Raw genomic sequence first — 56,780 nt, 5'->3', positions numbered from 1 at the left:
TCTTCGGGGGTCAGCTCGCGTTCGTCCGCGCGCACCTGCACGATCCCGGCGTAGTAGCCGCCGGCGATCCGGCCGCAGCGGTCGCAGGTCCCGCGCGAGATCTTCACGGGGACCGTCACCTCCGCCGAGCGGAGCGTCCCGCGGACGACCCCCGAGAAGCGGCAGTGCATCCGGACGGTGTTCTCGTCGACCTGCTCGGGCTCGACGCCCCACTCCACCTCTTCGGCGTCGACGTGGACGCCGAGCGCCTCCGCGACCTCGTCGACGGCGACGTCGGTGTAGTCGCGCGCGCCCACGTCCCGCCACGACTCGCCGCGGCGGACCGCGCCGCAGCCGGAACAGACCAGCACCTCAATCCGGTCCGGCGCGTCGACCAGCTCGAAGTCTTCGAAGTAGCAGTCGTCACACAGCAGCGCGTCCCGCCCGCCGGGGTCGCCGGGAAGCGGCTCGCGCCGCTCCGGGACGGCGTCGCCACACCGGGGACAGAACTCCCGCGACTCGCTCATTACCGGCGGCTACGCCCAGGAGGCGTTTAAGCGGCGCGGACCGGCCCTCGGATCGGTACCGCCGGGCCGGCCTCTCGGGACCCGATCCTCCGAAATCGTTTTTCGCGCGGACCGAGAACGGGTGCGTATGAGCGAGAACCCCGACGACGAACGGCTCGAAGAGCTGCGAGAGAAGAAGATGGAAGAGCTTCGCGAGCGCGAACAGGGCGGCGGCGCCGACGCCGAGGCCCAACAGCAGGCGCAGGAGCGCGCCGAGGCCCAACAGGAGGCCGTGCTCAAGCAGTACCTCACGGACGGCGCGCGCCAGCGGCTCAACGCGGTCGCGATGTCCAAACCGGAGTTCGGCGACAAGGTGAAACAGCAGGTCGCGGCGCTCGCACAGAGCGGCCGGATCCAGGGACAGATCGACGAAGAGCAAATGCGCGACCTCCTGAAGGAACTCCAGCCCGACCAGCAGAGCTTCGACATCCGGCGGCGGTAGATGGAGCTCGCGCTGCTGTACAGCGGGGGGAAGGACTCCTCGCTCGCCGCCCACCTGCTCGACCGGTTCTACGACGTGCGCTGCGTCACCGGCAGCTTCGGGCTCACCGACGACTGGAAGCACGCCGAGCGCGCCGCCGAGGAGTTGGGCTTCCCGTTCGAGCGCGTCGAGCTCGACCGCGAGGTCGCCGAGGAGGCGGCCCGGACGATGATCGACGACGGCTACCCGCGAAACGGGATCCAGCGCGTCCACGAACACGCCTTGGAGACGATCGCGAGCCGTGACGCCGACGCCATCGCCGACGGCACGCGCCGAGACGACCGGGTCCCCACGGTGTCGCGCGCGCAGGCGCAGAGCCTCGAGGACCGCCACGGGATCGACTACATCTCTCCGCTCTCCGGATTCGGTCGCCACGCCGTCGACCGGCTCGTCGAGGAGACGTTCGACGTCCAGCAGGGCCCGAGCGAGGAGGTTCCCAAGGCCGACTACGAGGACGAGCTCCGGACGCTCATCGCCGACGAACACGGCGAGGGAACGGTCAACGAAGTGTTCCCGGACCACGACCAGACGTACGTGCACGGTCGGAACGACTGACCGACCCGCGCGTCGACCCGTCCGCGACCGACACGGTCTCGTCGGCTCGGGAGTGTCGGAACGACTTTCGGTCCCGCGCTCGTAGCGTCGGGTATGTCATCTGAACGAGTCGTCGAGCTGCTCCGAGCAGCGTACGCCGACGAGATCGAGACCGTGATGAACTACCAGACGAACGCCATCGTCCTCGACGGCGTCCGCGCCGAGGAGATCAAAGAGAGCCTCAAACAGGACGTCCAAGAGGAGCTCGGCCACGCCGAACAGCTGGGACAGCGGCTCAAACAGCTCGACGCGCGCCCGCCGGGGTCGGCCGAGTTCACGGCCAGGCAGGACTCGCTACAGCCGCCCGAGGACTCGACCGACGTGCTCTCGGTCATCGAGGGCGTGCTCGACGCCGAGGAGGGCGCGATCGCGACGTACCGCGACCTGATCGACGCCGCCGAGGAGGCGGACGACCCGGTCACCGAGGACCTCGCCGTGACGCTCCTCTCCGACGAGGAGGCCCACCGGACCGAGTTCCGCGGGTTCCAGAAGGAGTACCAGCGCGACTAGGCGGAGACGGGGAGCGCGACGACGACCACAAGCCGCGCACCGAGCAGACGAGCCCCGCACCGAGCAGACGAGCCCCGCACGGAAAGGATGCTTTCAAGCGGGCGCTCGCCGAACCGACGCCCATGTACGACGGTCTCAAGGGATTCCGCGACTTCTACCCCGGCGAGCAGTCCGCCCGCCGGGAGGTGACGGACGCGATCGAGGACGCCGCGAGCCGGTACGGCTTCCGCGAGATCGCCACCCCCGCGCTCGAACGGACGGAGATGTACGTCGACAAGTCGGGCGAGGAGATCGTCGAGGAGCTGTACGCCTTCGACGACAAGGGCGGCCGCGGCGTCTCGATGACCCCGGAGCTCACGCCCACCGTCGCCCGGATGGTCGTCGCGAAGGGCCAGGAGCTCTCGAAGCCGATCAAGTGGATGTCGACCCGCCCGTTCTGGCGCTACGAGCAGGTCCAGCAGGGGCGGTTCCGCGAGTTCTACCAGACGAACATCGACGTGTTCGGCTCGTCGGCGCCCGAGGCCGACGCCGAGGTGCTCGCGGTCGCCGCCGACGCGCTCACCGACCTGGGGCTCACCGGTGACGACTTCGAGTTCCGCGTCTCGCACCGCGACATCCTCGGCGGGCTCGTCCGAGCGCTCGCCGACGACCCCGACGCGGTCGACACCGAGATCGCGATCCGCGCGGTCGACAAGCGCGCGAAGGTCGACGACGGCGAGTACCTCGGACTGCTCTCCGACGCCGGGCTCGACCGCGCGACCGCCCGCGAGTTCGACGACCTCATCTCGGGCGTCGACGCCCCCGAGGACCTCGACGCGGTCGCCGAGGCCGGCGGCGAAGACGTGGAGGACGCCGTCGAGAACCTCCGGAACGTGCTCGCCGCCGCCGACGACTTCGGCGCGGGCGAGTTCTGTGAGGTCTCGCTGACGACCGCCCGCGGGCTCGACTACTACACCGGCGTCGTCTTCGAGTGTTTCGACTCCACCGGCGAGGTGTCCCGCTCCGTCTTCGGCGGCGGGCGCTACGACGACCTGATCGAGAGCTTCGGCGGCCAGCCGACCCCCGCGGTCGGGGTCGCGCCCGGCCACGCGACGCTCAAGCTCCTCTGTCAGCGCGCCGGCGTCTGGCCCGACGAGGAGCTGACGACCGACTACTACGTCCTCTCGGTGGGCGACACGCGCGGCGAGGCGGCCGCGCTCGCCCGCGACCTCCGCGCGCTCGGCGACGACGTGGTCGTCGAGGGGGACGTCTCCGACCGATCGTTCGGCGCGCAACTGGGCTACGCCGACTCGATCAACGCGGAGACCGTGGTCGTCGTCGGCGAGCGCGACTTAGAGAACGGCGAGTACACGGTGAAGGACATGGAGAGCGGCGACGAGACGACCGTGCCGGTCGAAGAGTTCCCGCCCGAGGAGGGACTGCCGACCTACGAGGACTACGAGTAAGACCCGAGTTCCCGTCCGCTTCCTCGTCGCCTCCCGTTCTCGACCATTTTTAAAGTACGCATCGGAATCATGGACACGATGATCCCGCTCGCGACAGCGATGCCTCCCGGCGAGGTCGGTCTCCGCGTGGCGGCCGGCGTCGCCCTCATCCTGATCAACGCGTACTTCGTCGCCGTCGAGTTCGGCCTGACGCGTCTCAGACAGTATCCCGAGTCGGAGATGGACACCCCCGGACTGCGGCGCGCGTGGGAGATGACCGACGACTTGGAGTTCTACCTGACGACCTGTCAGATCTGGATCTCCGGGACGAGCATCGCGCTCGGTATCGTCGCGGAGCCGGGGCTCGCGGCGCTGTTCGCGCCGATCTTCGAGAACACGGCGTTGGCGTCCGTCGGCGCCGGGTCGCTGCTGGCGTTCCTGCTCATCAACATGGTCCACCTCACCCACGGGGAGCAGACGCCGACGTACCTCGGCGTCGAGCGCTCGAAGCAGGTCGCCGAGCGCGGTGCCCGGCCGCTGTACTGGTTCGCGTGGCTCATCTCGCCGCTGATCAAGGTCGGCGACTGGGTCGCGAAGGGGACGCTCCGGCTGTTCGGCGTCGAGATGACCGGCTCGTGGACGGATGCCGAAGAGGAGGTGCTGGAGACGCGCGCGGAACTCCGCAACCGACTCGGATCGATGATGGAGGAGGTCGATCTCCCCGAGGAGCGCCGCGAGGAAGTCCTCAACGCGCTCGACGTCGACGAGCTCGCCGTGCGGGAGGTGCTGACGCCGGCCGACGAGATCGTCTCGCTGTCGACGGCGGCGGCGGTCGACGAGAACCTCGACCGGATCCGCGACACCCCGCACAGCCGCTTCCCGCTCGTGGGCGAGGACCTCACCGACTTCGAGGGGATCGTCTACGCTCCCTCGATCGTGAGCCGCTTCGAGGAGCTCCGGGAGGGCGACCTGACGTTCGCGGAGATCGCCGCCCCGCCCATGACGATTTCGGCGGCGACGAGCGTCAGCGACGCCTTCGACCAGTTCCAGGCGGAGTCGCAGGAGCTCGCCTTGGTCATCGAGGACGGCGAGGTCGTCGGGCTGCTCACCGCGACCGACGCCATGGAGGCGGTGATGGGGCAGCTGGAGGACCCGCTGGACGCGGGAGATTTATAAGTATTTGACCCGGTGAGCTAGGCAGTTGACCCGGTGAGCCGCTCGCTTTCGCTGTTCAGCGAACCGCAAGAGAGACCGTCACGGCGGCGCCGCCCGCCGTCGCTCACCGGTCGGAACGGGATCGCTCTCCTGCCTCCACTTTCTCTAAGAACCGAACGAGTACGTCGAAGTTTCGCGCGGGCCGGACCGTCCCCTTGCCCTCGTCGAACTCCACGACAGCGGCCGCTTCGAGCTTGGGGAGGTGAGCGTGGCGGAGACGCAGTCGGATCGACAGCGGATCGCTCGACTCGGGACCGCCGGACTCGTACTCTCCGATGCGTTCGGCCAACTCGGTCACCGGGAGCGGTGTGCGAGCGTCCCGCAACAGCCGCAGGAGTAGCCGCCGTCGTCGTTCGGCCAGTACCGTGAGAATGTCGGACGTACTGAGGTCGTTCGGCATTTATCTCACTGCACAGACACGAACGGTGTTGATTTATAACCGTAAAATTGTAAACTCGGATTTCGCCCAATTACTCCCGATTAAGCCGGGAGCGTCGCGCGCCGTATTCACCTGAACGCCTCGCGCAGGAACACGAGCGCGCCCCCGAGCATCGCGAGGTTCCCGAAGAAGGCGAGCCGCTCGCCGCTCTTGTCGTCCTCGTCGGCGTTCCAGAAGTCGTGCATCGTCGCCGTCACCACCGTCAGGAAGGCGACGGCCGCGCCGGTCGCGACCCGCGGGAGCCGCCAGAGCGCGATGCCGACGCCCGCGGCGACCATCATCCCGGACGCGAACGGGGCGGCGAGGTCGGGCGCCGGCACCCCCGCCGACTCCGCGTACTCGATCGTGTCCTCCATGTCGCGGAAGTCCTCCGAGGCCTGCGCGGCGAGGCCGACCCCGAGCAGGACGCGGCCGAGTCGCGACGGGGCGCCGCGGTTCCGTTCAGTCTCCGCCGTGGCTTCGTCGTCGGTCATGAACGGACAAACGGTAGCATCCCACATAAAGAGCCGTGCAGCCCGAGGGGACGCACAAAAATCGCGCGGAGACCCGGATCAGTCCGCGGTCGCTGCGGGCGCGCCGTGGTCGATCTCGGTGCCGAGCAGGTCGAGGAACTGCGCGATCCACTCTGGGTGGTCGGGCCACGCCTGTCCGGTGACGAGGTTCCCGTCGGTGGTCACGCCGTCGACCCACGAGCAGCCCGCGGCCTCGACCTCGGGCCTGACGGCGGGATACGCCGTGATCTCGTAGCCGTCGAGCACGCCCGCCGCCGCGAGGATCTGCGGGCCGTGGCAGATCGACGCGACCGGCTTGTCGGCCTCGAAGAAGTGCCGTACCGCGTCGAGCACCTCCTCGTACCCCCGGAGGTACTCGGGCGCGCGCCCGCCGGGGACGACGAGCGCGTCGTAATCGGCCGGGTCGACGTCGTCGAACCCGTGGGTCAGTTCGAAGTCGTGGCCGCGAGTCTCCAGGTACGTCTGGTCGCCCCGGAAGTCGTGGATCGCGGTCTTGACCTTCTCTCCGCCCTCCTTCTCCGGGCAGACGGCGTGAACCTCGTGGCCGACCGCCCCGAGCGCCTGGAACGGGACCATGATCTCGTAATCTTCGCCGAAGTCGCCGACGATCATCAGAATCCGGTTTCCTGTCATGCGTACAACACCACTGCGACGTACGCTCCGCGAAATAATAACGGTACTGGCGGGTGGTACCGTGTCGCAGGTGGCGGCTGGCGTACACAGCACGAGCGAAACTCGATCGGCCGGCCGGGTGTACCCTCTCGACGAACTTCGAGCCAATTTATAAATATCCAATAATATATTGAGATTTGGTATAAGTGTGTCACTAGACCGTTTCTCGGCTCCGTTCGCCGAGCGGTCACCGAGACACAGAGTTGGCAGTGAGTACGTCAATAACGCGCCTTCGTAAGTCGATTATCGAACATCGACGACCATCGAAATCTGGTCTGCCGTACGGATCGTTCGAGAGAACACGACAACCACCGGTACTCTGGCCAGAATATTGAAAACTGAATTTATAAGAGAGATCTATTAATGGAACAAGAGTATTATCGTAGATTAGACATCGATCGTTACTCATAGATCCTATGCAGCTGGCTCCGGGCGAATAGTTATAAAATATCCGAGGGTATTTGGGATACATACTATTTCAATAATTATCTGATGCCAGCGCACTGAGACGGAATCGAGCCCGCGAACGCGAAAGAGGATCGCGGCGTGACGGGGCTCGCGTCTCGTCCGCACCGCGCTCGCCGCCCGCCTACTCGGTGCCGAGTTTCGCGCGCGTGTACGGTTCGAGCCCGCCGCGGTCGACGAGCGACTGCAGGAACTCCGGCAGCGGGTCCGCGTCGTACCGCTCGTCCGCGGTGTGGTTGACGACGGCCCCCTCGTCGAGTCGGAGGCTGATCGCGTCGCCGTCGTCGATCCGGTCCGCGTCCGGGCAGATCAGCACGGGGAGTCCGAGGTTGATCCCGTTCCGGAAGAAGATCCGGGCGAACGACTGCGCGACGATCCCGTCGATCCCCGCGCCGAGGAGCGAGATGGGGGCGTGCTCGCGGGAGGAGCCGCTCCCGAAGTTGTGCCCGCCCACGACGAAGTCGCCGTCGGCGACGTTCGGGGCGAACTCCGGGCGGAGGTCGTTGAACGCGTGCTCGCCGAGCTCCGCCGGGTCGCTGGAGACGAGGAACCGCGACGGGATGATCTGGTCGGTGTCGATGTCGTCACCGAAGGTCCACGCCCGGCCGGGCTCGGTCGTGTCGATGTCGCGGCCCGCGTCCGCGTCGGTCACGCGCCCACCCCCTCGAGGACGTAGTCGTCGTAGCGGTTCAACTCGACCTCGCGCGGGTCCGTGATCTCGCCGTACAGCGCCGACGCGCCCACCGTGGCGGGGCTGGCGAGGTACACCTCGCTCTTCATCGAGCCCTCGCGGCCCGGGAAGTTCCGGTTCGCGGTGGCGAGACAGACGTCGCCGTCGCCCAGCACGCCCTGGTGCGTCCCGAAGCAGGAGCCGCAGCCGGCGCTCTGGACGATCGCGCCCGCGTCGACGAACGTCTCCATGACGCCGGTGTCCATCATCTGCTTGTACACCGACCGCGAGGCCGGGACGACGACCATCCGCGTGTCGGGCGCGAGCCGCTCGCCCTCGATGACGTCCGCGACGATCCGGATGTCTTCGTACCGCCCGTTCGTACACGTGCCGACGAACAGCTGGTCGATGTCCGTGCCGACGACCTCGTCGACGGGGACCGCGTTCTCCGGGTTCGAGGGCGTCGACACCTGCGGCGAGAGCGACTCGGCCTGATAGGTGTGGACCGCCTCGTAGTCGGCGTCGTCGTCCGGCTGCGTGTACGCCGGGATTGCGGGGCGCTCCCCGGTCTGCGCCTCGAGGAAGTCGGCGGTGCGCTCGTCGGGCGCGACGATCCCGGCCTTCCCGCCCATCTCGATCGCCATGTTCGAGAGGACGAGCCGCTCGTGGATCGGCAGCGCCTCGACCGCCGAGCCGCCGTACTCGGCGGTCTTGTACGTGCAGCCGTCGAAGCCAACGTCGCCGATGAACTTCAGGATGAGGTCCTTCGCGTACACCCCGTCGGGGAGGTCGCCCTCGACCTCGAACCGGAGCGTCTCCGGCACCCGGAACCACAGCTCGCCGGTCGCGAGCGTCGTCCCGAGGTCGGTGGAGCCGACGCCGGTGCCGAAGCCCCCGACGCCGCCGAAGGTGGTCGAGTGCGAGTCCGCGCCGATCACCAGGTCGCCGGGGGAGACGAACCCCTCCTCGACGAGCACCTGGTGGCAGATGCCGTCGCCCACCTCGTACTGCTGGGCGCCGTACGTGTCGGCGAACTCCCGGACGATGTTGTGGTTGTTCGCGGCCTCGACGCCGTCGGCCGGCGCGTGGTGGTCGATCGTGATGACGGTGTTGTCCGGGTCGACGAGTTCGGGGTCGTCGCCCGTCACGTCCTCGAAGACTTCGAACGTCAGCGGTCCCGTCACGTCGTGGGTCATCATCACGTCGACCGCGGCCTCCACGTAGTCGCCGGCCCGTACGTCTCGTCCCGATTTCTCCGACAGCAGCTTTTCCGATATGGTTTTTCCGGTCATGAGTCGTCCTCCGCGACGGTCGCCAACACGCGGTCGACGGTCCCGCCCATCAGGACGTGGCTCGTCGCCCCCAGGTCGAGTCGGTCGGCGACCTCGTGAGCGACCGACTCGACGCGTTCGAAGTCCGCGTTCGTTCCGAGGCCCATTCTACTCAGCATCTGGACGAGGTCCTCCGTCGGGGTGTTCCCGACGCCGCCGAGTCCGTCCGGCAGGACGACGCCCCCGCCGAGCCCGCAGTGAGACGCGTCGAACCGGTCGACGCCGCACTGCAATGCGACGAGGGTGTTCGCGAGGCTCATCCCGTTCGTGTCGTGCAGGTGTAACCCCGCGTCCAGGTCCGGATGTCGGTCGAAGACGGTCGTGTACATCTCCTCGATCTCGACCGGGTCGGCGAGCCCCATCGTCGTCGCCAGCGTCACCTCGTCGACGCCGGCGTCGACGACGCGGTCGACGACCGCCAGCGTGTCTTCCATCGGAATCCGCCCCTCGTACGGGCAGTAGAAGCTCGTCCCCATCCCGGCCTCGACCTCGATGCCCGTTCCGTCGGCCATCTCGACGATCTCCTCGACTCCCTCGAGAATCTCCTCGACCGTCATGTTCTGGTTGTGCTCGCTGTACGTCTCGCTCACGGTCACCAGGGCGTTGACCTTGTCGACGCCGGCGTCGATCGCGCGCTCCATCCCGACCGCGTTCGGTACCAGCGCGCGGTACGTCACGTCGTCGTGTCGATCGATACGCTGCGCGACCTCGTCCGCATCCCGTAGCGTCGGGACCGCCTTCGGGTGGGTGAAGGAGGTGATCTCGATCTCGTCGACACCGGTCTCGGAGAGCGCGTTGATAATGTCGACCTTCTCGTCGGTCGGGACGAACTCGTCGAGGCGCTGGAACCCGTCGCGCGGGAGCATCTCGACGAGCGTCACGTCCGCGGGGTACTCGATCATATCACGCCCTCCGCGTCGAGCTCCGCAAGCGTCTCGTCGTCGTACGAGAGGCGCTCGCCGTACACCGCGTCGTTGTGCGCGCCGAGCCGCGGCCCGAGGTGCGATATCTCCCCCGGCGTCTCCGAGAAGCGCGGCACGGTGTTCTGGACCGCGCCGGCGCCGAGCTGGTCGTCCGGGACTTCCACGACCGCGTCGCGTGCCTGGTAATGCTCGTCGTCGAGGATGTCCGCGACGTTGTAGATCGGCGCGATCGTCGCCTCGTACTCCTCGAAGCGGTCGATGACCTCCTCGCGGGTGTGGTCGTCCATCCACTCTTGAATGATCGCGTCGAGCTCCTCGACGTTCTCCAGCCGCTTCTCGTTGTCCGCGAAGCGCGGGTCGTCTTTTAACTCCGGGCGCTCGATCGCGTCGAACACCCGCATCGCGATCGGCTGCGCGCTCGCCGAGATGGCGACCGCCCGCCCGTCGCCCGTCCGGTAGACGTTGCGCGGCGCGGACGACGTCGAGCGGTTCCCCGACCGCTCCTCGATCTCGTCGAGCTGCTGGTAGCGGAGCGGCTGGGGGCCGATGAGCGAGAAGATCGGCTCGATGAGGCTCGTGTCGATGTACTGGCCGGTCCCGCCGTTCGCGTCGCGGCTGTACAGCGCGAACGCGACCGCCATCGTGGAGAACATCGCCGCGATCCCGTCCGCCAGCCCGGTCGGCGGCAACAGCGGCTCTCGGTCGGGGTAGCCGTTGAGGTACGCGAAGCCCGACATCGCCTCCGCGAGCGTGCCGAACCCGGGCCGGTCGCTGTACGGGCCGGTCTGCCCGAACCCGCTCAGCCGGAGCATCACGAGCCCGGGGTTGCGATCGGAGAGGTGGTCGTAGCCGAGTCCCCACCGCTCTAAGGTGCCCGGGCGGAAGTTCTCGATGAGCGCGTCGGCCTCGGCGACGAGATCCTCGAAGACGACTTTCCCCTCCTCGGTGGAGATGTCGAGCGTCACCGACTGCTTGTTGCGACCGAGGTACTTCCACCAGAGCCCGACCCCGTCCTTCTGGGGGCCGAAGTGGCGCAGGTGGTCGCCGGTCTTTGGGTGTTCGACCTTGATCACGTCGGCGCCGAAGTCCGCGAGCAGGCGGCCGACCGTCCCGATCGAGATCATCGATCCGGCCTCGACCACGGTCACGCCGTCGAGCGGGCCGGCGGGGGAGTCGTCGGCGGAGGAGCCGCCGTCGGCCTGCGCGTCGTCGTCGGCAGGCTCGTCGCGGCTCATGCGCGCCTCGCGAGTGTCTCGGCACCGCCGCGGGCGGTGCGTGCTGTTCGGTCCGTCGCCGTTCGGGTGATATGTCCTGTCATGTTCGTGTCCGTGCTGTCATGTTCGTATCCGCGCTGTCTCTCGTCCCCGCGTGGGCTGCACGCGGTCGTCCGCCTCCGATCGCCGCGGTCAGGTCGCGCGGCCGAGTCGATCAGATCGGGCGATCGATGTGGGTCCCGTACCCGGGCTCGCCGACGATCTCGCCATCCTCGTAGGCGACGTGACCGCGGACGACCGTGTGGGTCGGCCACCCGGTCACCTCGCGCCCCTCGTACGGGGAGTAGTCCGCGCCGCCGCGGAGCAGCTCCGGGGTCACCGTCTTCGTCTCGTCGAGGTCGACGACCGTCAGGTCCGCGTCGGTTCCGACCTGAATCGAGCCCTTCTTCGGGTATATATCGAACGCTTTCGCGGTGTTCGTCGAGGTCACCTCGACCGCGCGTTCGAGCGAGATGCGCCCCTCGTGGACCCCCTCCGAGAGGATCAGCGGGAGCATCGTCGCCGACGAGGGGAAGCCGGGGAGGCTGTCGGGCACGTCCTCGCCGACCTTGTCTTCGCGCAGGTTCGCGCAGTGGTCGGTGCCGATACAGGAGATCGTGCCGTCGGCGACGCGCTTCCACAGCGTCTCCTGGTCCGCTTTCGACCGCACCGGCGGGTTGACGTTGTGGCGCTCGTCGCACTCCTCCGCCGTCAGCGTCAGGTAGTGGGTGCACGTCTCCCCGGTGATCTCCCACCCCGCGTCGTGGAGCATCGCCAGTTCGTCCGCGGTCCGCCCGGCCGAGACGTGGACCGCGTAGAAGCTGTCGTCGTAGCCGTGTTGCCGGGCCAGCGAACCGCTCGCGGTCATGCTCTGCGTCTCGGCGTAGTCCGGGAACTGGTCGACCAACACGTCGTAATCGCGGTACTCCTGGTCGTCGTCGACCGCGGAGTCGAGGTAGGGGTTGTCGCCGAGCGCGCTCGTGATCTCCATGTTCTCGGAGTGGTGGCCGAGCGTCGTGGGCGCGTCCTGCGCGGCGAGCGCCTGGATGAACGCGTCCGCCCAGTCGTCGTGCATCTCGGAGTCGGTGCCGAACTTCTCGGGCGCGACGTCCTTGTAGTTCTTGTACCACTTGAACGACGTAATTCCCAGCTCCTCGACGATGTACGGGATCTCCTCGATGTGCTCGAACGAGAGCAGCCCCAGCGAGAAGAAGTAGTCGTGGTAGTAGTTCGGCTCCGCCTCGGCGAAGTAGCCGTCCATGATCTCCTCGTAGGAGCCGCCCCGGCGGAAGTAGTTCCCGATGGTCGTGACGCCGCCGACGAGGTCGGAGCGCGACTCCGTCTCGGCGTCGGCCTCGAGCCCGCGGTAGATACCGTGGTGGGTGTGCGGGTCGATCGCGCCGGGGAGGACGTACTTGCCGTCGGCGTCGATCACGCGGTCGCCGGAGAGCGTCCCCGGGCTCGCGATCGCGGCGATCTCGTCGCTGTCGGCGGCCACGTCGGCCTCGAAGGCGCCGAGTTCGGGGGTGACGACGGTGCCGTTCGCGACGACGAGGTCGTGGTCGCCCGTCTCCGTCATTCGCCGATCCCCTCCACCCACGACTCCACCTCGTCGCGCTCGAGCACCTCGGCGTACTTCATCCAGAGGTCCATCAGGGCGACCTTGTGGCTCGCCTCGATCCGGTCGAAGACGCACTCCTGTGGCAACACGACGTTGAAGCCGTTCTGCTGGGCGTCGATCGCGGTCGCGCGGACGCACCCGCTCGTGGAGTTCCCGACGATGATCACCGAGTCGTGGCCGCCCCGAACCAGCCGCGAGAGCAGGTCGGTCCCGTAGAAGGCGGAGGCGTACGACTTGTCGATCACCGTCTCGCCCTCTCTCGGCGCCACGGCGTCGACGATGTCGAGGTCCTCGTGGTCCGGGTCGTCGTAGCTCGACGGGACGACCCGCGTGTACGTGACCGGGACCTCGTGGTCCCGAGCGAAGTCGAGGAAGGGTCCGATGTGGTCGATCGCGTTCCACGCGATCTCGCCCATCGCGGTGCGGTACTCCTCGACCGCGTCGAGGATGGGCTCGTCCGCGCCGACGACGAGCCGCTGCATGTCGATGACGAGGACCATCGGGTTCGTCCCCATACCGCGGGACTCCCACGAGGACGCGCCCTCCTTGTCGTAACCGGCCGCCGAGATGACCTGCTTGTCGCGCTCGGTGAGCAGGTCCTCCCAGATACGCTTGGTCATGGTAACGGCTGCCAGTACGACGAGCAGTCGCATAATTCTGTGGGTGGGGGTGAACCGCCCGGGCGCGCGGCCACACCGCGACGCAGGGGCCGCCCTCCCACGACGGTGAAGCGCGTCATTTCGACGGCGCGAACGCCTCCAGCGTCCGCTCCACCCACTCCCTGTCGCTCCCCGCCGGGGCGCGAACGATCGGGAGGTCGACGCCGATCTCTCGGAGGTGGTCGAGTTGCGCCCGCGCCTGCTCGGGAGTCCCGACGACCGCGAGGTGGTCGAGGAGCCCGTCGGCGACGTGCTCCGCGCCGGCGTCCGTCGAGGGCGCCTCTCGGACCGCCTCGACGACCTCCTCGAACCCCGCCTCCACGGCGGCGCGGTCGTAGTACCCCGGGATGTCGCGCAGGTAGTAGGCGACGTGTTCGGCCGCGGCCCGACGCGCGCGCTCCGGGTCCTCGTCGACCGCGGTCAGCACGTACATCGCCACGTCGATCGCCGCCGGGTCCCTGTCGCCGCGGGCCGCGCCGTCCGCGAGCCACCCCTTCGCCTCCTCGAACCGCGAGTCCGGGTAGAGGTTCGGCACCCACCCGTCCGCGAACTGTCCGGTCAACCGGACGTTGCCGGGACCCAGCGCGCCGTTATAAATCGGGATCGACGCGCGCTCGGGCTCGAACGCCTCCCAGAACGCGGTCCGCGACGGCGAGAAGAACTCCCCGTCGAACCCCTCCGGGTCGCCCCGGAGGTACCGGCGGACCAGCCGGATGTACTCGGCCATCCGCGGGAGGGGGCGCTCGAACTCCGCGCCGTGGAACCCCTCGACGACGCCGGGATGGGCGACGCCGAGGCCGAGGATCGCGCGGCCGCCGGAGTGCGCGTCGAGCGTCGCGGCCGCCTGCGCGATCGCGGCCGGCGTCCGCGAGAACACGTTGACGATCCCGGTCGCGAGCCCGATCCGCTCGGTGTGGACCGCCCAGCGCTCCAGCTTGCCGAACGCGGACTTCCCCTGTCCCTCCGCGGCCCACGCGCTCTCGTACCCCAACTGCTCCGCGCGGGCGACGAGGGCAGGCTCGTCGCGCAGCGCGAAGAGGACGCCGAGGCGGTCGTCGGTATCGGTCCCGTCGCTCCCCGCGTCGCTCTCGCTCGCGTCGCTCACGCCTCGACCACCCCCTCGACCGCGAGGTCGTTGTACACGTCCAGCCGGCGGATCGCGCCCTCGCGGACCTCGTAGACGTCGACGTACCGCACGCCCTCGAAGCGCTCGCCGTCGTTGTCGACGCCGTGGAGCGTCCCCTGACTGACGACCCGGTCGCCGTCGACGGTCCACCGGCCGAACGCCTTGCCCGCGCGCTCGTAGCGGGGCTCGAGGAACGCGAGGAACGACGCCGCGGCGTCGGGCCCCTCGAACCGCGCTCCCGGGACCGTGACGACCGCGTCGGCGGCGAACAGCTCGCCGACGGTCTCCCGCTCGTCCGGGTCACCCATCCGCTCGAAGAACTCCTCGACGGTCTCGCGTGGCGTTCGGGCCATGGTACCTGTACGCACCCGAAGAGATATAAATCGGACTGCCGACTGTCGAGACGCCGATCGGCGGTCGAGCACGTGAGGAGTCGCCAGCGGCGCGGACTCGGGGGAAACCAGTGTTGGCACACGAACGGCGACGCCCCGCCGACCGGTCGCTTCGTGCGGTGTTATTCTCGCGGCGTCCGGCCGTTTCGGCGAGCGCCGGTAATCGGCGCGTACGACGGACGAGCACGGGACGGCCCTCTCAGCGACGGTCACGCAAACGTCGCTACCGCTCCCGCGACGACACCGCGTCGCGGACGCAGCGCTCGAACGTCTCCGAGTCGATGTCGTACCGGGTGAAACCCGACTCCGTCCGCCGTCGCGAGACGGACCTCACGGGTTCGCCGTCGACGCAGATCTGCCAGCTCCCGCCCGGGTCAGGGCCGACCGTGCGGAGAGCGATCGAAACGCCGAGTTCGGTCTCGAGAGCGTCCCGTCGCGATTGGACGACCTCCCCGTCAGCGAATCGTGACGGTCGATACGGCCGGAGGCCGTGCTCCTCGAACGCGCGGACGTTCTCTCGCCACCACCTCGGGTACTCCGAGAGGTCGACCCCGTCGTACGGGGCCTCCGGATCGTCTCCGGCGGGCGACCCGGCAGAGGGCGGTGGTCCGTCGTTCATACGCTCTCAGTCGAGTTCGGGAGACAAAAACGCGAGGACGTGAGCGGCGAGGTCCGACGAAACTCGGACGGGCGGTTCCCTGGCGGAGATCACGGTCAGGCTTCGGTGAGGTTGTCGTTCCAGAGGTCCTCCTCCTTGAGGTACCGAGCGACGCCGGAGTGAACGGGCATTCCCGGCGACAGCGACTCCGCGGCGTACTGGGTGGTGAAATGCTCGACTTCCGCGGAGAACTCCGCGATCTGGTCGGCGTTGTCCAGGAGCGTTTTCGTGAACTGGTACACCCGCTCTTCGGAGAGGTTCTCCCGCGGGAAGAAGCCGTAGGGGATCGCGTTCCCCATCACCGTCTCCATCGGGAGATCCTTCTCGAAGATGTCATTCACCTGAACGGGGGCGGGCGTCGCGTACCCGGAGTCGCCGATCTGGTCGAGCTGTTCGTCCGACCAGGTCACGATCTGCACTCTGTCGTCGTTGATGAGTTGCGTCTGCCAACCGGCGGGGACGGTCCCCTGTCCCGCGTAAAATCCGGTAGCGTCAATTCGGCCGGTGTCCAGCGCGGACGCGATCTCGTTGAACTCGACGTACTGCTCGTTGACTTTGTCGAGCATATCGGTCACCGAAAGCAGCGTCAGGTTGTTGAAGGCCGCACCGCGTTGGAACACCCCGATATCTCGCCCCTCGAAGTCGTCGACCGTCTCGATGTCGTTGCCTTCGAGCGTGATCCAGTACATGCGGAAATCGAGGAAATTCAGCGCCTGCACCGGCTTGTACTCGAGCGCGTTGTCTCCGGTGAAGTCCGCCGGACCGTCGGGGACCGGCTCCTCGTCTCTGTTTGCGGCGGCCGCCAAGGGAAGCGCGGAGCCGGCCATCTCGTCTTCGCCCCGCCCGACCAACCTGATCGCCTCGTTGCTCCCCGAGTAAGAGGCGACCTCCAGATCGATACTGCTCTCCTGCTCGTCGAGGATCCGAGACAGCCCGTTCGCGATCGCGAACGTGCTCGACCCCTCTCCGGGCGTTCCCGCTCGCCACCGAACGTCTCCGGTCTCACCGCCGGACTCTCCGTCCCCGCCGTCGCTCCCGTCCGTCCCCCCATCGCCGCCGTCACTCCCGTCGCCGCCGTCGCTCCCGTCGTCGCTTCCGTCGCTATTCCCTCCGCCGTTCCCGGCACAACCGGCTAACCCGACCGCGAGGCCTCCCGCACCGTACCGTAGATACGATCGTCTGCTGTACGAACCGCTACCGTCATGCTGATTGTTCTCGGATGACACAGTAGAACTGTGGAGACACCTATATTTATAACTTTACGTAAACTTTCTAAAGTGATCAGAACTGTCGAGTCATCGGCCATAGATTGATATACTCAGATATTATGTGAACAGTTATCAATGAGTCCAGCTACTCGGGAGAGCGGCGATTATACCGATAGTCCGATCGAATACGAGCGAGAGAAACGCCTCCCGACGCTGGAACGCTCCCTCGATTCGGCGCTCTGGGTCGTGACGTCCCTCGTCGCCGTCGGTCTCACGGCCTATCTCATTCTGTACGCGTACGGGTTCTACTGGGACCGCACGCAACACACCGTTCTCGCGATGGGGTGGGGAATCGCGTTGTATCACCTCATGTATCTCATGACGGTCGATCGCGACTCTCTCCGCGGGAAGCTCGATTTCACCGTCACGAGCGCCATGTTCGTCGGCACGGTCGCTTTCACCGCGTACATCTTTCTGAACTACGAGGGGCTTCGAAACAGACTGCTCGATTACGCGCCGTTCGAGTATCTCCTCGCCGGCCTGCTGCTGCTCATCATCGTCGAAGCCACGAGGCGGGCGTACGGGAACCCGTTCGTCGCGGTCATCGTCGTCTTCGTCGGCTACGCCTACTTCGGCGAGTCGCTGCCGGGCTGGCTCGCCCACAGCGGTATCGACGTCCAGCGACTCATCGAGATCAACGTGCTGACGCTCGACGGGATCTACGGAACGGTCCCGCGAGTCGGGACCACGTGGGTGGCAATATTTCTCGTCTACGCGGGCCTGTTAGAGGGATACGGCGCGCTGAATATGGTGTTCGCCGCCGGCGGTGCGGCCGAAAAGCGGTTCCGGGCCGGAACGGCGCAGACCGCCGTCGTGGCCAGCCTCCTGATGGGCTCGATAAACGGAAGCGCCGTCGCGAACACGGCGACGACCGGATCGTTCACGATCCCGCTGATGAAAGAGCGGGGCATCCGGTCGTCGACGGCCGCGGCGATCGAGTCCGCGGCCTCCAGCGGCGGGCAGGTCATGCCCCCGATCATGGGCGCCGCGGCGTTCGTGATGGCAGGTATCCTGAACCTCCCGTACATCGACGTGTTGCTTTTCGCGTTGCTCCCCGCCCTCCTGTTTTATTTATCGATCGCGGTGTCGGTACAGGTCGTCTCGCTCAAGCAGGACATCATCGACAACCCGGGCAGCGCCGAATCGGACGCCGACGGCGACGGAAACGCCCTCGGAGGCGACCCCGGAACGTTCCGGCGCGGGCTGCCGCTCGTCGTCTCCGTCGCGGTCCTCGTGTACTACCTCGCCGTCGCACAGCTGTCGCCGCTGCCGTCCGCCATCCGAGCGATCGGCGTGCTCGTCGCCGGCCAGTTCCTCTGGCAGTTCTACCTGAGCGGCTTCGACGCGGCGTCGCTTCGGAAGACGGCGGGAGCCACGGTGCAGGGGCTCCAGATCGGAGCCGTCAGTAACGCGCCGATATTCGCGGTGCTGGGGAGCATCGGCATCCTGATCAACCTGATCAACGTCGGGAGCTTCACCCGGCTGCTGACGTTCGCGATGCTCGATCAGTCCGGCGGGAGCCTGCTCATCCTCCTCTTTTTCGCCATGATCATGTCGATCATGTTCGGGATGGGGATGCCGACCGTCGCGGCGTACATCCTGGTCGCGATCTTCATCGGGCCGGCCATCGTCGAGTTCGGCCTCGACCAGATCTACGCCCACATGTTCGTCTTCTACTTCGCGATCCTCTCCGCGCTGACGCCGCCGGTCGCGCTCGGGTGTGCTGTCGCGTGTAAGATCGCGGATACGGGGTTCCTCCGGACCTGCTGGGACGCGATGAAGATGGCGCTGCCGGTGTTTCTCCTCCCGTACACGTTCGTGATCCACCGGAACCTACTCGTCTGGGACGCGATGACTCCCGTCGTCTTCGTCACGATCGCGCTGGCGCTGTTCGGCGTGAGTTTCGCCGTCTACAACCACATCTTCCAGCCGCTCCGGCTTCCCGTCCGGCTCCTCGTCGGAGTCGCTGCACTCGTCGTGTTGTTCGTACCGAACTCGGCGGTCAGCGTCCTCGGCGCCATGGTTATCCTCACCGTCTTCGGGCTGAACTACGTCGAGAGCAAGGAGACGCCGATCGGCCGGTCGCTCCCGGGCTCGAGCTAACCCCGCGGTCGCAGGGGGGTCGACCTCAGAGATTTTCCAGCCGCCAACCGACGAACTCCTCTTCCAGATCGACGTCGAGTGCCGACAGCGTGGACGCGAGGAACACGTAGAACCCCAGCAACATGCTCAACTCGAGCATCGTCCCGTCGTCGTACGTCTCGGCGACGGCGTCGTGGACCGCCTCGTCGACCTCGCGGCGCGCGAACCGTTCCGTGTACTCCATCAGCGACCGCTCGTGACCGGTGAATCCGCCGTACTCTCGGTCGGCGAGGGCGACGATCTCGTCGAGGGAAATCCCCTCGTCGTACGCGACCGGAACGTGGTGGTGCCACTCGTACTCGGCGCGGAGTTCACGGCCGAGGGTGAGCAGCGCGAGTTCGCGGTCGCGGGGCGGGATCGAGAACTCCTCCCACATCAACGAGAGGTGCTCGCGGTGCGAGGCGAGCACCTCGGGCGCGTGAGCGAACAGCCGATAGATGTTCCGCGACCCGCCGGCGACGTTGCGCTCTTGAACCGTGTCGTACGTCTCGACGTCCGGCAGGGAGACCGTCAGGTGCGTGTCGAGGAGATCGCGGTAGGGTTCCGGGACCTCGTCGCGACTGCGGTACGGGATGCGTGCCATGGCTACCGAGACGGAGTGTGAGAGAATAGCTCTGTTGCTGCGTTTATAAATAGCGAAGAAGGCGACGGCACGGTCGATCCGACGGCGGCGCGGTCGATCGCTCGCGGTCACCGAACGACGTAGACATCCTCGCCCTCGACGGTCACGTCGAAGGTCGGCGTGACGTAGCGCTCGTCGGAGACGTTCCGTCCCGTGGTGACGTCGAACTTCCACTCGTGCCACGGACAGACCACGTACCGTTCGTCTGCCTCGTACTCCCAGCCGACGCCGTCGTCTCCGACGGACATCTTCCCGGTGAGTTTTCCCTCACAGAGCGGGCCGCCTTGGTGGACGCAGTAGTTCGCGAGGGCGTGATACTCGCCGTCGACGCGGAACACGGCGATCTCCAGTCCGTCGATCTCGACGAGCACGCGCGCCCCGTCGCCGTCGAACTCGTCCGTCGTCGCGACTTTATAACGAGTCATGTTAGCGCTCGAGGTCGTAGAGGTCGACGGCGGTCTCGCCCATGATCCCGCGGACCGTCTCGGCGTCGAAGTGCCCGCGGATCCGGGTGAACAGCTCCTCGGGCGGGTCGAAGTCGGTGTGCGGGAGGTCCGCCGAGTACATGACCGAGTCCGGACCGATCATGTCGATGATCTGGGCCAGATGGGCGCCGTTCCTCGCCGTGTGCCCGAGCGGCTGCGTCGTGAAGTAGAACTGGTCGCGAACGTACTCGCTCGGTAGTTTGGTCAGGTACGGGATCTCGTCGCCGAACTGGAGGTAGTGGTCGTCGAGCCGCCAGAGCAGATACGGTATCCACGCGATGCCGGCCTCTTGGAAGACGAACTCGAGGTCGGGATGTCGCTCGGGCACGCCGCGGAACAGGAGCGTCGTGATGTTCCACATCTGCGTGAACGGGTGGACGAGCGCGTGCTCCTCCGCGTAGGTCTCGTTCCACCGGCTCTGGACGGGGAACGCGCGGTGACCCGCGGAGATGGAGGCGTGGCTCAAAATCGGGAGGCCGTGACGTTCGGCCGCCTCGTAGATCGGCTCGTACCGGTAGTGGCCGAGCGGCGGAACGACACCGGTCCCCGGCAGATAGACGCCCCGCATCGACGGCTCGTCCGCGCGGTCGTCGATCTCATCGGCCGAGCGGTCCGGCCGGTGGTGCGTGACGAGGATGGACCCGTTGACCGCGTCGCTGCCGTCGAGCCACTCGTCGAGGATCCACGAGTTGTACGCCTGAGCGAGCGCGCCCGCGAGGTTCGCGTTGCTGACGCTCGCGATGTTGAGGCTCATCGTCGGCCCGACCATGCCGGCGGCGATGCCGAACTCCGACATCTGCTCGAGTTTGTCGTTCAGATCGTCGACGTCGTAGCTCCGGTCGATGAAGCCCGGCGTCGGGATCTGGTTCGAGTAGACGTCCATGGCCTCGTTGTTCGAATGCGAGAGGATCTCCTTGCTCCCCGTGTCCTCGACGTAGGGGAGGAGGTCGTCGAGCGTCTCGATCACGTGCGCGTCGGCGTCGACGATCGTCCGCAACTCCCCGATCGAGGAGATGCGGTCGGCCGTTCGGTCTTCCATGCCGAGACGAACGCGTATGCGATATTAGTCTTACCGGCCGTAGAGCAGGTGAGACGACACAAATCGGAGTGATGACGAGCTTCAAGTAGACCTGGCTCGTAGCGTCGATCGAAGTAGATATGCCACGAAAGATCGGCCCAGACATCTATCAAATACAGCAGTGTATCGACAAACCGGTGATGTCGGAGGGGTTACGCGAGGACCCGCCGGACTGGTACGACCCGGACCGCTTGGTCCACGTCTGTAACAACGCCTATCTCATCGTCGGCGACGAGACCCTGCTCTACGACACCGTCTCTCCCGGTGCGCGCGAGCAGCTCATGGACGGCCTGGACGAGGTTCTCGGCGAGCGCGGCCTCGACTACGTCGTCCCGTCGCATCCGGAAGCGCCCCACGCCGGCAACGCGAACGCGCTCCTTCGCCGCTACCCCGACGCGACGCTCCTCTCCTCGGCGTATGGTCGCGGCGAGGAGCTGTACTACCTCGATCAGGGCCGCCACGTGGAGGCGGGTGAGACGCTCGACCTCGGCGGCTACACCGTCGAGTTCCTCCGCGCCGCGTTTCCCGACACCGCGTTCCACATCTGGATGAAAGAGCACACGTCGAACACGCTGTTCACCGCCGACTGGATGGGTGCGCCGCACGTCGACGGCGAGTGTCTCCTGTTCTCCGACGAGCTCGACTCGCCGCTCTCCCCCGCACAGATCCTGGAGTTTCAGGCCCGAGCGCTCCGCTGGCTCCAGTACTGCGATCCCGAGCCAGTGTTTGACACGATCGACGACCTCATCGAAACGCACGACCCGGACATCGTCTGTCCGGCCCACGGGACCGTCTACCGGGAGGACGCCACGGGGTACATGGAGCGGATGAAGACCGTTATCGAGATGATCACCACCGGCGAGCGGCTCGCGGAGCTGAAATGACGATAAACGACGACACACAGACGGTCGAACTGCCCGGCGGCGTCCACTGGCTCGAGACGTGTTTTCCGATGGAGAGACGACACCACCACATCTCCCCGTACCTGCTCGACGGACCCGACGGCTCGGTGCTTATCGAGGCCGGCTCGATGGTTCACCAGGACCGACTCATCGAGCGGATCGAAGCGCACGCCGGGCCCGACGGGATCGACGCCGCGATCCTCAGCCACTACGACCTGCCGCACGTGTCGAACGCCAGAGCGTTTCGCGAGACGTGGGAGTTCGACCTGTACACGTCGTTCAGCGGAACGTCGGCGAACCCCGAGACCCTCGGAATGGGGCCTTCGACCGGCTGTATGCACGACGAAACCCGCGAGATCTGCGGTCGGACGTTCACCTTCCCGTGGCCGCCGCTCGTCGACGCGGCCCACACGATGTGGGTGTACGACCACGACGCGAAGGCCATGTTCACCGGCGACATGGGACACTATCACGAGGCGACGGACTGTCGGACCGTCGTCGACGGCGCCGAGGAGCCCGTCTCCGTCGACGCGATCCGGGCGTACAACGAGGACGCGCTCCCGTTCGTGAAGTTCCTCGATCCGGAGAAGATGCGGGACGCATTCGCCGAAATCCGCTCGGAGTACGACATCGAGATTTGGGCCCCCGTCCACGGCAACCCGATCGTCGGGAAGGGGTCCATCGAAGCGTACCACGAGCGATACGCGGAGGCGATCGAGGCGACCCGCGACGCCGCGTGGTCGGGATCGGACTGACGACGTGGTCGGGATCGGACTGACGACGTGGTCGGGATCGGACTGACGACGTGGTCGAAGCCGTACTGACCGGTAACTTTACGCGGAGCGGTTTCCTGACTCATGGTATGGGATCACTTGATGTGGAGCCGCAGCGGCGGACGCTAGACGACGCGAGCGCGGAGGTCGTCTCCGCCGACGAGGTCGAGTTCGACGTGGAGACCGACGTGCTGGTCGCGGGGGCCGGCGGGTGCGGGCTCACGGCGACGCTCGCGGCCTGCGAGAACGAGGACCTGACCGTCACCCTTCTGGAGAAGAGCGACGAAGTCGGCGGCAACGCCGCGCTGTCGACGGGGATGATCCCGGCGGCCGGCACCCGCTTCCAGCGCGAGGCGGGGATCGAGGAGGAGCCGGCGGACATGGCGCGGGACATCCTGGAGAAGAACGGCCACGAGGCCGACGCGGAGCTGGTCCAGCACCTCTGTGAGCACAGCGTCGAGCTGGTCCACTGGCTCGTCGACGACTGGGACCTCTCTCTTCACCTCGTGGACGACTTCAAATACCCTAAACACGCCGAGTATCGGATGCACGCGCCGCCGGGGCGGAACGGCGAGCACCTCGTCGCCGAGATGCGCGACCGGATCGAGGCGCGAGCGAACGCGGAGCTGCTGACGAACACGCCGGTGACGAAGCTGGTCGCGAAGGACGGGGCGGTGGAAGGCGTCGTCGCCGGGTCGGTCAGGGAGGAGGCGATCCGCGCGAAGAAGGTGATCCTCGCGACCGACGGCTTCGCGGGGAACCGGGAGATGGTCCGCGCCTACTGCGAGGCCGACATCGCCGACGCGCTCTACTACGGCTCCGACGGCAACACCGGGGACGGGATCCGGTGGGGCGCGGAGCTCGGCGGCGCGCTCGCGTCGATGGACGCCTTCCAGGGCCACGCGACCGTCGTCAGCGGGACCGGCGCGCTGTCGACGTACGCCGTCGTGATGAACGGTGGGGTCCTCGTCAACGTCGACGGCGAGCGCTTCGGCAACGAGTCGAAGGGGTACTCGGAGTTCGCGGTGGACGTGGTCCGCCAGCCGGACGGTGTCGCCTACGAGATCTTCGACGAGCGCATCTTCGAGCGCTTGCGGGGCGAGTTCGACGACTTCGACCGGGCGATCGAGCTCGGCTCGTACACCAGCGCCGACACCGTCGCGGGGCTCGCCGCGGAGCTCGGCTGCGACCCGGAGGCGACCCGGGACGCGGTCGAGTCGTACAACGCCGCCGTCGAGGCTGGCGAGCCGGACGAGGTGGGCCGGATGGACGGCCGCAACGTCCTCTCGCCGCCGTTCTACGGTACCGAGGTCACCGGCTCGCTGTTCCACACGCAGGGCGGGCTCGTCGTCGACGAACACGCGCGGGTGCTCCGCGAGGACGGGTCGACGGTCGACGGCCTCTACGCCGGCGGCGGCACCGCGACGGGCATCAGCGGCCACGGGGCCGACGGCTACCTCTCCGGGAACGGGCTCACGACCGCCATGGGGTTCGGTCGGCTCGCCGGCATACACGCCGCCGAGTCCCTCGGTGAGTGACGATGGGACCGACTGACGAGAGCGCGGGACCGGAGCCGACGTTCGCCGGTGAGACCGCGCTGATCACCGGGACCGCCCGGGGGATCGGCCGCGCCTGCGCGGTCCGCTTCGCCGAGCGCGGCGCGACGGTGGTCGGCGGCGACCGACTCGACCAGTCGGAGACCGCCGCGGCCTGCGCGGAGCTCCCGGGGGCGTTCGAGCCGGTGACCGCCGACGTGACCGACCCCGCGGCGGTCGAGGCACTGGTCGAGCGCGCGGCCGACACGGGGCGCGTCGACGCCGTCGTCAACGTGGCCGGGATCGTCGCGCGCGAGCCCCTCGCGACCCACGACGGCGAGTCGTGGGAGCGCTCGGTGGCGGTCAACCTCACGGCGCCGTTCCGGATCGCCCGCGAGGCCGCGCCGCACCTCCGGGAGACGAGCGGTGCGGTCGTTAACGTCTCGTCGATCTACGGGCAGATCGGGGCGGCCGAGCGCGCAGGCTACGTCTCGACGAAGGCCGGAGTGGAGGGGTTGACGCGCGCGCTCGCCGCCGAGCTGGGCGAGGACGGAGTGCGAGCCAACGCCGTCGCGCCCGGGTTCATCGAGACCCCGATGACCGAGCCGTACGCCGAGGACGACGCGGCGCGCGAGCGGTTCCGGGAGCTCGCCGCCCTCGAACGGCTCGGGGACCCGACCGAGGTCGCGAGCGTCGTCGCCTTCCTCGCGAGCGACGACGCCTCGTTCGTCACGGGCGAGACGGTCCTCGTCGACGGCGGCCGGGCCACGGTGGAGTGACGCCGCCGGCGAGCGACGCCGGCTGACGGTCGGTTAAAAAACGGCTTTTTAAAAAGAATACACGCGTGGACGGCGTTTCTGCGGAACCGGGGCAGGCGAGCGCCGCACTCCTGCGGAAACGGGACAGACGAGTGTGTCACTGACAGGCAGGAAAACGTTTATTCGCACGTGCGGTCACGTTCGGGTATGACTCGCCCGATTCTAGAGACCGATGGGTTGACGAAGCGGTTCGGCTCCCTCGTCGCGAACGACAAGCTCTCGGTGACCGTCGAGGAGGACACGATCCACGGCGTCATGGGGCCGAACGGCTCCGGGAAGTCGACCTTTTTCAACACCGTCACCGGCTTCTACCGCCCCGACGGCGGCACCGTCCGGTTCGACGGGGAGGACGTGACCGGGTGGAAGCCCGACGAGATCGCCCGGCGCGGGCTCGCGCGGACCTTCCAGATCCCGTCGCCCTTCGAGGACCTCACGGTGAAAGAGAACATGCTCGCGGTGTTCACCGGGGGGATCCGCTCCGGGGTGCGGATCTCCGAGGAGAAGCGCGCCCGCGCCGACGAGCTGCTCGAGCTGCTCGAGATCGACCACGTCGCCGACCAAGAGGCGGGCGGGGTCTCGGGCGGGCAGGAGAAGCTGCTCGAACTCGGCCGCATCCTGATGCTCGAACCGGCCTGCGTGATGCTCGACGAGCCCACCGCGGGGGTCAATCCCTCGCTCCGGAACCGCCTGCTCGACCACTTAGAGACGCTCAACGACCGCGGCACGACGTTCGTGATCATCGAACACGACATGCGCGTCATCGCGGACGTGTGCGACCGCGTCACCGTGTTCAATCAGGGACAGGTCCTCGTCGAAGGCGACTTCGAGTCGGTGACGAGCGACGAGCGCGTGCGCGACGCCTACCTCGGCGGCGCGGCCGAGCACGACGCGTCGCTGGAGACCCTCATCGGCGAGGGGTCGAACGCGTCGACCCCGGAGGGGACGGGAGACGCCGATACCGGAGCGACCGCGGCCGCCGGAGCCACCCCCGACGCCGGGACGGAACCGACGCCGTCCGCCGGCGGGGGAGCGGTGCCGGCCGACGGCGCGGGCGAGGCGGCCGGGTCCGCGGCGGCCGCGAGCACCGCGTCCGCGCTCTCCGGGATCGGCGCGGAGCCCGACGGGGAGCCGTGGCTCGTCGGCGAGGACCTCGTCAGCGGCTACGGGAACCACCGGGTCGTCGACGGCGTCTCGATGGAGAGCCGGGACGGCGTGACCTGCGTCTTCGGGCCGAACGGGTCGGGGAAGTCGACGCTCTTGAAGACGCTCGCCGGCGTCGTCCCGGCGTGGGAGGGGCGGGTCACGCACCGCGGCGTCGACGTGACCCACAACCGGCCGGCCGAGAACGTCCACCGCGGCATCACGATGCTCCCCCAAGACGGCGGGATCTTCGGCGACCTCACCGTCCGCGAGAACCTCCTCCTCGGCGGCTACACCGTCGACGACGGAGCGGTCCGCGAGGAGCGGTTCGACGAGGTGCTGTCGTCGTTCCCGGAGCTCGAGGGGAAGCTTGACGAGCGGGGTCGGTCGCTGTCGGGCGGCCAGCAGATGATGCTCAGCTACGGGCGCGCGATGATGACCGGCGCGGAGGTGTACCTCCTCGACGAGCCGTCGAGCGGGCTGGCTCCCTCCCTCATCGATCAGGTGTTCGAGATGACACGGCGACTCGTCGAGAGCGGCGCGCAGGTGGTCCTCATCGAGCAGAACGTCCGCGAGGCGCTGCGGATCGCCGACTACGTTTACATCCTGGCGCAGGGACAGCTCCAGTTCGAGGGCACGCCGGACGACCTGACCGACGAGGACGATCTCGTCGAGCTGTACCTCGGTCTCGACTGAACCGCCCGACGGCTCTCGTCTCGGCCTCGACCGCACCGCCGGACCGCTCCGGTCTCGATCGACTGTTTCTCCCACCGATCTCGACCGCCTGTCACGATCCGCGCTAGCGATCACAATTTTCCGTAACAAACTATATGTGCACCCGTCACACACAAGACGTATATGGGAGACAATCCCGCAGATAGTGTCAGTAGACGGTCGTTTGTCAAGTACAGCGGCGCGGCCGGAGTCACCGGCGCGCTGGCCGGCTGTAGCAGTACCGGCGGCGGCGACGGCGACGACGGCTCCGACGGGAGCGATGGAAGCGACGGCTCCGACGGCTCTGACGGCTCTGACGGGAGCGACGGCGGCGACGCCCCGGACGAGGTGATCATCGGCTCGAACCACCCGCTGAGCGGGGGCCTCAGCAACACCGGCGAGCGGATGGACCAGGCGGTCAGGCTGGCCGCGATGCTGAAGAACGAGGCGGGCGGCATCGAATCGCTCGACGGCGCGGAACTCAGCGTCATCAGCGGCGACAACGAGGGCGCACAGGAGCTCGGCGGCGAGGTCGCCCAAGAGCTCATCGACGACGGCGCGAGCGTGCTGACCGGCTGCTACTCCTCGCCGGTGACGAGCGCGGCGACCCGGACCTCGGAGAGCGCGGGCGTGCCGTTCGTCATCTCGGTGTCCGTGGCCAACTCGATCCTGCGGGAGACGCAGCTCAACTACGCGTACCGCCCGCAGCCGCCGGCGGACCAGATGGCGATCGACCACGCGCGGCTCCTCGCCGAGACCGTCCGGAACGCCGGTGAGGAGATCGAGACCGCGGGGCTGTTCTACATCGACATCAGCTTCGGGCAGTCGATCCGCGACGCGCTCCGCGAGGAGCTCCCGGCGAACGACATCGAGATCGTCGCCGAGACCGCCTACGAGTCGGGTGACACCGCCGACACGCAGGTCACGTCGCTCCGGGACGCGGACCCGGACGCCGTCATCGCGACGACCTACCGACCGGGGACGATCGAGCTCGTCAACGCGATGGACAACCAGGACTACCAGCCGGACTACCTGACGGGCTGTTCGAACGCGGCGATGAACGACGTCAGCGCGCTCGAGGAGATGGGCGACACCGTCGAGGGCGGCTTCGCGACGAACTTCGCGCTCGACCCGACCTCCGACCGCGCCGCGGAGGTCCGCTCGCGCTTCGAGTCCGAGTTCGACTCCGGGTTCGACGCGAACGTCGCGATGACGTACGCGGCCACCGAGGTCATCATCGCGGCGATCGAGGAGGCCGCCTCGGCCGACCCCGATGACATCAACGACGCGCTCGGATCGATCACCGTCGAGGACCACATCGCGGCGATGCCGCCGATCACCTTCGCGGACAACGGCGAGAACGAGAACGCGCTCGCTCCGCTGTTCCAGATCCAGGACCTCGAGGACCGCGTCGTCGCACCCGAGGAGTTCGCCGAGACCGACGTGCAGTTCTGACCCACATGCGCTCCTCGTTTCTCTCTGACGCCTGCTGTCGAGAAGCCCCCGCCGTCGCGCTCGGCGGTGTCTCGGGCGCGCCCGCCGGCCCCGCCGACGCGCTCGGAGGGCTCGCCGCCCTCGCCGGCACGTTCGACGCGCTCGGCACGCACGCCGTGCTCGGCCTCTCGCTGCCGTCTCCGACGATCTTCGCTCAGTACTTCGTGTTCGCGGTGCTGCTCGGCGGGATCTACGGGCTCGTCGCGCTCGGACTGACGATGATCTTCGGCGTGATGGACGTCATCAACTTCGCGCACGGGGCGCTGATGGTGGTCGCGATGTACGCGGTGTTGGTCTTCTCCGACGCCACGGGCCTCTCGCCGTTTTTCGCCATCCCGTTCGCCGTCGTGTTGCTGTTCGTCCTCGGCGTCGTCGTCTATCGGTCGACGATCGCGCCGATCATCGACGCGCCACAGGAGAACCAGCTCATCGTCACCTTCGGGGTCCTGTTGATCCTCGTCAGCGGCGTCGAGATGGTCTTCGGCTCCGACCCCCAACAGCTCGGGCTCGACCTCGGCTCCCTCAATATCGCCGGCGTGTTCGTCCCGCAGGGGCAGCTGTACGCGCTCGTCATCGCGCTCGTCGCGCTGGCCGGAACGTGGCTGTTCCTCCAGCGAACGATGCTCGGGCGGGCGATCCGCGGGACCGCCGACAACCGCGACGGCGCGCAGTACGTCGGCATCGACGTGCCCCGGATCGACGCGCTCACCTTCGGAATCGGCGCGGCGCTGGCGGGGCTCGCGGGCGGGGTCATCCCGCTGTTCCAGTCGTTCACGCCGGCGCTCGGCGACCAGTACCTGATAAACGCGTTCGTCGTGGTCGTGCTGGGCGGGCTCGGCTCCTTCCCCGGCGCGTTCGTCGGCGGGCTCATCATCGGCTTCATCCAGGTGTTCGGCTCGGCGTACCTGGGCGGCTCAACCTACCAGATCGTGATCTTCATGGCCTTCATCCTCGTGTTGCTCGTGAAACCGGAGGGACTGCTCGGAGGGAGCGCCGATGAGTAGCGCGCTCTCCCGGGCCGTCGAGCGGTACGGCGCGTTCAGAGACGAGTGGTACGCGCTGCCCGCGCTGGTCGCGGCGAGTCTCATCATCCTCGCGGCGATGCCGTTCCTCCGACAGCTCGCGCTGTTCGGGGTCGCCCCGCTGGGCTGGCTCAGCCTGAACATGCTCATCGTCACCCTCGTCTGGGCGACGACCGCGCAGGCGTGGAACATCATGTCGGGGTACACCGGTCAGTTCTCGTTCGGCCACGCCGCGTTCTTCGGCCTCGGCGCGTACGCGACGATCATCCTGACCAGCACCTTCGCGATCTCCCCGTGGATCGGGATGCTGCTCGGCAGCACTCTCGCGGGGCTGTACGGCCTGCTGATCGGCGCGTTGACCTTCCGCTACGACCTGGAGGGCCACTACTTCGCGCTGGCGACCCTGGCGTTCGCGGAGCTGCTGCGGTACGTGTTCACGAACGTCCCGCAGCTCGGCGGCGCGAGCGGGTTCTTCAGGCCCCTCGCGCGCGAGTACGCCGACGGCCCGGGGCTGGCCGCGTTCCAGTTCACCGGCGACCTGCCGTACTACTACCTGATCCTCGGGTTCCTGACGGTCGTCACCGCCGTCTCGCTCGCGATCAACCGGTCGCAGCTCGGCTACTACCTGTTCGCGATCCGCGAGCGGGAGCAGGCCGCGGCCGCCATCGGCGTCCCGACCTACCGGTACAAGCTGCTGGCCGTCGCCGTGAGCGCCTTCTTCACGGCGTGGCCCGGGGCGTTCTGGGCGATGTACTTCAACACGATCCGCCCGTCGACGGTGTTCGAGCTGCTCGTCAACGTCGAGATCCTCCTGCCGGCGATCGTCGGCGGGATCGGCACCGTCCTCGGCCCGATCGTTGGGGCGTTCGTCGTCATCCCCGTCGGCGAGTTCGTCCGTCAGTCCTTCTCGATTCCCGGACTGAACAACGCCGTCTACGGGGTCATCCTCATCGCGATCGTGTTGTACAGCCCGAAAGGCGTGGTGTCGTGGCCGTCCCGCTTCGTCGAACTGCTCCGGTCGCGCACCGACCTGCTGGACGACGATGGCGCCTGAGCCCGAGCGCGAGCTGGCGACGTTCGTCGCGGAGCTGGAGACGGACGCGATCCCCGACCGAGTCCGCGACCGGGCCGGACTCACCATCGCCGACACGCTCGGCGCGATCGTGGCGGGGTCGACCGACGACGCGGTCGGCGCGCTCGCGCGGCGCTGGACCGACGGCGTCTCCGGCGGCGCGACGGTGCTCGGCGCCGACGGCGGCGAGACGGTCCCGCCGCTGGCGGCGCTCTGCAACGGCGCGGCGGGGACCGTCCTCGAGCTCGACGAGGGACACCGGTTCGCGGCCGGCCACCCAGCGATCCACGTCTTGCCCGCGCTGTTGGCCGACGCCGAGATCGGGTACGGCGACAGCGACGCGTTCGTGCGCTCGTTCGTCGCGGGCTACGAGGCCGCCGTCCGGACCGCCCGCGCGGTCGGGGCGCTCCGGTCGGGGTACCACCCGCACGGCGTGTGGGGCGCGGTCGGCGGCGCGGCCGCGGTCGCCCGCTCTCGCGGGCTCGACCCGGAGACGACGCGGTCGGCCATGGCTATCGCGGCGAACTACGCCCAACACACCCGGTTCGAGGCGGCGACCGAGGGCGCGACCGTGCGGAACGCCTACGCCGGCATGAGCAACCTCGCGGCGCTGGTCGCCGTCGATCAGGCCGAGGCCGGGTTCGGCGGCCTAGCGAACGGGGTCGCGCGGCACCTCGAACACGCCGCCGAGAACGAGGTCGACGAGGCGGCGCTCGCCGCGGGGCTCGGCGACCGCTGGGAGCTGGAGCACGGCTACTTCAAGGTCCACGCCGCGTGCCGGTACACCCACCCGGCGCTGGACGCCGTCGCGGCGCTCCCGGACGGGCTGGACCCGGGTGCAGTGGAGTCGGTGCGCGTCGAGACGTACCCGGCGGCCGCGCGGCTGACCGAGCCGCGACCGCGGAACCAGCTGCAGGCGAAGTTCTCGATCCCCTTCGCGGTCGCGACGGCGCTGCTGCGCGGCGACTCCGGGCCGCCCGCGTTCGCGGACGAGGCGATAACCCCCGAGGCGATCGCGCTCGCGGAGCGCGTCACCGTCGCCGTCGACGACGAGATCGCCGCCCGAGCCCCCGAGCAGCGGGGCGCGCGGGTGACCGTCGAGACCGCTGACGAGCGATTCTCGCGGGAGGTCGCCGCGCCGCGCGGGGGCGACCACGACCCGTTCGACGAGGCGCGGCTCGAGTCGAAGTTCCGGGAGCTGGTCGCGCCCGTGATCGGCGAGGACCGAGCGGCCACCCTCTGGGAGAGCGCCAGGGCGCCGGAGCCGCCGCGCGTCCTCTGTACGCTCGCGCGGCGCTGAGTTCACGGGACCCTTTTTATATCGGCCGCCGCGGCCCATACGCTTTTGCCCGCGACGCGCGTTGCTCGGATATGGCAACACGACACACACGAGAGTGGGAGCGAGCGGTCGCTGACTTCCTCGCGTCGCCCGTCGGCGACGAGGCCCGCGAACACGGGCGGGCGGTGGTCGCGGACGTGCTGGCGGCCGCCGTGGCCGGGTCGGCGGCGCCCGGCGTCGCGGGCGTCGCGAGGGACGGGGCGTTCGCCGACGGCGAGGCGTCGATCCTCGGGACCGACCGGCGGGTCGCGCCGCCGCAGGCCGCCATGACCAACGCGGCGGCCGCCATCGCGCAGGAGGTCGAGGAGGGGCACAACACGGGAGGTCACGTCGGCGCCGGGATCGTCGCCGGGGGGCTCGCCGCCGCGGAGGCGAACGACGTCGACGGCGAGGCGTTCGTGGACGCGTGTACTCGGGCCTACGAGGTCTGCGTCCGGTTGGAGCGGGCGATCTTCGTCATGAAAGACCGGATGAACGACGCGATCCCGTGGCTCGTCCGGAACCCGCACTCGACGTGGACGACCGTCGGGCCGGCGGTGACGAGCGCCCTCTGTCTGGACGCGAGCGCGGAGGAGCTCGCGGAGACGTTCCGGATCGCCGCGAACCTCGCGGTGGTCTCGATGCACGACCCGTACGCGGAGGGCGCGCCCGCGCGGAACTTCACCGCCGGCTTCTCGGCGCAGGCCGGCGTGACCGCGGCGCTGACCGCGCTCGCGGGACTGGAGGGCTCGCGCGCGGCGATCGAGGCGGTGTACGACCCCTTCGAGGACCTGCTGCCGGACGGGTTCGCCGGCCAGTTCGAGACGCTCGGCGCGGAGTGGGCGATCGCGGAGCACTACGTCAAACCCTACCCCTCGTGCCGGTACACCCACCCGCCGCTCGACGCGCTCCGCGAGGCGATCGACGGGCGGACCGCGGAGGGGTGGGCGGTCGACCCGAACGACGTAGAGTCGATCACCGTCCGGACGTTCGCCAACGCGACCGACATGTCTCACGCCGAGCCCGAGACGATGACCGCCGGGAAGTTCTCCGCGCCGCACGTGCTGGCGACGTACCTCTGTCGCGGGAGCGTCGACCTCGAGAGCTTCACGGCCGAGGCGCTGGCCGACGAGACCGTCCGGTCCGTGGCCGCCCGCGTCGAACTCCGCGAGGACGACGCGTACGAGGCGGCGTTCCCCGAGTCGTGGGGGGCGAGCGTGACGGTCGAACTGCGCGACGGGACGACCCTGACCGGCTCGCGCGACTACCCCCGCGGCGACTACCGCGACCCCGTGCCCGCCGCCGAGTACCGCGCGCGGAACCGCACGCTGCTGGCGCACGGACTCGCCGGCGGTCGAGGGGACGACTCCCGCGTCGACGAAGCGCTCGACGCCCTAGACGCGGTCGCGGAGCGCCCGGTCCGGGAGACGGTCGCCGCGCTCCGACCGTAAGACGGGACAATCGTTCTGCTGAGCCGAACGAACGCGACAGATATTTCACCCCCCTCCGCGTTCCTCCGAGTATGGCACGCGACGACACACCGAACGCGGCGACGGTCGGAGCGACGGAACGATCGTTCCGTATCCTCGAACGACTCGGCGAGCGGGAGGGGTGCGGCGTCTCGGAGCTGGCGGAGTCGCTGTCGATCTCGAAGAGCACGGTCCACAACCACCTCCAGACCCTCCGCGAGCTGGGGTACGTCGTACAGGAGGGCGACGAGTACCGGCTCGGGCTGCAGTTCCTCGGGCTCGGCGACCGCGCGCGTCAGCACCACGACCTGTACCACGTCGCCAAGCCCGAGACGGACAGCCTGGTCGAGGCCGTGGGCGAGCGCGCGCAGGTGATGGTCGAGGAGGACGGCGTCGGGATCTACGTCTACCAGTCGCTGGCGGACCAGGCGGTGCGGACCGACTCGCACATCGGGACCGTCGTCGACCTCCACGCGACCTCGGTCGGGAAGGCGTACCTCGCGCACCTCTCCGACGACCGACTCGACGCTGTGCTCGACCAAGTGGCGTTCGACGAGCAGACGCCGGACACGCTCACCGACGCCGAGGCGCTGCGGACCGAGCTCGACGAGATCGCCGAACGCGGATACGCGTTCAACGACGAGGAGCGGACCGTCGGCATGCGCGCGGTCGGCGCGCCGATCCTGTCGGCCGACGACGGGCGCGTCCTCGGCGCGATCAGCGTCTCCGGGCCGACAACCCGAATGAACGGGACGTGGTATCACGAGGAGGTCCCCGAGATGGTCGCGCAGTCCGCCCAGATCATCGGGATTCGCGCGACGTACTCGTGAGCGCTTTTCCCGTGACGTACTCGTGAGCGTTTTGCTCTGCAGAACTGTCGTTCGATCCATTTTCGGTGACTCGACACTCTCGAACGAACGACGCGCGGGCGACGCACCGGCGAAGACCGTCGATGTGTCGTTACATTCGTACATCAGTAATGATGGGTCGTAGACGCACCGACGGCCGTCTTCGACGTCACCGGACGACCCATCGATCAGCGACGGTGATACCCGATGTGGGCACCAACATATCATAAATAAATGTATTATTGTATTTTTATATAAATTCAGATCAGCCGCCCGCTTCCCGAGACTGCGGACGGAAGCCCTGTCGAGCGACGCCGAGTGGGGGTCCGTCACGATCGACGACGCGGCCAAGTCACGGAGAGCAGCTTAGTACTCGTTTAACGGCTCAAATCGAACGGTATCGGGAACTCGCCGAGCGACGAGTCGGAAATACGCGACGCCAGTCGTGGGTCACTGACACGATATTCCGCGTTCGGCCGGTTCTCGACTGAGAGTGTCTCTTTTCTGCGTATTCCGGGATTTCGGTGCCTCTAGCGCCCGGTAGTTCCGGATCCCATCGCGATGTCACGAGCTCCGACGCCGGGCGGCGTTCTCGTGAAAGCACTCCTATCTTTCGGAAAAACCACCGCCCGATTAATAGATAATAAATTTTGTACTTCTTGTGATTCTTTGCTTTTATTAAATGATTTGGTGACGCCGGACGCCCCCGCTACTAACTCCGCGATTTGCGCTCCGGGACGGTCGCACCGGAGGCTGCTCCAGTCGGGAGAGGGCGCTCGCGGTCGGGAGAACGGGGACGCCGTTGATCGAGGCCGGCGATGGGCCGTCCGGAACGGGGACAGGGCACTGCTCCCAGACGGTTCTCTCGAGAAATAGCTCGACCGAGTGACGGCGCACGTATCCGTTCGCCCACGAATCGCCTCGTCCGAGGCGCCGGCGACGGGGGCAGAACGGCGACGGCGGCGACGGAAGCGAGAGCGGAGCGGAGTTCGGGGTCCTTCCGCCGTAGATTATAACCCCGTCTTCAGACGCCGCGGCCCTGCAGCTTCTCCTCTTCGGGCATGTCCTCGTTCGACTGGCCCTTCATCCCCTTGCCGATGCCGGAGGCGATGTCGGCGAGCTCGTCCGGGTCGTCCCAGTTGTTGACGGCCTCGACGATCGCCGTGCCCATCGCGACGGGGTCCTCCGCGCCGAAGATGCCGGAGCCGACGAAGATGCCGTCGCAGCCGTGGTACATCATCAGCGCCGCGTCCGCGGGCGTCGCGATCCCGCCGGCGGCGAAGTTGACGACCGGGAGCCGCCCGGCCTCGGCGGTCTCGTGGACCAGGTCGCGGGGGGCGCCGTGCTCGCGGGCCCACTTCTCGCGCTCCTCGTAGTTGAGTCCGGTGAGCGTCCGGATCTGATTCTTGATCGTGCGCTGGTGTTGGACGGCCTGATTCACGTCGCCGGTGCCGGCCTCGCCCTTCGTCCGGATCATCGCCGCGCCCTCGCGGACGCGCCGGAGCGCCTCGGGGAGGTTCCGGGCGCCGCAGACGAACGGCGACGCGAAGTCGCGCTTGTCGGTGTGGTACTCGTCGTCGGCGGGCGTGAGCACCTCCGACTCGTCGATCATGTCGACGCCGAGCGACTCCAGGATCTCCGCCTCCTTGCGGTGGCCGATCCGCGATTTCCCCATCACCGGGATCGACACCTCGTCGATGATCTCGGTGACGTTCCCCGGGTCGGGCATCCGCGCGACGCCGCCGCGCTTGCGGATGTCGGCCGGGACCGCCTCCAGCGCCATCACCGCGACCGCGCCGGCGTCCTCCGCGATCCGCGCCTGCTCGCGGGTGACGACGTCCATGATGACCCCGCCCTTCTGCATCCGCGCGAAGCCGCGCTTGACCAGGTCGGTCCCCCGCTTCAGCTCCTCCAGATCCGTGGCCTCTGCCATGTCAGAACGGTGGGTCGCCGGCCACTTAACGGGTCGCTTTACCGGGTGTTGGGACGCCGCCTCCGGTCCGGAACGCGGGTCTTTCGCCGGCGGTTTCCCGCCCGCCTCGGCTCCGACCGCAACCGCGAAGTCCCTCGGAGCCGATGGGCGATCCGTGACAACCGGAGCCATCCTCGCCGGGGGGCGCTCGACGCGCTTCGGCGACCGCGACAAGGCCGTCGCTCCGCTCGCGGGCGTGCCGATGGTCCGCCGCGTCGCGGACCGGCTCGCCGGCGACGACGACCCCGTTCCGCCGGGCGCCGACCGCGCCGCCGGCGGCGACCCGGTCGTCGACGAGCTCGTGATCAACTGCCGGCCCGACCAGCGGGACGCGCTCGGCGGCGCGCTCGACGGTTTCGGGCTCCCCGTCCGCTGGGCGGTCGACGACGAGCCCGACCTCGGACCGGTCGCGGGCATCCGGAACGCCTGCCGGGTCGCCGCCGGCGAGTACGTCGCCGTCGTCGCCTGCGACATGCCGTTCGTCGACCCGTCGTTTCTCGGGACCCTCCGCGGGGACGCCGCGGGCCTCGAGGCCGCGATCCCGCGGCTCGACGACCGCTGGCTCCAGACGACGCAGGCAGTGTATCACGCCGAGGCGATGGCAACCGCCTGCGAGCGCGCCCTCGCCCGCGGCGACCGGAAGGTGCTCGCGCCGATCGACGACCTCGACCGCGTCGTCGTCGGCGACGCCGAGATCCGCGAGCGCACCACGTCGCGGACGTTCACCAACGTGAACACGCAGGCGGAGCTCGCGGAGGCGGAGACCGTACTCGCGGCGGCGCTCGACGGCGCCGGCGCTCCGTGATCGGAGGGGCAAGTGGAGCGAAGACCGCTGTCAGTCCCTCAACAGCTCGTACGCCTCGTTCAGCTCCTTGAACGCCGCCTCGTCGCCGTCCTCCCCGTCCGGGTGGAGCCGCTTCGCTCGCTCACGGTAGGTGGAGCGGATCGCCTCGCTGTCGGCGGTCCGGTCGAGCCCGAGCGTCTCGTAGGCCTCGCGTTCGGACATTCGCCCCGTCGGCGGGGCGCGGTCGCGGGGGTCGCGGGCGCCGGCCCCGGACGCCGACCGAGCGCCGCGAGCGGTCCCCGCCCCGCCGCGGCCGAACCCGCCGTCAGTCGCGCCGGCCGATCGGTACGCCGACCGGCGGTGTTCGGCGGCTTTCGCGCGCTGTCTGGCCCGCGCCTGCTCCCCGGGACCCGCCCGCGCGGCCTCGCGGCGGACGCGGTCGCGGAGCCGGCCGCTGGCGTGGTACCAGAGGAAGTACGAGACGACGCCGAACGGGACGGCGACCGCGAGCAGGACGGGGGAGACGACGACTCCGGCGACGAGCAGGAGGGCCGTCAGTCCGATGAACGTCGCTGCCATGCCGACGACGATCGCGCGGTTCGTCACGGGTTCCCTCGGGGCTCCAGCGTTGTAAGCGCTCGGGCGGGAGCCGAACGCTCCCGTCGGATATCGGGCGAAGAACGTCGTCGAGCGGCGCCGGATCAGGCGAGCGCGTCGCTCCCGCCGGGGCCGCTTCCGGAGTGGCGGACGTACTGGACCGCGACGCCGACGACGAACACCGCGGCGAACGCCGCGTTCGAGGGGCCCGCCTGTTCGACGAACGCCACGGACTCACCGGCGGCGACGGCCTGCCAGACGGGAACGGTCGTCGCCACGAGCCCGGCCCCGAGCGCGACGAGCGATACCGTGATGATGTAGTCGTAGTACCGCATCGCCAGGATCCCGGCGACGACGCCGACGAGGACCGCGACCAGCAGGAACCGCTGGAACGCGGGCTGCGAGAGCAGCGACGACTCGATCGCCGCGTCAACCGCGACCGCGTCGAGCCCGGAGGCCCCGGGATCGTAGAACCGCCGGAGGAGCGACTCGCCGGCGGTCAACACGAGCACGGCGAGGGTCGCGAAGACGAACGCCGCGATCGACACCGCGAACCGCGCCGCCAGGGGGATCAGGACCCGACCGAGGACGGTGCCGATCAGCACGGCCGCCCCGGCGAGGACCAGCCGCTGCCCGGCGGCCGGCGGCACCGCCACGAACTCGGGGAGCACCACCCAGCCGACGAACCCGCCGACGACCGCGCCGCCGATCCAACTGATCCAGCCGAGCACGTGGTCCTTGAGGTCGTACGCGCCGGCGACCAACACGGCGCCGACGAGGGTGTTCACCGCGAGCACCGCGAGAGATATCGGATCCGATGAAAGTGTCATGCGTTGACACCAACGGTCGACCGACTTAGTTCTCCGGATTCGGGCGAGTTCACCGGCAGCCTCCGCACCGCCTACCGCCACACCGCCTCCGCACTGTTTATGTCCGCGGGCGACCGGATCCGTGGTATGCCGACTGCGGACCGCGAGACGGTGACGGGGCTCCCGCCGGGGATCGCCGCCGCCCGCGAGGAGCTGACGCCGATGCTCTCGCAGTACGCCGACCTGTGTGCGGCCCACGAGGACGCCCTCGTGCTGTTCCAGGTCGGCGACTTCTACGAGGCGTTCTGCGAGGCGGCCGCGGCGGTCGCCCGCGTCTGCGAGGTGACGCTGACGGAGCGCTCCGACTCGACCGGCGACTACCCCATGGCGGGGGTCCCCATCGACAACGCCGCTCCCTACCTCGAATCGCTGCTCGACGCGGGCTACCGCGTCGCCCTCGGCGACCAGGTCGAGGACGCGGAGCAGGCGTCCGGCCTCGTCGACCGCGCCGTCACCGAGGTGATCACGCCCGGGACCGTCGTCGAGGACGAGCTGTTGGAGGCCGGAACGACGAACTACGTGGCGGCGGTTGCGGCCGGCGACGGGGGAGGCGGAAGCGACGGGGGAGGCGGAAGCGACGAGACCGGCTCCGAGACGGCGACCGTCGGCCTCGCCGCCGTCGACGTCTCGACCGGCGAGTTCCTCGTCACCTCGGGCGACCGCGACGCGGTCGCGGAGGAGCTCGACCGGGTCGCGCCCGCGGAGCTGATCGCGGGACCGAACGCCCCCGACTTCGACCCGTCGGACGCCGAGCGCGGCTGGACGACCCACGCCTACGACACCGGCGCCTTCGAGCGCCGGGCCGCGATCGAGCGGCTGGAGCCGTATCTCCCCGCCCCCGACCGCCGGTTCGACGGCGACGCCGAGCTCCGCGCCGCCGGGGCGGTGCTCGCGTACGCCGAGTACACGCAGGGCGACGACGGCCCGCTCTCGTACGTCACCCGGATCCGGCGGTACGACCCGCGCGACCGGCTCCGGCTCGACGCGGCCGCCCAGCGCAGCCTCGAGCTGTTCGAGAACCGCGGGCTGGGCGCGAGCGATACCCTGTTCGACGCGCTCGACGAGACGAGCTGCGCGCTCGGCCGCCGGTGTCTGGAGCGGTGGCTCCGGCGCCCGCTCGTCGACGCCGACGCGATCCGGAGCCGCCACGACGCGGTCGGCGAGCTGGCCGACCGCACGTTGGCCCGCGAGGGGCTCGCCGACGCGCTCGGGGCCGCCTACGACCTCGAACGGCTCGTCGGGCGGATCTCCCGGGGCCGCGCCGACGCCCGCGACCTGCGCTCGCTGCACGCGACGCTCGCGGTCGTGCCGGCGCTGAAGGCGACGCTGGCGGGGGCGGCGGGCGAGCGCGTCGATGACGAGACCGACCTCCCGCGAACCGACCGCCTCCGCGACCTCCGCGACCGCCTCGACGAGCTGACCGAGGTCCGGGAGCTGATCGACGACGCGATCGCCGCGAACCCCCCGCCGGAGATCACCGAGGGCGGCGTGATCGGGTCGGGGTTCGACGACGACCTCGACGACCTCCGCGACACCGAGCGCGAGGGCCGGGAGTGGGTCGCCGACCTGGAGGCGGCCGAGCGCGAGCGCACCGGGATCGACTCGCTGTCGGTCGGGCACAACCAGGTCCACGGCTACTACATCGAGGTGACCGACGCCAACCTCGACCGCGTCCCCGACGACTACCGCCGGCGACAGACGCTGAAGAACAGCGAGCGCTACTACACGCCCGATCTGAAGGAGCGCGAGGAGGAGATCGTCGGCGCCGCGGAGCGCGCGGACGCCCTCGAGTACGAGCTGTTCGTCGACGTGCGCGGTCGCGTCGCGGACGAGACGGAGCGGATCCAGGGGCTCGCGGACGCGATCGCCGAGCTCGACGCCCTCCGCTCGCTGGCGACCGTCGCCGTCGAGCGCGACTACGTCCGCCCGGAGATCGTCGACGACCCCGCTGCCGGTCCCGACGCCGACCCCGACGCCGGCGTCGAGATCGAGGGGGGTCGTCACCCGGTCGTCGAGCGCGCCGAGGAGTCGTTCGTCCCGAACGACGCCGACCTCCCGCGCGGGTCGATCGCGGTGATCACGGGGCCGAACATGAGCGGGAAGTCGACGTACATGCGGTCGGTCGCGCTCGCGGTCGTGCTCGCGCAGACCGGCTCGTTCGTCCCCGCGCAGGCGGCCACGCTCCCCGTCTTCGACCGGCTGTTCACCCGCGTCGGCGCCTCCGACGACATCGCCGGCGGCCAGTCGACGTTCATGCGCGAGATGAGCGAGCTGACGGAGATCCTCCACGACGCGGGCCCGAACTCGCTCGTCCTCCTCGACGAGGTGGGCCGCGGCACCGCCACGACCGACGGGCGCGCCATCGCCCGCGCGGCCGCCGAGTTCATTCACGACAAGCTCGGCGCGACCGCCCTCTTCGCCACCCACTACCACGGACTCACCGACCTCGCCGAGGAGCGCGAGCGCGTCTTCAACCTCCACTTCACGGCGACTCGCGAGGGCGGCGACGTGACGTTCCTCCACCGGGTCGTCCCCGGCGCCTCGTCGTCGTCGTACGGCGTCGAGGTCGCCGAACTCGCCGGCGTGCCCGCGCCCGTCGTGGAGCGCTCGCGGTCGCTGGTGGCGGCGGAGACGGACGGCTCGGAGACGGGCGCCGACGCCGAGGCGACCGATACCGAGGCGGACGGAGCCGATTCCCCGACCGACGGCGAGGAAGAGGACGCCGACGCATCGCTGCGGGAGTTCCTCGCGGAGGAGACGGAGGGAGGAGAGAAAGGCGAGAGCGCGGGCGCGGCGACCGATAGCGACTCCGCGAGCGGTGAGGGTTCTGCGACCGGTCTGACCGCCGCCCTCCGCGAACTCGACCTCGCCCGGATGACGCCGATCGAGGCGCTGAACGCCCTCCACGACCTCCAGTCGCGAGTCGACGATGACGGGTGAGGAGCGCGTCGGCGGGGATGGAGAGCGAACGCCGGGCCGGGTCCGCCGGCTCGCTCCCGCCACCGTCGACCGGATCGCCGCCGGCGAGGTCGTCACCCGTCCCGCTCGGGTTGTCGGCGAACTCGTCGACAACGCGCTCGACGCCGGCGCCTCGCGGGTCGAGGTCGCCGTCGACGGCGACGGCACCGACCGGATCCGGGTCGCCGACGACGGCCGCGGGATGGGCCGCGGGGACGCCCGGCTCGCCGTCGAGCGCCACGCGACGAGCAAGCTCGCTCCCGACGGCGACCCGGTCGGCGTCGACTCGCTCGGCTTCCGGGGCGAGGCGCTGGCCGCGATCGCCGAGGCCGCGCGGCTCGAACTCGTCACGGGCGACGGCGACGCGGTCGGGACGCGGGTCGTCGTCGACGGGACGGCGAGCGACTTCGATTCGGATGCTCCCGCCGTCACCGACGCCGGGCGCGCCCGCGGCACCACCGTCGTCGTCGAGGACCTGTTCGCGGGCCGACCCGCGCGCCGGGAGTCGCTCGCGGGGTCGGCGGCCGAGTTCGCGCGGATCTCCTCGTTAGTCGCCGACTACGCGCTCGCGAACCCCGAAGTCGCGTTCGCGCTGGAGCACGACGGGTCGCGGACGCTGTCGACGCCGGGGTCCGGGAAAACGGACGCCCTCCTCGGCGCGTACGACCGCGAGACCGCGAGCCGGTCGACGGAGGTCGCGGCGAGCACCGAAATCGCGACGAGCGGTGGAGACGGGACCGAATCGACCGCGGTCGACGTGTCCGGCGTCCTCGCGTACCCGTCGGTGACGCGTTCCTCGCGCGACCACGTCCGGGTCTCGGTGAACGGGCGTCCGGTCCGGAACGACCGGGTCGCGGCCGCGGTCCGGGCCGGGTACGGCCGGCTGCTCCCCGACGGCCGCGAACCGGTGGCGGCCGTGGACGTGTCGCTGCCGCCCGCCCGCGTGGACCCGAACGTCCACCCGGCGAAGCGGGAGGTCGGGCTCCGCGACGCCGACGCGGTCGCGGACGCGGTGGAGTCGGTCGTCGCCGACGCGCTCACGGGCGCCGACCTCCGGCGGAAGGCCGAGGTCGACACGGGGATAGGCGGGGCGCTGGAGCCGGTCGGCGGCGACGAGGGCGAGCGCCCGGCGCCGTTCGCGGACGCGGCGCCGATCGGGACGTTCCGCGACCTCTACCTCCTCGTCGAGGCCGGCGACGAGCTGCTGGTCGTCGACGGCCACGCCGCCCACGAGCGGGTGAACTACGAGCGGCTCGCCCGGGCGTTCGACGGCGAGGCGGTGCCGACAGTCCCGCTCGACCCGCCGGCGACCGCGTCGCTGTCGGCCGACGAGGCGGCGGCCGCGGAGGCGCACGCCGACGCCCTCGCGGCGCTCGGGTTCGAGACGGAGCCGTTCGGCGGCGGGACCGTCAGGCTCCGGACCGTCCCGGCGCCGTTCGGGCGGGCGGCCGACGCGGACGCCTTTCGGGACGCGCTCGCGACGCTCGCAGGCGGCGAGTCGCCGCGAGACGCCCGGGAGACGCTGCTCGCCGATCTGGCGTGTCACCCGTCGCTGAAGCGCGGCGGGATCGGAGAGCTGGACGGCACGGAGCTGCGGTCCCTCCTCGACCGGCTCGGCGAATGCGACCGCCCGTACGCGTGCCCGCACGGCCGGCCGACCGTCCTCTCGGTCGACGAGGCGACGTTCGCGGCCGGGTTCGGCCGGGAGCGGTGAGCCCCGTTCCGGGCGACTCGACCGAGACGAGCGCTGCCGACGGCCCTCGTCGAGAGGCGCGAATAGCTGCCTGCTAACGCGAGATTCGCCGGCGCATAACGATGAGACCTCGGGACAGTCTCTCCCGTACACATGTCGAACGAAGCGAATCCGCCGGACGACCGCCCGCAGGGGGACGACCGCCCGCAGGGAGGGCACTCGCGGGACGGGCACTCACAGGACCGACACTCGCGGCGGGCGGTCCTCCAGCGGGGCGTCGGCGGGGGGTTCGCCTTCGCCGGGATCGGCGGCGTTCGGATGATATCCGGCGGCGGCGACGACGGCCCGGAGGCGATCGCCGAGTCGACGACCGTCGACGAGCCCGGGCGGTACGTCGTCGACGGGGACCTCCCCGCGGAGGGCGGCGGGATCGAAATCGCCGCGAGCGACGTGACCATCGACGGGCGGGGCCACCGACTGGAGGGCGACGGACGGCCGGCGGGGATCCGGCTCCGGGACGGCGCGCGTGACGTCACGGTCAGGAACCTCACCGTGCGGGGGTTCCGGCGGGGCGTCGATGTCGGCTGGGGCGGCTCCCTGACCCTCTCTTCCGTGACGATCGACGGGAACGCCGCCGACGGCGTGCGGGGCGACGGCGAGGCGGAGATCGCGTGCGAGGGCTCGGCGATCCGGGGAAACGGTGGCAGCGGGGTCGACATCTACGACGGGGAGGTCGCGATACGCGACTGCGAGATACGGGGGAACGCCGAGCGGGCGCTCGGGGCGGGCCCTCGCGCGACGGCGGTCGTCGAGGACTCCGTCGTCGCCGACAACGGCGGTCCCGTCTCGCTCCCGGCGACGGCCGGGTCGAGGGTCGAGCGGACGCTGATCGAGGCGACCGACGGCCCGGGGATCGAGACGGCCACCGCGGGCGGTCCGTCGCTCGACGCGACCGAGGGGCCGGGTCGCAGGACGGCGCTCGTCGAGCGACCGCCGATCGAGGCGGTCGGCGGCCGGGGACTCGAGACGGCGCCCGGCGGCGGCCCGCCGCTCGACGGGGCGGCGCTCGTCCGCCGCTGCGACGTTCGGGACAACGCCGGCGCCGGCATCGAACAGACCAACGGCTCCCTCGAGGTGCGCGGCTGCGCGCTCACCGGAAACGCGGTGGGATACAGGCTGCGGTCGGGCGGCGAGTTCGAGGCGGTGCTCCGACGCAACGCCATCGAGGGCAACGAGGCGGGCGGCGTGGTCGCGGCCCCGACCTCGTACCCCGAACCGATCGACGCGACGTGTAACTGGTGGGGAGACGAGACGGGGCCCCGCCACGGAGACAATCCCCTCGACGACCCGAGCGGGCAGTCGGTCAGCGACCGCGTCGCGTTCCTCCCGTGGAGTGCCGACCGGATCGAGAGCTCCGGTCGGACCGGTGGTTCCGACGAAAGCGGTGGTTCCGACCGAGGTGACGATTCCGACGAAAGCGGTGGTTCCGACCGAACCGAAGACGCGGAGCGGTCTTGCAGCGGCGGCCTCGAAACCGACGAGAGCGGCGCCGGCGGCCTCGACGCCGACGCGGGGGGAGTCGGCTACGTCGCGGAGAAGTCGTACCGACGGATCATGGAGGCCGAGCCGTCCGACGCGGACTGTTGGGACGGGACGTTCTACGTCACCGACCCGTCGGACGTCGACCGCAACGGGTTCGACGGTCCCGGCGCGATCCGCACCGGGGAAGACGGGCGGTTGGCCGACGGACACGTCATCCGCGCCGGGGCGGACGCGGTCCCCGTCACGCTCCCGACGTGGGGGGGGCGAGCGCGGCGACTGCGAGTCGGTGCTGTTCGTCGAACTGAACCGCCCCCTCGACGTCGACCGCGCGTATCGAATCACCGACGTGCGCGACCCGTCGCCCTTCCGAGAGCGCGTCGACACGGGCGGGTTCGCGGGGACCCTCGACGACGTGGTTCGGGTCCGGTTCGAGCCGGCGGACTCGAACGCGTCGGTCGACGGTGCGGCGCCGCTCAGGTAGGACGGTCGCTCCGCCGGCCGTCGCCGCTGCGGCCCGAGCGCCGACCGTCGCCGCCCTCGGAGCGCCGACCGCCGTCATCGAAGCGCTCGACGCGCTCGACCGTCTCGTCGCCCGCGGCGGTCTCGGGCGGGTAGGTGACGGTCTGCTGCGGGTACGGGATGGAGATCCCGGCGTCCGCGAAGCGACGCTGGATCGCCTCGACGGCGGTCGCCTTCGAGCGCCACCGCGCCTGCGGGGTCGGCGGGTCGATCCAGAACCGGAGGTCGAGCAGGATCGCGGAGTCGCCGAAGCCGGAGGGGATCACGTACGGCTTCGGGTTGTTGGCGATCGTGTCGATCTCCGCTAACACCTCCTCGGCGATCTCGCTGGCCTCGTCGGGGTCGTCGTCGTAGCCGATTCCGACCTCCATGTGGATCCGGAGCCGGCCCTCGCGGCTCCGGTTCGTGATCGCCTGGTTGGTGACCAGGTCGTTCGGAACGACGACGTACTCGCCGTCGAAGTTCCGCATGTGAGTGTTCATGATGGTGATCTCGGTGACGAACCCCTCCTCGTTGCCGATCTCCACCCAGTCGCCGATCTCGAAGGGGCGGGCGAACATCAGAACGAAGCCGGCGATCAGCGATCCGAGCGTCTGTCGGGCCGCCATGCCGAGCACGATCCCGAGGAAGCCGGCCCCGACGAGCAGCCCGCCGAGGTTCACGCCCCAGATCCCGAGGACGGTTATCCCGGCGATCGCCAGCACGCCGACCTGCATGATCCGGCTGAGCAGCTGCTCTTGGTGGGCGGTGATGCGGTCGCTGTCAGCCGAGAGGTCCTCGACGTACTCCTCTAACACGTCGCTCGCGACGTAGGCGGCGCCGACGAGGAGCAGGGAGACGAACGCCTGCGCGCCGACCGTGAGCGCGTTCTCCGCGACCGGGAGCACCGCGACCACGAGCGCGAACCGCCCCCACAGCGCCAGTATCGCGACGGCGGCGAGCGCGAACAGCGCGAGCTGGAGGACGCCGACGAGCAGCCGCAGCCCGAACGAGACCGGGACGGCCTCCCGCATCGTCTCGATCGAGCTCTCGCCGCGCCCGTCGAGGAACCGTTCCAGCCAGCGCGTCGAGACGCGCTCCGTGGCCCGGACGGCCCGGGGGAGCAGCAGCCAGCCGACGGCGACCGTCGCGAGCAGGATCCCGGCGGTCACGGCGACGCGGGCCTCCGTGGTCGCGACGCTCCCCAACAGCGCGTCGAGTCGTGTACCCAGTTGCGCGGTCACTGTCCGACGGTTCGCCCTCGCGTTTAAAAATGGTCCCCTGTAGCTATCGACCGAGAGAACTCCCCGAGGCCTCGGCCCGGAGTCAGCGGCCGCGGCGGAGCTCCTCGATCAGCTGTTCGATGAGCGCGGACTGCCTGTCGAGGCGCTCGGACTGCTGTTCGACGGTGTGTCGCAGCTCGGCCATCTCGGTCGCGAGGTCCTCGCCCTCGACGCCGGCGCTCTCGAACGGCGAGCCGTCGAAGGCGTCCGCGTCGGCCGGATCGGCCGTGTCCGTCGTCTCGGTCGTCTCGGTCGTCTCGGTCGCCGCGATCTCCGCCGCCGTCGTCTCCCCCGCGGCGTCGCTCGGGAAGTCGACCTCGGACCGCGCCGTCTGATCGACCTCGGCGGTCGAGTCCGCCTCCGGGTCCGCGGCCGGATCCGCATCCGCGGCCGAACCCGACTTCGGGTCCGCGATCGGGTCGTCGGCCAACGGGTCGTCAGCGAGCGGGTCGTCAGCGAGCGGGTCGGCGTCGGCCGAATCGTCGACGACAGGGCCCTCGGGGGAGTCGGCCGAGTCGGCGGAGTCGGCGCCCGGAGCTCTCGCGGACTCCTCCGCGACCGACGCGTTCGACTTCGCCTCGACTCCCGACTCCGCCTCGGCCTCCGCGTCCGCGACCGGCGAGGCCGACAGCGGGTCGGGCCCCTCGCCGAAGTCCGTGGTACTCCCGCCGCCGTTCCCGGCGTCTGCGGCCGCGTCGTCCTCGTCGGCGACGGTCACGCGGAACTCCTCAAGGCTGTCGACGCCGTGATACGCGCAGACGGCGTCGACGAGCGTCTCCCGGACCGCCCGGGCGGACTCGTTAGGGGCTTTGAACCGCTCGGAGCGCCCGCCGTGGGTCAACACGACCGCGGTCGCGACGGTCCCCTCCTCGAAGTCGAGGTCGGTGAGATCGGCGTAGGCGAACTCCTCGAACTCCTCGTCCCACACCGCGGAGCCGACGTGTTTGACGAGGCGTTCGCTGGTGACGACGAGCGTGAGCTCCGAAAAGCGGAAGGTGCGGAGCACGGACTCGCCGGGGTCGGTGACGCCCGTCGCGGAGAGGACGCCCGCGAGGACCGGGTGGAGCACGTCGTCGACGCGCTTGGCCGGCACCGAGACCGTCTCGTCGCCGCCGAGGCCGTAGCCGAGGGTGAGTTTCGCCTTGCGGCGACCCGTCGAGACCGCGATGCGCTCGACGTCGTGGGAGTACTCCGCGACCGACTCGTCCGACAGCAGGCCGTCGCCGCGATAGACGAGCGTCCGCGTCGGCGTGACCGCGAGTCGGTCGGCTCCCCCGAGCGGGACCTCGGCCACGACCTCCTCGTCGCCGACGGTCCCCGCGAGCAGTTCGGGAAGGCTCATGTCCCGGAGATCCGACCCGTCGGCCATAAATCCGCGGGGTCCGCGTCGACCGCGGTCGCGGAGGGATCGGAGGGGTCGGCGCCGTCGGTCTCGCGGGCAATCCCGCCACCCACCGCCCGCCGCCCACTGCCCACCGCCCGCTGCCCGCCGCCCGCCGCCCGCTGCCCACTGCCCACCGCCCACTGCCCGCCGACTCTGTCACCGGTTCGCAACCTCCCGACGGATGGGAAGGTTAAAGGGTATCATCGCGGTACGGGAAGGTGAGGCCGGGTGGCTTAGCTGGACATAGCGCCGCACTCATAGGGTTCGGAGATTCGGTGCGGTGACGCCTTGGAAGCGTCCGCGTCCTTCCCGTGGCTCCGCCGAGCCTCGGACCTGGGACATGCGGAGATCGTGGGTTCGGAGCCCACCCCGGCCATTTTCAACCGCTTCACCGTCGCTCGTCGTAGCGGACCGGCAGCGACTCGACGCCGTAGATGAACGAGCTTCGCGTCGGCTGCAGGGGTACATCGGCGAGTCGCACGTTTTCGACGCGGTCGAGGAGCTCCGAGAGCCCGACTTTGGCTTCGAGCCGCGCGAGCGGCGCGCCCAGGCAGTAATGGGTCCCGTGACCGAACCCGACGTGCTGGTTGGGCGACCGGTCCGGCCGGAACGCGTCGGCCGCTTCGAACTGCCGTTCGTCGCGGTTCGCGGAGCCGAGCCAGGCGATGATCCGGTCGCCAGCCTCGATGGTCTCGCCGCGCATCGTCACGTCTTCGGTGGCGACCCGGCTCATGGCCTGCACCGGCGACCGGTAGCGAAGCACCTCCTCGACGGCGCTCGTGAGCGCGCGGTCGTCCCCGCGTAACTCGTCGAACAGGTCCCCGTCCGCCTCGGCGAAACACCGCACCGCGTTCGCGATGAGGTTTGTCGTCGTGATGTTCCCCGCGACGAGCAGCAGGATGCACATCCCGAGCGCCTCCTCGCGTGAGAGTCGCCCTCCCGCGCCGGACTCGGCGGTGACGATAACCGAGAGGAGGTCGTCTCGGGGGTCCTCACGTCGGTCTTCTATCATCTCCAGGAAGTACTGGGCCATCTCCATCTGGATCTGCTGTTGGCGGTCCGCGAACGCGTCAGCGCTCTCGTCGTCGCTCGCGGCCTCCACGAGCGTGTTCGACCACGTCTTGAATCGGTCGCGGTCCGACGCCGGGACGCCGAGCAGCTCCGCGATGACCGTCACCGGGAACGGGTACGCGAGGTCCTCGACGACGTCCAGCCGCCCGTCCGCCCCGACGGCGTCGTCGAGCAGCTCGCTCGCCAGCTCTCGGAAGTGCGGCTCGCGGTCGGCGAGGGTCCGGGGTTGGAACCACTCGTCGACGACGCCCCGGAGCTCGTCGTGACGGGGCGGGTCCTCGAACAGCATCGTGTCGAGGATCAGCCCCTCTCCCGGCCCCTCGGGTTCGACGAAGTCGGTCGCCTCTCGAGGGTCCACCGAGAACACGTCGTCGTCGTCCAACACGCGTTTCACGTCGTCGTACCGGAACACGTCCCACGTGCGACGCTCCGGGTCGTACCGGACCGGGGCCGTTTCGCGCATCCGCGCGTACCAGTCGAACGGCTCGAGCCACGCCTCGCGGCTCTGTAGCTCTTCGGGGACGGCCTGCAGGCCTTGGGGATCTGCCGAACTCATGCTTCCACCATTCGTGTCGAATGGTATAAACTTCCCCGCGGAGCGCGGCTCGAACGGCGCAAGCGAGCGCGGGGCCGCCGTCCGGATCGCTCCGATCGGAGTGCTCCGACCGGATCGCCCCGACCGGACCGCCCCGACCGGACTGCCTCGACCGGACCGCCTCGACCGGACCGCCCCGACCGGACCGCCCCGACCGGACCGCCTCGACTGGACTTGCCTCGACCGGAGCGGGATCGGCCGAAACGCCTACCCATCAGCGACGCGACAGCGACGGTATGCAAGCGCGCGACCTGATGGAGTCCGACGTGAAGACCGTCGCCCCGGACGACGACGTGGCCGACGCGTTCAAGAAGTTCGCTCGGTACGACTTCAGCGGCTTTCCCGTCGTCGACGACGGGGACCGGCTGGTCGGCGTCGTCACCGAGTCCGACCTCGTCGACCTGTTCGAGCCGGACGACGAGACGCTGTGGATCCCGATCGGCCTCCCGCCGTTCGTCGACACGCTCACGTATCAGGTGAAGGCGCCGTGGGCCGACCTCGACCTGGGCGTCGACATGGTCCGGAACGCCGACCGCCCGATCTCGGAGGTGATGAGCACCGACGTGGCGACGGTGACGCCCGACACCGACGTGAACGAGGTGCTCGACCTGCTCGCCGGCGACGACCCGGACATCAACCGCGTGCCGGTCGTCGACGACGACGGTCGACTCGTCGGTCTCATCGCCCGTCAGGACGTGATCCGCGCGTTCCGAGACAAGCGGCTGGCGTGAGGAGTCGCGAGTTGGATCGGAGTCGTCTGCGGTCGGCGTCTCCGGTCGCCGTTGGCTGCTTATAACTGGCCGGCGGCGATGGGTCCTCGCGGCCGTCTACCGCTTATAAATAGTTGCTCGCAGATCGACGGCAAACACCCCCAAAGCCCCAGCCGCGAAGCGCGCGCACGCTCGCTGCGCTCCTCAGTCGGTCGCTCCGCTCCCTCCTTGTGGTGCTTGCTTCGCCTCCGCGCGCTTCGCGGCTGCCCCTTTGAGTCCCGCCCCGCACCGCACAGCAACCGCACAGCGCCTCACACCTCCCCAGCCTCGTCGGTCGCCCTCCGCTTCGCTTCGGGCGACCGACTCCCTCGCGCACGCTCCTCGCGCCCAGGGGGCGCTCGGAGGTGCGCGCCACCGCACATCGTTTTATAAGTGATCACGTCGTCGAACGGCTCTCTGCACGCCGTCGAAAACCCGACGCTCACTCACTCCTGCCAGTCCGGGTTCGTCCGCGGCGGCGAGAAGATGTCGTAGCCGACGACGGGCACGTCGCCGTCGTTGCGCGCCGCGTGCGGCTCGTCGCCCGGGATCACGTACGTGTCGCCCGCCTCGACGACGCGGTCCTCGCCGTCGACGACGAACGTGATCGCTCCCTCGGTGATCGCGCCGACCTGCTCGTGGGGGTGGTCGTGTTCGGGGACCTCGGCGCCGGGGTCGATGACGAACCGCTGGATGCTCGTCTCGTCGCCGGCGGCGCCCTGCGTGAGGAACACGCCGTCGACCGCCTCCACCGCCTCGACGTCCGCGTCCGGGAGTACGTCCATGGTGGATGCGGGACTGCGAGCGGCTTAAACCGGGCGGGTGGGGCGGCGGCCGTCCGCACCTACGGGAACGGGTGGTACGCCTTCTCCAAGTCGGGCTCGAACCCCATCGACCGGGGCACGTCGCTCGCGCGGTCGCCGAAGAACGGGTCGCCGGTGAACAGCGGCTGCGCGCCGGGGACCAGCACCCGGACCGCCTCGAAGCCGAGCGTAGCGAGGTCCCGGGTCGTCGTCCGCGCGACGTACGGCTCCAGCCCGACCGTCTCGACGCGGTCGACGACGGCGGCGAGCTCGTCGGCGCCCGACAGCTCCGGCTCGCCGAGCGACTCGGCGGGGACGGTCGCGTCCGGGTCGAAGAACGCCCGCGTCTCGTCCGGGAAGTCGGCGTGCCGGCCGATCGCCGCGCCCTGCTCCGCGGCCGCGTCGGGACCCATCGACCGGAGCTCGGTCCAGTTCTGGAGCGCCTCCGCGAGCGCGCTCCGAGCCGCGGCGGCGGGGTCGAGGTCGGCGCCCGAACCCGCCGCGAAGCGAGGCCACTCGCCCTCGCGGGACACGCCGACAGCGACGACGGGCACGTCAATGTCGGTCGTGACGAGGAGGGGCGTCACCGACAGCGATTCGGCGCGGGCGCGCTTCTCCAGCTCGGCGAACCCGCCGTCGTCGACCTCGATCCCGAGCGGGTCGGCGGTCGAGTACCAGCTCGTCATCGTCGCGTCGCGCTCGATCGCCTCGTAGAGCCCCGACAGCGCCGCGTGCGGTCCGGAGTTGCCGAGGCCGAGCCCGGTCGTGATCGCGGGGCGGTACCGGTTCTCCGGCGGCGGGAAGTGAACGAACTCCGCCGGGAGGCTCGCGACCTCCCCGCCGCCGAGGCGCTCGCCGGTCACCCACGGGAGCCGGTCGTCGCGGGCGTACGGCTCCGCGCTCTCGGGGCGGACGAACGCGTCGGGCGACACGGGGTTCGGGACGTTCGCGGCCGGCGCGCGCGTGAACGACCCCTCGCGGTACACCCCGGCGGCGTACCGCTCTAACCCCTCGCCGAGCGCCTTCATGAACGCGGCGTCCCAGCCGGCGTCGACGCCGCCGCCGAACTCCGCCGCCCGCGCGTCTGAGAAGGGCGTCGTGTCGGCGACCCGCGCGACGTAGTACGGCACCGGGAACGACTCCTGTTCGCCCACCTCCGAGAGCGGGCCGACCCGGGGGTCGACCGCTCGCTCCGCGCGGTCGACCGCGTCCGACAGCGACCGCTCGCCGCCCTCGCGGGGCAGCGCGTCGCCCGGGTCGGCGCCGCAGTCGCAGCCGGGAACCGGGAGGAGGGCCCGCTCGGGGCCCGGAACTTCCACGACGGTGTCGGCGACCGGGTCGCCGGCGAGCAGCCGGATGACCCGCCGGCCGGCGACCGCGCCGGCGTAGCGCACGGCCGATCGTCGGCCGGCCGGCGCGTCGGCCGCCTCGGCCCCGCTGCTGGCGACGCGGCGGCGGAGGCAGTCGTAGCAGGTCTCGTCGAAGGCGGTCACCGCGGCGTCGACCGACTCCAGGGGGACGCCGCCGAGCCCGCCGACCTCGACCGCGACCCAGCGGTCGAGCAGCCCGTCGGCGGTCGCGAACGCCTCCGAGCCCGCGGTGTCGACCACGACGGCGAGGTCGAATCCGTCGAGCAACCCCGCCTCGACGGGCATCACGTTCACGTCGACGTCGCCGAGCGCGGCCGAGACGGCCTCGACCGCGGGGCCGTCACCGACAAGTCCGATGTCCATGTCTCTCCCGAGGCGTAGGAGCGGAAAAAAGCCGCGGGTGACGGCGTCGGAACGGGGTGCGACCGAGCGGGACGGTCGCTCGGTTACGCCAGCATCGCCGCGACCTCGTCGGCGAGGTCGGCGGCGTCGAGGCCGCGGAGACGCTCGTCGCCGAGCTTGAGCCGGAGGCGGGGGCGACCGACGTCGATCGGGACCTTCTCCGTGTCGATGGCCCCGAGGTCTTCGAGTCGGGTCTTCGTGCGGGAGAACGTCGCCTTTGAGGCGATCCCCACGTCCTCTCCCCACTTCGAGATGTCGTACAGGAGCACGTCGTTCTTCGCGGCGACGAGGAGGGCGACGGTCACCTCGTCGAGCCCGCCGCCGTCGCCGCGGGCGGAGTCCATCGCCGCGAGCATCGCGTCGAAGTCGTCGCGGGTCGCCTCGCCGATCTCGGCCGCCATCGTCTCCCGGACGCGGCTGATCGCGGGGGTGCGAAGGCCGTACGTCTCGGCGTCTTCGAAGGCGTCGCTGTGGGTCTCGAACACCTCGGCGACGAACTCGTCGTCGTTCGAAGCGAGCGCGGCGACGTGGTCGTTGGTGCTCACCAGCACGACGACCTGCGAGTCGGAGACGAACAGCGCGTTGTCGACCGCCTCGTCGAGCACCCGCAGGTCGAGCGCGCCGTCCGCGACGAGGTCGGCCGCCTTCGACGCGACGAGGAAGTCCTCCATCACGTCCTTCAGCGTTCGTTCGTCCACGAGCATCGACATCTTCGGCAGGTCGTCGCGACCGATCGCGGCCTCGACCAGCGACACGATCGTCTCGGCGGAGGGGTCGACGACGAACAGCTCTTCGTCGTCCCCGGCGAACGCGGTGTCGAGGACGTTTTCGACGTCTGCCTCCAGTAAATTCGATACCATCTGTCTCTCCGAATCAAAGCCAGTTGCGTATTTAATATTAACGGGATTCGAAGAGGGAACAACCGGTTTTCGGCCGCCGAAACCCTCGAAAATGGCGGATTCGTGTTTTCACCGATCTATCCCCGAACGAGGTGCCGGAACGCCGACATCGCAAATCGAGCGAGACGCGGAGTCACCGACGTGACGCAAGGATTAATGCGCGATCGGACTGGGTGTTCTACATGGACCACGAGCACGTCCGGGAGGTCGATCCCGCGGTCGCCGACGCGCTGGACGGCGAGCGCGACAGGCAAGAGCAGACGCTCGCGATGATCGCCAGCGAGAACTACGTCAGCGAGGCGGTGCTGGAGGCGCAGGGGAGCGTCCTCACGAACAAGTACGCCGAGGGCTACCCGGGCGGGCGGTACTACGCCGGCTGCGAGTACGCCGACGACGTCGAGGAGCTCGCGATCGAGCGCGCCAAGGAGCTGTGGGGCGCCGAGCACGTCAACGTCCAGCCCCACTCCGGGACGCAGGCGAACCAGGCGGTCTACTACGCGACGCTCGAGCCGAGCGACAAGATCCTCTCGCTGGAGCTGAGCCACGGCGGCCACCTCTCGCACGGTCACCCCGCGAACTTCACCGGGCAGATGTACGAGGTCGAGCAGTACGAGGTCGACCCCGAGACGGGGTACATCGACTACGAGGGCCTCCGGGAGACGGCCGAGGAGTTCGAGCCGGACATCGTCGTCTCCGGCTACTCCGCGTACCCGCGCACGGTCGACTGGGAGGAGATCCAGGCCGCCGCCGACGCGGTCGACGCCTACCACCTCGCCGACATCGCGCACATCACCGGGCTCGTCGCCGCCGGCGTCCACCCCTCGCCGGTCGGCGTCGCCGACTTCGTCACGGGCTCGACGCACAAGACGATCCGCGCCGGTCGCGGCGGGATCGTGATGTGCGACGAGGAGTTCGCCGACGACATCGACAAGGCGGTGTTCCCCGGCGGACAGGGCGGCCCGCTGATGCACAACGTCGCCGGCAAGGCGGTCGGGTTCAAGGAGGCGCTCGACCCTTCGTTCGACGAGTACGCGCAGAATGTGGTCGACAACGCCGAAGTGCTCGCCGAGACGCTGCAGGGCCACGGTTACTCCCTCGTCTCCGGCGGCACCGACAACCACCTCGTGTTGGTCGACCTCCGCGACTCGCACCCCGACCTGCCGGGCGGCGACGCCGCGGACGCGCTCGCGGCCGCGAACATCGTCCTCAACGGGAACACGGTCCCCGGCGAGACACGCTCGCCGTTCAATCCCTCGGGGATCCGCGTGGGCACCGCCGGGCTCACGACCCGCGGGTTCGACGCGGACGCGATCGAGGAGGTCGGCGACCTCATCCACCGCGTCATCGACAATGCTGACAGCGACGACGTGATCTACGAGGTCGGCGAACGCGTCGTCGAGCTGTGCGAGGCGCACCCGCTGTACGAGTAGCGGCATTGCGGTCGGCGGCGGCGCGGTCGGCGCGGCCGACGGCCCCGCCCGACCGCCGGACCGAATCCGTACGTACAAAGTAGGGGGGGCTCTGACGGGTTGATATGGCCGACTCGTCGTTCCTCGCAACACGTCTCGACCGCGGTGCCGTTCCCCTCGCGGTCGGCGACCTGATCGCACTGATCGTCCTGTTAACGATTGGGGCGCTCAACCACAGCACCGTCGAGTTCCTGTCCGCGAACCCGCTGTACCTGCTCGGAGTGTACGCGCCGTTCCTGATCGGGTGGGTCGTCGTCGCGCCGCTCGTCGGCGCGTACTCGGCGGGCGCCGTCGAGACCGCGAAGTCGTCGGTCCCGCTCGTGATCCGGTCGTGGATCCCGGCCGCGGTCGTCGGGCTGGCGCTTCGGCACTTCGTCTTCCGCGGGAGCGCCGCGCTGACGTTCGCGGCCGTCATGCTCGTCCTCGGATCGGTCGCGCTCGGCGGCTGGCGCGCGGCGTACTTCAAGCTCCGGTAGGTCGTCTTCGAGTTCCGGTCGAGCGTTTTCAAACACCGGTAAGTCGTCTCGTCGCTCCCCCGGCCGTCGTCTTCGCAATTTTGAGCTCCGTTCTCGTACCGTCCCCAAGCCCGACCCGTCTCCGAGCCCGACCCGTCTCCGAGCCCGACCCGTCTCCGAGCCCGACCCGTCTCCGAGCCCGACCCGTCTCCGAGCCNCCCGTCTCCGAGCCCGACCCGTCTCCGAGCCCGACCCGTCTCCGAGCCCGACCCGTCTCCGAGCCCGACCCGTCTCCGAGCCCGACCCGCCTCCGATGACCGTCGGCACCGTCTGTCGTCCACGGCGAATACGTCTCTATAACTTATGAAATCCTTCGAAGTGATCAGCTGACGTATCACGTCGAACCCTGAGAAAGATTTAATAGTGATTTTGTCGTATCGCTAACCAGATCATGACTGGGTACTACGACTACGTGCTCGGCCTTATCCCGGTGGCGTTGATCGGCGTGACCGCCGCGTTGAACCTGGTCGGGCTGCCGTTGACGGCGGCGCTCCCGGGAGGCGCACTCGTCGCGGGGGGTATCATGGCCCACGCGGTGTTCGTCAAGGCCCCAGTCACGGACGACGCGCGCGTCCGGAACGACCGCGCCGCGGAGCGCTCTGCCGGACGATCGGGCGTCGGGCGGTCACAGGCCGGGCGATCGCGGACCGGCGGCGCCGACTGACCGGGCCTCTCTCTCCGACCACGCGGGTCGGCCGTTCCGGTTCCCTGCACGGTTTAGTCCCTCGCGCCCGAGCGGTCTGGTATGACCGACACCCTGTTCCTGACGAGCGCCGAGGTCGACGACCTCGCCGAGCCGGCCGACTACGTCGCGGTCGTCCGCGACGCCTACCGCCAGGTCGGCGAGGGCGCGCCCGCGGAGCCGCGGACGAAGCTGCTCAACCGCGACCCGCCGGGGATGTTGACGACCTACGCCGCGGTCCTGCCGGAGACGGGCGCGATGGGCGGGTACGCCTACTCCGCGGGGTTCGGCGCGGGGGACGCGTGGTTCATGACGCCGCTGTTCGACGCCGAGTCGGGCGAGCCGCTCGCGCTGCTCGACGGCGCCTCGATGAATCCCTTTAAAACGGGCGCCGCGGGGGCGACCGCGGTCGACGCGCTCGCCCGCGCCGACGCCACCGAGATCGCCGTGATCGG

51 protein-coding genes, 1 tRNA gene and 1 pseudogene (2 of these 53 only partly in view) are annotated in these 56,780 nt (G+C 69.5%); 27 read left to right on the top strand and 26 right to left on the bottom strand.

Features of this window, described 5'->3' with window-relative positions:
• Positions 1-506: the 5' end (the start) of a 60S ribosomal export protein NMD3 gene (locus tag C469_RS13620; RefSeq protein WP_008007540.1), read on the bottom strand. 601 nt of this gene lie to the left of the window's left edge; only the first 506 of its 1,107 coding nucleotides appear in the window; the start codon lies at positions 504-506; its stop codon lies off the left edge, out of view.
• A gap of 127 nt (positions 507-633) precedes the next feature.
• On the opposite strand from C469_RS13620, the gene C469_RS13615 reads away from it, so the two are divergent.
• The 5 genes from C469_RS13615 (at position 634) to C469_RS13595 (ending at position 4,730) form a co-directional block, all read left to right on the top strand.
• On the top strand, positions 634-987 hold the full coding sequence (locus tag C469_RS13615; RefSeq protein ID WP_008007538.1) for a DNA-binding protein: 354 nt from the start codon (positions 634-636) through the stop codon (positions 985-987).
• Positions 988-1,581, top strand: a complete 594-nt coding sequence (locus tag C469_RS13610; protein WP_008007536.1) for a DUF7411 family protein — start codon at positions 988-990, stop codon at positions 1,579-1,581.
• A gap of 93 nt (positions 1,582-1,674) precedes the next feature.
• The gene (locus C469_RS13605; protein WP_008007535.1) at positions 1,675-2,130 is read left to right on the top strand and encodes a ferritin-like domain-containing protein; all 456 of its coding nucleotides are present in this window, start codon (positions 1,675-1,677) and stop codon (positions 2,128-2,130) included.
• A gap of 122 nt (positions 2,131-2,252) precedes the next feature.
• Positions 2,253-3,575: a histidine--tRNA ligase gene (gene hisS / locus C469_RS13600; protein WP_008007534.1), complete on the top strand. Its 1,323-nt coding sequence runs from the start codon at positions 2,253-2,255 to the stop codon at positions 3,573-3,575.
• Positions 3,576-3,653: 78 nt separating this feature from the next.
• Entirely contained in the window at positions 3,654-4,730 is a 1,077-nt protein-coding gene (locus tag C469_RS13595; protein WP_049911452.1) for a CNNM domain-containing protein, read from the top strand.
• 103 nt (positions 4,731-4,833) lie between these two features.
• Here the strand turns inward: C469_RS13595 and C469_RS13590 are convergent, their stop codons facing one another.
• The 13 genes from C469_RS13590 to C469_RS13530 form a co-directional block, all read right to left on the bottom strand.
• Entirely contained in the window at positions 4,834-5,169 is a 336-nt protein-coding gene (locus tag C469_RS13590) for a DUF7344 domain-containing protein (RefSeq protein ID WP_008007532.1), read from the bottom strand.
• Positions 5,170-5,276: 107 nt separating this feature from the next.
• Positions 5,277-5,681 carry a DoxX family protein gene (locus C469_RS13585; RefSeq protein ID WP_008007531.1) on the bottom strand — a complete coding sequence of 135 codons (405 nt, stop codon included), beginning with the start codon at positions 5,679-5,681 and terminating at the stop codon, positions 5,277-5,279.
• Between the two features lie 78 nt (positions 5,682-5,759).
• Positions 5,760-6,353, bottom strand: a complete 594-nt coding sequence (locus C469_RS13580) for a DJ-1/PfpI family protein (protein WP_049911444.1) — start codon at positions 6,351-6,353, stop codon at positions 5,760-5,762.
• A 628-nt stretch (positions 6,354-6,981) separates the two neighbouring features.
• Entirely contained in the window at positions 6,982-7,509 is a 528-nt protein-coding gene (locus C469_RS13575; protein WP_008007529.1) for a 3-isopropylmalate dehydratase small subunit, read from the bottom strand.
• Entirely contained in the window at positions 7,506-8,819 is a 1,314-nt protein-coding gene (locus C469_RS13570; RefSeq protein WP_008007528.1) for a 3-isopropylmalate dehydratase large subunit, read from the bottom strand. The genes C469_RS13575 and C469_RS13570 overlap by 4 nt, the downstream gene beginning before the upstream one ends.
• On the bottom strand, positions 8,816-9,760 hold the full coding sequence (locus tag C469_RS13565) for a hydroxymethylglutaryl-CoA lyase (RefSeq protein ID WP_008007527.1): 945 nt from the start codon (positions 9,758-9,760) through the stop codon (positions 8,816-8,818). Before C469_RS13565 ends, C469_RS13570 begins: the two co-directional genes overlap by 4 nt.
• Positions 9,757-11,016 carry a CaiB/BaiF CoA transferase family protein gene (locus C469_RS13560; protein ID WP_008007526.1) on the bottom strand — a complete coding sequence of 420 codons (1,260 nt, stop codon included), beginning with the start codon at positions 11,014-11,016 and terminating at the stop codon, positions 9,757-9,759. The genes C469_RS13565 and C469_RS13560 overlap by 4 nt, the downstream gene beginning before the upstream one ends.
• A 193-nt stretch (positions 11,017-11,209) precedes the next feature.
• Positions 11,210-12,613 (bottom strand): dihydroorotase, encoded by a 1,404-nt coding sequence (locus C469_RS13555; protein ID WP_008007525.1) that lies wholly within the window; start codon positions 12,611-12,613, stop codon positions 11,210-11,212.
• A complete protein-coding gene (locus C469_RS13550; protein ID WP_008007524.1) occupies positions 12,610-13,275 on the bottom strand; it encodes an isochorismatase family protein in 666 nt (221 codons plus the stop codon). The genes C469_RS13555 and C469_RS13550 overlap by 4 nt, the downstream gene beginning before the upstream one ends.
• 115 nt (positions 13,276-13,390) lie before the next feature.
• On the bottom strand, positions 13,391-14,419 hold the full coding sequence (locus C469_RS13545; RefSeq protein WP_008007523.1) for an LLM class flavin-dependent oxidoreductase: 1,029 nt from the start codon (positions 14,417-14,419) through the stop codon (positions 13,391-13,393).
• Positions 14,416-14,793 (bottom strand): nuclear transport factor 2 family protein, encoded by a 378-nt coding sequence (locus C469_RS13540; protein ID WP_008007522.1) that lies wholly within the window; start codon positions 14,791-14,793, stop codon positions 14,416-14,418. Before C469_RS13540 ends, C469_RS13545 begins: the two co-directional genes overlap by 4 nt.
• 262 nt (positions 14,794-15,055) lie before the next feature.
• On the bottom strand, positions 15,056-15,451 hold the full coding sequence (locus C469_RS13535; RefSeq protein ID WP_008007521.1) for a hypothetical protein: 396 nt from the start codon (positions 15,449-15,451) through the stop codon (positions 15,056-15,058).
• Positions 15,452-15,546: 95 nt separating this feature from the next.
• Positions 15,547-16,716: a TAXI family TRAP transporter solute-binding subunit gene (locus tag C469_RS13530; protein WP_008007520.1), complete on the bottom strand. Its 1,170-nt coding sequence runs from the start codon at positions 16,714-16,716 to the stop codon at positions 15,547-15,549.
• 117 nt (positions 16,717-16,833) lie between these two features.
• Between C469_RS13530 and C469_RS13525 the strand changes: the two genes are divergently transcribed.
• Positions 16,834-18,861 carry a TRAP transporter permease gene (locus C469_RS13525; protein ID WP_049911443.1) on the top strand — a complete coding sequence of 676 codons (2,028 nt, stop codon included), beginning with the start codon at positions 16,834-16,836 and terminating at the stop codon, positions 18,859-18,861.
• Between the two features lie 25 nt (positions 18,862-18,886).
• On the opposite strand, the gene C469_RS13520 is transcribed toward C469_RS13525, so the two are convergent.
• The 3 genes from C469_RS13520 to C469_RS13510 form a co-directional block, all read right to left on the bottom strand.
• A complete protein-coding gene (locus C469_RS13520; protein WP_008007518.1) occupies positions 18,887-19,483 on the bottom strand; it encodes a carboxymuconolactone decarboxylase family protein in 597 nt (198 codons plus the stop codon).
• A gap of 107 nt (positions 19,484-19,590) precedes the next feature.
• Positions 19,591-19,947: a Rieske (2Fe-2S) protein gene (locus C469_RS13515; protein ID WP_008007517.1), complete on the bottom strand. Its 357-nt coding sequence runs from the start codon at positions 19,945-19,947 to the stop codon at positions 19,591-19,593.
• A 1-nt stretch (position 19,948) separates the two neighbouring features.
• Positions 19,949-21,046 (bottom strand): amidohydrolase family protein, encoded by a 1,098-nt coding sequence (locus C469_RS13510; protein WP_008007515.1) that lies wholly within the window; start codon positions 21,044-21,046, stop codon positions 19,949-19,951.
• A 119-nt stretch (positions 21,047-21,165) separates the two neighbouring features.
• Between C469_RS13510 and C469_RS13505 the strand changes: the two genes are divergently transcribed.
• The 11 genes from C469_RS13505 (at position 21,166) to C469_RS13455 (ending at position 34,172) form a co-directional block, all read left to right on the top strand.
• Entirely contained in the window at positions 21,166-21,969 is an 804-nt protein-coding gene (locus C469_RS13505) for an MBL fold metallo-hydrolase (RefSeq protein WP_147587312.1), read from the top strand.
• A complete protein-coding gene (locus C469_RS13500; protein WP_008007512.1) occupies positions 21,966-22,742 on the top strand; it encodes an MBL fold metallo-hydrolase in 777 nt (258 codons plus the stop codon). Before C469_RS13505 ends, C469_RS13500 begins: the two co-directional genes overlap by 4 nt.
• Positions 22,743-22,849: 107 nt before the next feature.
• A complete protein-coding gene (locus C469_RS13495) occupies positions 22,850-24,298 on the top strand; it encodes an FAD-dependent oxidoreductase (protein ID WP_187127457.1) in 1,449 nt (482 codons plus the stop codon).
• A gap of 2 nt (positions 24,299-24,300) precedes the next feature.
• Positions 24,301-25,074: an SDR family NAD(P)-dependent oxidoreductase gene (locus tag C469_RS13490; protein ID WP_049911442.1), complete on the top strand. Its 774-nt coding sequence runs from the start codon at positions 24,301-24,303 to the stop codon at positions 25,072-25,074.
• A gap of 186 nt (positions 25,075-25,260) precedes the next feature.
• The gene (locus C469_RS13485) at positions 25,261-26,949 is read left to right on the top strand and encodes an ATP-binding cassette domain-containing protein (RefSeq protein WP_049911441.1); all 1,689 of its coding nucleotides are present in this window, start codon (positions 25,261-25,263) and stop codon (positions 26,947-26,949) included.
• A gap of 162 nt (positions 26,950-27,111) precedes the next feature.
• On the top strand, positions 27,112-28,422 hold the full coding sequence (locus tag C469_RS13480; protein ID WP_008007505.1) for a substrate-binding domain-containing protein: 1,311 nt from the start codon (positions 27,112-27,114) through the stop codon (positions 28,420-28,422).
• Between the two features lie 5 nt (positions 28,423-28,427).
• On the top strand, positions 28,428-29,465 hold the full coding sequence (locus C469_RS13475) for a branched-chain amino acid ABC transporter permease (protein WP_008007504.1): 1,038 nt from the start codon (positions 28,428-28,430) through the stop codon (positions 29,463-29,465).
• Positions 29,458-30,537: a branched-chain amino acid ABC transporter permease gene (locus tag C469_RS13470; RefSeq protein ID WP_008007502.1), complete on the top strand. Its 1,080-nt coding sequence runs from the start codon at positions 29,458-29,460 to the stop codon at positions 30,535-30,537. Before C469_RS13475 ends, C469_RS13470 begins: the two co-directional genes overlap by 8 nt.
• The gene (locus C469_RS13465; RefSeq protein ID WP_008007501.1) at positions 30,527-31,855 is read left to right on the top strand and encodes an MmgE/PrpD family protein; all 1,329 of its coding nucleotides are present in this window, start codon (positions 30,527-30,529) and stop codon (positions 31,853-31,855) included. Before C469_RS13470 ends, C469_RS13465 begins: the two co-directional genes overlap by 11 nt.
• A gap of 71 nt (positions 31,856-31,926) precedes the next feature.
• Positions 31,927-33,324 carry an MmgE/PrpD family protein gene (locus C469_RS13460; RefSeq protein ID WP_008007499.1) on the top strand — a complete coding sequence of 466 codons (1,398 nt, stop codon included), beginning with the start codon at positions 31,927-31,929 and terminating at the stop codon, positions 33,322-33,324.
• A gap of 71 nt (positions 33,325-33,395) precedes the next feature.
• Complete coding sequence (locus C469_RS13455) at positions 33,396-34,172, top strand: IclR family transcriptional regulator (RefSeq protein WP_008007497.1); 777 nt, start codon at positions 33,396-33,398, stop codon at positions 34,170-34,172.
• A gap of 1,042 nt (positions 34,173-35,214) precedes the next feature.
• On the opposite strand, the gene pdxS is transcribed toward C469_RS13455, so the two are convergent.
• On the bottom strand, positions 35,215-36,123 hold the full coding sequence (pdxS, locus tag C469_RS13450; protein WP_008007495.1) for a pyridoxal 5'-phosphate synthase lyase subunit PdxS: 909 nt from the start codon (positions 36,121-36,123) through the stop codon (positions 35,215-35,217).
• A gap of 154 nt (positions 36,124-36,277) precedes the next feature.
• Between pdxS and mobA the strand changes: the two genes are divergently transcribed.
• Entirely contained in the window at positions 36,278-36,967 is a 690-nt protein-coding gene (mobA, locus tag C469_RS13445) for a molybdenum cofactor guanylyltransferase (RefSeq protein WP_008007493.1), read from the top strand.
• A 30-nt stretch (positions 36,968-36,997) separates the two neighbouring features.
• On the opposite strand, the gene C469_RS13440 is transcribed toward mobA, so the two are convergent.
• Together C469_RS13440 and C469_RS13435 are read right to left on the bottom strand one after the other, a co-directional pair.
• Complete coding sequence (locus tag C469_RS13440; protein ID WP_008007491.1) at positions 36,998-37,552, bottom strand: J domain-containing protein; 555 nt, start codon at positions 37,550-37,552, stop codon at positions 36,998-37,000.
• A gap of 95 nt (positions 37,553-37,647) precedes the next feature.
• Positions 37,648-38,373: a hypothetical protein gene (locus C469_RS13435; protein ID WP_241430030.1), complete on the bottom strand. Its 726-nt coding sequence runs from the start codon at positions 38,371-38,373 to the stop codon at positions 37,648-37,650.
• Positions 38,374-38,499: 126 nt separating this feature from the next.
• Here C469_RS13435 and mutS point away from each other — a divergent pair, with 126 nt between their 5' ends.
• From mutS to C469_RS17550, 3 genes and pseudogenes are all read left to right on the top strand, one after another.
• Positions 38,500-41,352, top strand: a complete 2,853-nt coding sequence (gene mutS / locus C469_RS13430) for a DNA mismatch repair protein MutS (protein WP_049911440.1) — start codon at positions 38,500-38,502, stop codon at positions 41,350-41,352.
• Positions 41,342-43,084, top strand: coding sequence for a DNA mismatch repair endonuclease MutL (gene mutL, locus C469_RS13425; protein ID WP_008007486.1), 1,743 nt, complete (start codon positions 41,342-41,344; stop codon positions 43,082-43,084). Before mutS ends, mutL begins: the two co-directional genes overlap by 11 nt.
• A 132-nt stretch (positions 43,085-43,216) precedes the next feature.
• Positions 43,217-43,975, top strand: a pseudogene (locus C469_RS17550) (right-handed parallel beta-helix repeat-containing protein); the annotation flags it as partial.
• Positions 43,976-45,078: 1,103 nt separating this feature from the next.
• Here C469_RS17550 and C469_RS13420 read toward each other — a convergent pair.
• Complete coding sequence (locus C469_RS13420) at positions 45,079-46,347, bottom strand: mechanosensitive ion channel family protein (RefSeq protein ID WP_049911439.1); 1,269 nt, start codon at positions 46,345-46,347, stop codon at positions 45,079-45,081.
• 82 nt (positions 46,348-46,429) lie between these two features.
• Positions 46,430-47,728: a DUF7115 domain-containing protein gene (locus C469_RS13415; protein WP_049911438.1), complete on the bottom strand. Its 1,299-nt coding sequence runs from the start codon at positions 47,726-47,728 to the stop codon at positions 46,430-46,432.
• Between the two features lie 264 nt (positions 47,729-47,992).
• On the opposite strand from C469_RS13415, the gene C469_RS16890 reads away from it, so the two are divergent.
• Positions 47,993-48,146, top strand: a tRNA-Met gene (locus C469_RS16890).
• A gap of 12 nt (positions 48,147-48,158) precedes the next feature.
• Here the strand turns inward: C469_RS16890 and C469_RS13405 are convergent.
• Entirely contained in the window at positions 48,159-49,397 is a 1,239-nt protein-coding gene (locus C469_RS13405; protein WP_008007478.1) for a cytochrome P450, read from the bottom strand.
• Between the two features lie 275 nt (positions 49,398-49,672).
• Here C469_RS13405 and C469_RS13400 point away from each other — a divergent pair, with 275 nt between their 5' ends.
• Complete coding sequence (locus C469_RS13400; protein WP_008007475.1) at positions 49,673-50,167, top strand: CBS domain-containing protein; 495 nt, start codon at positions 49,673-49,675, stop codon at positions 50,165-50,167.
• A gap of 464 nt (positions 50,168-50,631) precedes the next feature.
• On the opposite strand, the gene C469_RS13395 is transcribed toward C469_RS13400, so the two are convergent.
• The 3 genes from C469_RS13395 to tbsP all read right to left on the bottom strand — a co-directional run bounded on the left by C469_RS13395 (position 50,632) and on the right by tbsP (position 53,620).
• Positions 50,632-50,970 carry a cupin domain-containing protein gene (locus tag C469_RS13395; protein ID WP_008007474.1) on the bottom strand — a complete coding sequence of 113 codons (339 nt, stop codon included), beginning with the start codon at positions 50,968-50,970 and terminating at the stop codon, positions 50,632-50,634.
• A gap of 59 nt (positions 50,971-51,029) precedes the next feature.
• The gene (locus C469_RS13390) at positions 51,030-52,721 is read right to left on the bottom strand and encodes a YcaO-like family protein (protein WP_008007472.1); all 1,692 of its coding nucleotides are present in this window, start codon (positions 52,719-52,721) and stop codon (positions 51,030-51,032) included.
• A gap of 83 nt (positions 52,722-52,804) precedes the next feature.
• A complete protein-coding gene (gene tbsP, locus C469_RS13385; RefSeq protein WP_008007470.1) occupies positions 52,805-53,620 on the bottom strand; it encodes a transcriptional regulator TbsP in 816 nt (271 codons plus the stop codon).
• 221 nt (positions 53,621-53,841) lie between these two features.
• Here tbsP and glyA point away from each other — a divergent pair, with 221 nt between their 5' ends.
• The 4 genes from glyA to C469_RS13365 all read left to right on the top strand — a co-directional run.
• Entirely contained in the window at positions 53,842-55,089 is a 1,248-nt protein-coding gene (gene glyA / locus C469_RS13380; protein WP_008007468.1) for a serine hydroxymethyltransferase, read from the top strand.
• Between the two features lie 104 nt (positions 55,090-55,193).
• Positions 55,194-55,604, top strand: coding sequence for a DUF3054 domain-containing protein (locus C469_RS13375; protein WP_008007467.1), 411 nt, complete (start codon positions 55,194-55,196; stop codon positions 55,602-55,604).
• Positions 55,605-56,034: 430 nt separating this feature from the next.
• Entirely contained in the window at positions 56,035-56,307 is a 273-nt protein-coding gene (locus C469_RS13370; RefSeq protein ID WP_008007465.1) for a hypothetical protein, read from the top strand.
• Between the two features lie 81 nt (positions 56,308-56,388).
• Positions 56,389-56,780, top strand: the beginning of a protein-coding gene (locus C469_RS13365; protein ID WP_008007464.1) for an ornithine cyclodeaminase family protein. It continues 607 nt past the right edge of the window; 392 of the gene's 999 nt are visible here — the first part of the coding sequence; its start codon is at positions 56,389-56,391; the stop codon falls past the right edge of the window.

Source organism: Halorubrum lipolyticum DSM 21995, assembly GCF_000337375.1.
GTDB lineage: Archaea > Halobacteriota > Halobacteria > Halobacteriales > Haloferacaceae > Halorubrum > Halorubrum lipolyticum.
Note: the sequence above shows the minus strand (reverse complement) of the source record. Positions and strands in the feature narration are given on the sequence as shown.

What these genes read in the sequence shown, in the direction of transcription:
- C469_RS13615 (WP_008007538.1), top strand. Translation starts at nt 634, where the DNA reads ATGAGCGAGAACCCCGACGACGAACGGCTCGAAGAGCTGCGAGAGAAG.
- C469_RS13610 (WP_008007536.1), top strand. Translation starts at nt 988, where the DNA reads ATGGAGCTCGCGCTGCTGTACAGCGGGGGGAAGGACTCCTCGCTCGCC.
- C469_RS13605 (WP_008007535.1), top strand. Translation starts at nt 1,675, where the DNA reads ATGTCATCTGAACGAGTCGTCGAGCTGCTCCGAGCAGCGTACGCCGAC.
- hisS (WP_008007534.1), top strand. Translation starts at nt 2,253, where the DNA reads ATGTACGACGGTCTCAAGGGATTCCGCGACTTCTACCCCGGCGAGCAG.
- C469_RS13595 (WP_049911452.1), top strand. Translation starts at nt 3,654, where the DNA reads ATGATCCCGCTCGCGACAGCGATGCCTCCCGGCGAGGTCGGTCTCCGC.
- C469_RS13590 (WP_008007532.1), bottom strand. Translation starts at nt 5,169, where the DNA reads ATGCCGAACGACCTCAGTACGTCCGACATTCTCACGGTACTGGCCGAA.
- C469_RS13585 (WP_008007531.1), bottom strand. Translation starts at nt 5,681, where the DNA reads ATGACCGACGACGAAGCCACGGCGGAGACTGAACGGAACCGCGGCGCC.
- C469_RS13580 (WP_049911444.1), bottom strand. Translation starts at nt 6,353, where the DNA reads ATGACAGGAAACCGGATTCTGATGATCGTCGGCGACTTCGGCGAAGAT.
- C469_RS13570 (WP_008007528.1), bottom strand. Translation starts at nt 8,819, where the DNA reads ATGACCGGAAAAACCATATCGGAAAAGCTGCTGTCGGAGAAATCGGGA.
- C469_RS13565 (WP_008007527.1), bottom strand. Translation starts at nt 9,760, where the DNA reads ATGATCGAGTACCCCGCGGACGTGACGCTCGTCGAGATGCTCCCGCGC.
- C469_RS13560 (WP_008007526.1), bottom strand. Translation starts at nt 11,016, where the DNA reads ATGAGCCGCGACGAGCCTGCCGACGACGACGCGCAGGCCGACGGCGGC.
- C469_RS13555 (WP_008007525.1), bottom strand. Translation starts at nt 12,613, where the DNA reads ATGACGGAGACGGGCGACCACGACCTCGTCGTCGCGAACGGCACCGTC.
- C469_RS13550 (WP_008007524.1), bottom strand. Translation starts at nt 13,275, where the DNA reads ATGACCAAGCGTATCTGGGAGGACCTGCTCACCGAGCGCGACAAGCAG.
- C469_RS13540 (WP_008007522.1), bottom strand. Translation starts at nt 14,793, where the DNA reads ATGGCCCGAACGCCACGCGAGACCGTCGAGGAGTTCTTCGAGCGGATG.
- C469_RS13535 (WP_008007521.1), bottom strand. Translation starts at nt 15,451, where the DNA reads ATGAACGACGGACCACCGCCCTCTGCCGGGTCGCCCGCCGGAGACGAT.
- C469_RS13525 (WP_049911443.1), top strand. Translation starts at nt 16,834, where the DNA reads ATGAGTCCAGCTACTCGGGAGAGCGGCGATTATACCGATAGTCCGATC.
- C469_RS13520 (WP_008007518.1), bottom strand. Translation starts at nt 19,483, where the DNA reads ATGGCACGCATCCCGTACCGCAGTCGCGACGAGGTCCCGGAACCCTAC.
- C469_RS13515 (WP_008007517.1), bottom strand. Translation starts at nt 19,947, where the DNA reads ATGACTCGTTATAAAGTCGCGACGACGGACGAGTTCGACGGCGACGGG.
- C469_RS13510 (WP_008007515.1), bottom strand. Translation starts at nt 21,046, where the DNA reads ATGGAAGACCGAACGGCCGACCGCATCTCCTCGATCGGGGAGTTGCGG.
- C469_RS13505 (WP_147587312.1), top strand. Translation starts at nt 21,166, where the DNA reads ATGCCACGAAAGATCGGCCCAGACATCTATCAAATACAGCAGTGTATC.
- C469_RS13500 (WP_008007512.1), top strand. Translation starts at nt 21,966, where the DNA reads ATGACGATAAACGACGACACACAGACGGTCGAACTGCCCGGCGGCGTC.
- C469_RS13495 (WP_187127457.1), top strand. Translation starts at nt 22,850, where the DNA reads ATGGGATCACTTGATGTGGAGCCGCAGCGGCGGACGCTAGACGACGCG.
- C469_RS13490 (WP_049911442.1), top strand. Translation starts at nt 24,301, where the DNA reads ATGGGACCGACTGACGAGAGCGCGGGACCGGAGCCGACGTTCGCCGGT.
- C469_RS13485 (WP_049911441.1), top strand. Translation starts at nt 25,261, where the DNA reads ATGACTCGCCCGATTCTAGAGACCGATGGGTTGACGAAGCGGTTCGGC.
- C469_RS13480 (WP_008007505.1), top strand. Translation starts at nt 27,112, where the DNA reads ATGGGAGACAATCCCGCAGATAGTGTCAGTAGACGGTCGTTTGTCAAG.
- C469_RS13475 (WP_008007504.1), top strand. Translation starts at nt 28,428, where the DNA reads ATGCGCTCCTCGTTTCTCTCTGACGCCTGCTGTCGAGAAGCCCCCGCC.
- C469_RS13470 (WP_008007502.1), top strand. Translation starts at nt 29,458, where the DNA reads ATGAGTAGCGCGCTCTCCCGGGCCGTCGAGCGGTACGGCGCGTTCAGA.
- C469_RS13465 (WP_008007501.1), top strand. Translation starts at nt 30,527, where the DNA reads ATGGCGCCTGAGCCCGAGCGCGAGCTGGCGACGTTCGTCGCGGAGCTG.
- C469_RS13460 (WP_008007499.1), top strand. Translation starts at nt 31,927, where the DNA reads ATGGCAACACGACACACACGAGAGTGGGAGCGAGCGGTCGCTGACTTC.
- C469_RS13455 (WP_008007497.1), top strand. Translation starts at nt 33,396, where the DNA reads ATGGCACGCGACGACACACCGAACGCGGCGACGGTCGGAGCGACGGAA.
- pdxS (WP_008007495.1), bottom strand. Translation starts at nt 36,123, where the DNA reads ATGGCAGAGGCCACGGATCTGGAGGAGCTGAAGCGGGGGACCGACCTG.
- C469_RS13435 (WP_241430030.1), bottom strand. Translation starts at nt 38,373, where the DNA reads ATGACACTTTCATCGGATCCGATATCTCTCGCGGTGCTCGCGGTGAAC.
- mutS (WP_049911440.1), top strand. Translation starts at nt 38,500, where the DNA reads ATGCCGACTGCGGACCGCGAGACGGTGACGGGGCTCCCGCCGGGGATC.
- mutL (WP_008007486.1), top strand. Translation starts at nt 41,342, where the DNA reads ATGACGGGTGAGGAGCGCGTCGGCGGGGATGGAGAGCGAACGCCGGGC.
- C469_RS13415 (WP_049911438.1), bottom strand. Translation starts at nt 47,728, where the DNA reads ATGAGCCTTCCCGAACTGCTCGCGGGGACCGTCGGCGACGAGGAGGTC.
- C469_RS13405 (WP_008007478.1), bottom strand. Translation starts at nt 49,397, where the DNA reads ATGAGTTCGGCAGATCCCCAAGGCCTGCAGGCCGTCCCCGAAGAGCTA.
- C469_RS13400 (WP_008007475.1), top strand. Translation starts at nt 49,673, where the DNA reads ATGCAAGCGCGCGACCTGATGGAGTCCGACGTGAAGACCGTCGCCCCG.
- C469_RS13395 (WP_008007474.1), bottom strand. Translation starts at nt 50,970, where the DNA reads ATGGACGTACTCCCGGACGCGGACGTCGAGGCGGTGGAGGCGGTCGAC.
- C469_RS13390 (WP_008007472.1), bottom strand. Translation starts at nt 52,721, where the DNA reads ATGGACATCGGACTTGTCGGTGACGGCCCCGCGGTCGAGGCCGTCTCG.
- tbsP (WP_008007470.1), bottom strand. Translation starts at nt 53,620, where the DNA reads ATGGTATCGAATTTACTGGAGGCAGACGTCGAAAACGTCCTCGACACC.
- glyA (WP_008007468.1), top strand. Translation starts at nt 53,842, where the DNA reads ATGGACCACGAGCACGTCCGGGAGGTCGATCCCGCGGTCGCCGACGCG.
- C469_RS13375 (WP_008007467.1), top strand. Translation starts at nt 55,194, where the DNA reads ATGGCCGACTCGTCGTTCCTCGCAACACGTCTCGACCGCGGTGCCGTT.
- C469_RS13370 (WP_008007465.1), top strand. Translation starts at nt 56,035, where the DNA reads ATGACTGGGTACTACGACTACGTGCTCGGCCTTATCCCGGTGGCGTTG.